Origin of the sequence: Leptobacterium meishanense, from assembly GCF_037645805.1 — a bacterium.
In the GTDB taxonomy this organism is placed as follows: Bacteria; Bacteroidota; Bacteroidia; order Flavobacteriales; family Flavobacteriaceae; genus Leptobacterium_A; species Leptobacterium_A meishanense.
Window position 1 is genome coordinate 346028 of sequence record NZ_JBBEXE010000001.1, and the last position, 57671, is coordinate 403698.

General features: G+C 35.2%; 52 protein-coding genes and 1 tRNA gene (2 of these 53 running past the window's edge). 30 read left to right on the top strand and 23 right to left on the bottom strand.

The features are described 5' to 3' along the window. The 4 genes from WBG21_RS01625 to WBG21_RS01640 form a co-directional block, all read left to right on the top strand. On the top strand, nt 1–638 hold the 3' portion of the coding sequence (locus WBG21_RS01625; RefSeq protein WP_340074119.1) for an alpha/beta fold hydrolase. It extends 295 nt beyond the left edge of the window; only the last 638 of its 933 coding nucleotides appear in the window; its start codon lies beyond the left edge, outside the window; it ends in the stop codon at nt 636–638. A 75-nt stretch (nt 639–713) separates the two neighbouring features. Next, entirely contained in the window at nt 714–1889 is a 1176-nt protein-coding gene (locus WBG21_RS01630; protein WP_340074121.1) for a PQQ-dependent sugar dehydrogenase, read from the top strand. Between the two features lie 200 nt (nt 1890–2089). Continuing rightward, a complete protein-coding gene (locus WBG21_RS01635; protein ID WP_340074123.1) occupies nt 2090–2788 on the top strand; it encodes an SDR family NAD(P)-dependent oxidoreductase in 699 nt (232 codons plus the stop codon). Between the two features lie 17 nt (nt 2789–2805). Then, nucleotides 2806–3270 carry an SRPBCC family protein gene (locus WBG21_RS01640; RefSeq protein ID WP_340074125.1) on the top strand — a complete coding sequence of 155 codons (465 nt, stop codon included), beginning with the start codon at nt 2806–2808 and terminating at the stop codon, nt 3268–3270. 4 nt (nt 3271–3274) lie between these two features. On the opposite strand, the gene WBG21_RS01645 is transcribed toward WBG21_RS01640, so the two are convergent. The 4 genes from WBG21_RS01645 to WBG21_RS01660 form a co-directional block, all read right to left on the bottom strand. Then, complete coding sequence (locus WBG21_RS01645; RefSeq protein ID WP_340074127.1) at nt 3275–4810, bottom strand: YifB family Mg chelatase-like AAA ATPase; 1536 nt, start codon at nt 4808–4810, stop codon at nt 3275–3277. A 318-nt stretch (nt 4811–5128) separates the two neighbouring features. Then, on the bottom strand, nt 5129–5938 hold the full coding sequence (locus WBG21_RS01650) for a hypothetical protein (RefSeq protein ID WP_340074129.1): 810 nt from the start codon (nt 5936–5938) through the stop codon (nt 5129–5131). A gap of 26 nt (nt 5939–5964) precedes the next feature. Beyond that, nucleotides 5965–6780, bottom strand: coding sequence for a hypothetical protein (locus WBG21_RS01655; protein WP_340074130.1), 816 nt, complete (start codon nt 6778–6780; stop codon nt 5965–5967). Between the two features lie 12 nt (nt 6781–6792). Next, nucleotides 6793–7635 carry a hypothetical protein gene (locus tag WBG21_RS01660; RefSeq protein WP_340074132.1) on the bottom strand — a complete coding sequence of 281 codons (843 nt, stop codon included), beginning with the start codon at nt 7633–7635 and terminating at the stop codon, nt 6793–6795. 221 nt (nt 7636–7856) lie between these two features. Between WBG21_RS01660 and WBG21_RS01665 the strand changes: the two genes are divergently transcribed. After that, a complete protein-coding gene (locus WBG21_RS01665; RefSeq protein ID WP_340074134.1) occupies nt 7857–8954 on the top strand; it encodes a sensor histidine kinase in 1098 nt (365 codons plus the stop codon). Then, entirely contained in the window at nt 8951–9715 is a 765-nt protein-coding gene (locus WBG21_RS01670; RefSeq protein WP_340074136.1) for a LytR/AlgR family response regulator transcription factor, read from the top strand. The genes WBG21_RS01665 and WBG21_RS01670 overlap by 4 nt, the downstream gene beginning before the upstream one ends. On the opposite strand, the gene WBG21_RS01675 is transcribed toward WBG21_RS01670, so the two are convergent. Genes WBG21_RS01675 through WBG21_RS01700 form a run of 6 tightly spaced genes read right to left on the bottom strand, consistent with a single transcriptional unit; the run spans nt 9712 to nt 17542 of the window. Beyond that, nucleotides 9712–11559 carry a CocE/NonD family hydrolase gene (locus WBG21_RS01675; protein ID WP_340074138.1) on the bottom strand — a complete coding sequence of 616 codons (1848 nt, stop codon included), beginning with the start codon at nt 11557–11559 and terminating at the stop codon, nt 9712–9714. The genes WBG21_RS01670 and WBG21_RS01675 overlap by 4 nt on opposite strands. 10 nt (nt 11560–11569) lie before the next feature. Next, a complete protein-coding gene (locus tag WBG21_RS01680) occupies nt 11570–13531 on the bottom strand; it encodes a protein-disulfide reductase DsbD family protein (RefSeq protein WP_340074140.1) in 1962 nt (653 codons plus the stop codon). Next, the gene (gene tilS / locus WBG21_RS01685; RefSeq protein WP_340074142.1) at nt 13528–14832 is read right to left on the bottom strand and encodes a tRNA lysidine(34) synthetase TilS; all 1305 of its coding nucleotides are present in this window, start codon (nt 14830–14832) and stop codon (nt 13528–13530) included. The genes WBG21_RS01680 and tilS overlap by 4 nt, the downstream gene beginning before the upstream one ends. Continuing rightward, nucleotides 14832–15659 carry an alpha/beta hydrolase gene (locus tag WBG21_RS01690; RefSeq protein WP_340074144.1) on the bottom strand — a complete coding sequence of 276 codons (828 nt, stop codon included), beginning with the start codon at nt 15657–15659 and terminating at the stop codon, nt 14832–14834. Before WBG21_RS01690 ends, tilS begins: the two co-directional genes overlap by 1 nt. A gap of 31 nt (nt 15660–15690) precedes the next feature. Then, nucleotides 15691–16998 (bottom strand): anthranilate synthase component I family protein, encoded by a 1308-nt coding sequence (locus tag WBG21_RS01695; protein WP_340074146.1) that lies wholly within the window; start codon nt 16996–16998, stop codon nt 15691–15693. Between the two features lies 1 nt (nt 16999). Further along, entirely contained in the window at nt 17000–17542 is a 543-nt protein-coding gene (locus WBG21_RS01700) for an NADPH-dependent FMN reductase (protein ID WP_340074148.1), read from the bottom strand. A gap of 155 nt (nt 17543–17697) precedes the next feature. Between WBG21_RS01700 and WBG21_RS01705 the strand changes: the two genes are divergently transcribed. Next, the gene (locus tag WBG21_RS01705; protein WP_340074150.1) at nt 17698–18885 is read left to right on the top strand and encodes a heparan-alpha-glucosaminide N-acetyltransferase domain-containing protein; all 1188 of its coding nucleotides are present in this window, start codon (nt 17698–17700) and stop codon (nt 18883–18885) included. A 36-nt stretch (nt 18886–18921) separates the two neighbouring features. Here the strand turns inward: WBG21_RS01705 and WBG21_RS01710 are convergent, their stop codons facing one another. The 4 genes from WBG21_RS01710 to lpdA all read right to left on the bottom strand — a co-directional run bounded on the left by WBG21_RS01710 (nt 18922) and on the right by lpdA (nt 24020). Beyond that, the gene (locus WBG21_RS01710) at nt 18922–20154 is read right to left on the bottom strand and encodes a S41 family peptidase (RefSeq protein WP_340074152.1); all 1233 of its coding nucleotides are present in this window, start codon (nt 20152–20154) and stop codon (nt 18922–18924) included. Nucleotides 20155–20181: 27 nt separating this feature from the next. After that, nucleotides 20182–21336 carry an acyltransferase family protein gene (locus WBG21_RS01715; protein WP_340074154.1) on the bottom strand — a complete coding sequence of 385 codons (1155 nt, stop codon included), beginning with the start codon at nt 21334–21336 and terminating at the stop codon, nt 20182–20184. Between the two features lie 109 nt (nt 21337–21445). Next, nucleotides 21446–22603: a helix-turn-helix domain-containing protein gene (locus WBG21_RS01720; RefSeq protein WP_340074156.1), complete on the bottom strand. Its 1158-nt coding sequence runs from the start codon at nt 22601–22603 to the stop codon at nt 21446–21448. A gap of 10 nt (nt 22604–22613) precedes the next feature. Further along, nucleotides 22614–24020, bottom strand: coding sequence for a dihydrolipoyl dehydrogenase (lpdA, locus tag WBG21_RS01725; protein WP_340074158.1), 1407 nt, complete (start codon nt 24018–24020; stop codon nt 22614–22616). 172 nt (nt 24021–24192) lie between these two features. Here lpdA and nhaC point away from each other — a divergent pair, with 172 nt between their 5' ends. The 10 genes from nhaC to WBG21_RS01775 all read left to right on the top strand — a co-directional run bounded on the left by nhaC (nt 24193) and on the right by WBG21_RS01775 (nt 34691). After that, a complete protein-coding gene (gene nhaC, locus WBG21_RS01730) occupies nt 24193–25674 on the top strand; it encodes a Na+/H+ antiporter NhaC (RefSeq protein WP_340074160.1) in 1482 nt (493 codons plus the stop codon). A gap of 99 nt (nt 25675–25773) precedes the next feature. Further along, nucleotides 25774–26412, top strand: coding sequence for a peroxiredoxin (locus WBG21_RS01735; RefSeq protein WP_340074162.1), 639 nt, complete (start codon nt 25774–25776; stop codon nt 26410–26412). Nucleotides 26413–26414: 2 nt separating this feature from the next. After that, nucleotides 26415–26729: a thioredoxin family protein gene (locus WBG21_RS01740; protein WP_340074164.1), complete on the top strand. Its 315-nt coding sequence runs from the start codon at nt 26415–26417 to the stop codon at nt 26727–26729. Next, a complete protein-coding gene (locus WBG21_RS01745; RefSeq protein ID WP_340074166.1) occupies nt 26710–26970 on the top strand; it encodes a DUF6952 family protein in 261 nt (86 codons plus the stop codon). Before WBG21_RS01740 ends, WBG21_RS01745 begins: the two co-directional genes overlap by 20 nt. Nucleotides 26971–27052: 82 nt before the next feature. Beyond that, a complete protein-coding gene (locus WBG21_RS01750) occupies nt 27053–27412 on the top strand; it encodes a diacylglycerol kinase (RefSeq protein ID WP_340074168.1) in 360 nt (119 codons plus the stop codon). A gap of 62 nt (nt 27413–27474) precedes the next feature. Then, the gene (locus WBG21_RS01755; RefSeq protein WP_340074170.1) at nt 27475–29907 is read left to right on the top strand and encodes a DNA translocase FtsK; all 2433 of its coding nucleotides are present in this window, start codon (nt 27475–27477) and stop codon (nt 29905–29907) included. Beyond that, entirely contained in the window at nt 29908–30552 is a 645-nt protein-coding gene (locus tag WBG21_RS01760; RefSeq protein ID WP_340074172.1) for an outer membrane lipoprotein periplasmic chaperone LolA1, read from the top strand. 8 nt (nt 30553–30560) lie between these two features. Continuing rightward, entirely contained in the window at nt 30561–32027 is a 1467-nt protein-coding gene (locus tag WBG21_RS01765; RefSeq protein ID WP_340074174.1) for an LptF/LptG family permease, read from the top strand. A 24-nt stretch (nt 32028–32051) separates the two neighbouring features. After that, nucleotides 32052–33203: a 3,4-dihydroxy-2-butanone-4-phosphate synthase gene (gene ribB, locus WBG21_RS01770; RefSeq protein WP_340074176.1), complete on the top strand. Its 1152-nt coding sequence runs from the start codon at nt 32052–32054 to the stop codon at nt 33201–33203. Continuing rightward, on the top strand, nt 33204–34691 hold the full coding sequence (locus tag WBG21_RS01775) for an SLC13 family permease (protein ID WP_340074178.1): 1488 nt from the start codon (nt 33204–33206) through the stop codon (nt 34689–34691). On the opposite strand, the gene WBG21_RS01780 is transcribed toward WBG21_RS01775, so the two are convergent. After that, nucleotides 34692–35321, bottom strand: coding sequence for an NAD(P)H-dependent oxidoreductase (locus WBG21_RS01780; RefSeq protein ID WP_340074180.1), 630 nt, complete (start codon nt 35319–35321; stop codon nt 34692–34694). Between the two features lie 95 nt (nt 35322–35416). Further along, nucleotides 35417–36169 carry a sulfite exporter TauE/SafE family protein gene (locus tag WBG21_RS01785; protein WP_340074182.1) on the bottom strand — a complete coding sequence of 251 codons (753 nt, stop codon included), beginning with the start codon at nt 36167–36169 and terminating at the stop codon, nt 35417–35419. Nucleotides 36170–36318: 149 nt separating this feature from the next. On the opposite strand from WBG21_RS01785, the gene WBG21_RS01790 reads away from it, so the two are divergent. From WBG21_RS01790 to WBG21_RS01815, 6 genes are all read left to right on the top strand, one after another. Further along, nucleotides 36319–36403 (top strand) — tRNA-Ser (locus WBG21_RS01790). Between the two features lie 186 nt (nt 36404–36589). Then, nucleotides 36590–37276, top strand: a complete 687-nt coding sequence (locus WBG21_RS01795; RefSeq protein WP_340074184.1) for a TetR/AcrR family transcriptional regulator — start codon at nt 36590–36592, stop codon at nt 37274–37276. Continuing rightward, nucleotides 37269–38936, top strand: coding sequence for a peptidase domain-containing ABC transporter (locus WBG21_RS01800; protein WP_340074186.1), 1668 nt, complete (start codon nt 37269–37271; stop codon nt 38934–38936). The genes WBG21_RS01795 and WBG21_RS01800 overlap by 8 nt, the downstream gene beginning before the upstream one ends. Before the next feature lie 6 nt (nt 38937–38942). Continuing rightward, nucleotides 38943–40292: an HlyD family secretion protein gene (locus WBG21_RS01805; RefSeq protein ID WP_340074188.1), complete on the top strand. Its 1350-nt coding sequence runs from the start codon at nt 38943–38945 to the stop codon at nt 40290–40292. A gap of 4 nt (nt 40293–40296) precedes the next feature. Beyond that, nucleotides 40297–41700 (top strand): TolC family protein, encoded by a 1404-nt coding sequence (locus WBG21_RS01810; protein WP_340074190.1) that lies wholly within the window; start codon nt 40297–40299, stop codon nt 41698–41700. Nucleotides 41701–41845: 145 nt separating this feature from the next. Then, entirely contained in the window at nt 41846–42676 is an 831-nt protein-coding gene (locus WBG21_RS01815; RefSeq protein WP_340074192.1) for a UDP-2,3-diacylglucosamine diphosphatase, read from the top strand. 43 nt (nt 42677–42719) lie between these two features. On the opposite strand, the gene WBG21_RS01820 is transcribed toward WBG21_RS01815, so the two are convergent. The 4 genes from WBG21_RS01820 to pssA all read right to left on the bottom strand — a co-directional run bounded on the left by WBG21_RS01820 (nt 42720) and on the right by pssA (nt 46419). Continuing rightward, on the bottom strand, nt 42720–44597 hold the full coding sequence (locus tag WBG21_RS01820; protein ID WP_340074194.1) for a SulP family inorganic anion transporter: 1878 nt from the start codon (nt 44595–44597) through the stop codon (nt 42720–42722). 16 nt (nt 44598–44613) lie between these two features. Then, a complete protein-coding gene (gene can, locus WBG21_RS01825) occupies nt 44614–45249 on the bottom strand; it encodes a carbonate dehydratase (RefSeq protein WP_340074196.1) in 636 nt (211 codons plus the stop codon). A 106-nt stretch (nt 45250–45355) separates the two neighbouring features. After that, a complete protein-coding gene (locus WBG21_RS01830) occupies nt 45356–45607 on the bottom strand; it encodes a hypothetical protein (RefSeq protein WP_340074198.1) in 252 nt (83 codons plus the stop codon). 113 nt (nt 45608–45720) lie between these two features. Beyond that, the gene (pssA, locus tag WBG21_RS01835) at nt 45721–46419 is read right to left on the bottom strand and encodes a CDP-diacylglycerol--serine O-phosphatidyltransferase (protein ID WP_340074200.1); all 699 of its coding nucleotides are present in this window, start codon (nt 46417–46419) and stop codon (nt 45721–45723) included. Nucleotides 46420–46594: 175 nt separating this feature from the next. Here pssA and WBG21_RS01840 point away from each other — a divergent pair, with 175 nt between their 5' ends. Next, entirely contained in the window at nt 46595–47629 is a 1035-nt protein-coding gene (locus WBG21_RS01840; RefSeq protein WP_340074253.1) for a putative type IX sorting system protein PorV2, read from the top strand. Nucleotides 47630–47638: 9 nt separating this feature from the next. Next, entirely contained in the window at nt 47639–49228 is a 1590-nt protein-coding gene (gene lnt / locus WBG21_RS01845; RefSeq protein ID WP_340074255.1) for an apolipoprotein N-acyltransferase, read from the top strand. A gap of 10 nt (nt 49229–49238) precedes the next feature. Here the strand turns inward: lnt and WBG21_RS01850 are convergent, their stop codons facing one another. Further along, entirely contained in the window at nt 49239–50534 is a 1296-nt protein-coding gene (locus tag WBG21_RS01850; protein WP_340074202.1) for a nucleotide sugar dehydrogenase, read from the bottom strand. Between the two features lie 121 nt (nt 50535–50655). On the opposite strand from WBG21_RS01850, the gene WBG21_RS01855 reads away from it, so the two are divergent. From WBG21_RS01855 to WBG21_RS01875, 5 genes are all read left to right on the top strand, one after another. Continuing rightward, entirely contained in the window at nt 50656–51219 is a 564-nt protein-coding gene (locus tag WBG21_RS01855) for a hypothetical protein (RefSeq protein WP_340074204.1), read from the top strand. A 47-nt stretch (nt 51220–51266) separates the two neighbouring features. Beyond that, nucleotides 51267–51842: a cob(I)yrinic acid a,c-diamide adenosyltransferase gene (locus WBG21_RS01860; protein WP_340074206.1), complete on the top strand. Its 576-nt coding sequence runs from the start codon at nt 51267–51269 to the stop codon at nt 51840–51842. A gap of 166 nt (nt 51843–52008) precedes the next feature. After that, on the top strand, nt 52009–52230 hold the full coding sequence (locus WBG21_RS01865; RefSeq protein ID WP_340074208.1) for a DUF2795 domain-containing protein: 222 nt from the start codon (nt 52009–52011) through the stop codon (nt 52228–52230). A gap of 85 nt (nt 52231–52315) precedes the next feature. Further along, the gene (gene secA / locus WBG21_RS01870; protein ID WP_340074210.1) at nt 52316–55678 is read left to right on the top strand and encodes a preprotein translocase subunit SecA; all 3363 of its coding nucleotides are present in this window, start codon (nt 52316–52318) and stop codon (nt 55676–55678) included. 31 nt (nt 55679–55709) lie between these two features. Beyond that, nucleotides 55710–56216 (top strand): M48 family metalloprotease, encoded by a 507-nt coding sequence (locus tag WBG21_RS01875; RefSeq protein ID WP_340074212.1) that lies wholly within the window; start codon nt 55710–55712, stop codon nt 56214–56216. 97 nt (nt 56217–56313) lie between these two features. Here the strand turns inward: WBG21_RS01875 and WBG21_RS01880 are convergent, their stop codons facing one another. Continuing rightward, complete coding sequence (locus tag WBG21_RS01880) at nt 56314–57447, bottom strand: type II secretion system F family protein (protein ID WP_340074214.1); 1134 nt, start codon at nt 57445–57447, stop codon at nt 56314–56316. After that, on the bottom strand, nt 57447–57671 hold the 3' portion of the coding sequence (locus tag WBG21_RS01885) for a PulJ/GspJ family protein (protein WP_340074215.1). Its footprint extends 240 nt past the window's final position; 225 of the gene's 465 nt are visible here — the last part of the coding sequence; its start codon lies off the right edge, out of view; it ends in the stop codon at nt 57447–57449. The genes WBG21_RS01880 and WBG21_RS01885 overlap by 1 nt, the downstream gene beginning before the upstream one ends.

Here is a 57671-nt window from a genome sequence, read left to right on the forward strand (position 1 = left end):
TAGATAACTATGTGGAAGACATTAACAATGTTCGGCTTGCTCTTGGTATTGATGAATGGATTGTATTGGGCCATTCATGGGGGGGTGGATTGGCTATGGCAGTAACTGCAAAATATCCTGGTAATATTTCAGGGCTGATAGTCATTGGGTCATTAGGGATTGATCTCCACTATACAAAGTACCTAGCTGATAATCTACGATATGATCAGGAAGATTTAGATAATATTAACTTCTGGCAAGACTCTATTATCAAAGCTAAAAATCCAGAACGTGCTGCATATGAAACATACAGATCACTTTTGCCATCTCGATTATATAATAAGGCAGACATGCGAAAAATAATGATGAATTTCAAATATGAGCCTCAAGGTGCTTTGGTAGCACCGATTATGTATGGGCATCTAAGCAAAATAAATTATGACCTGAAACCAGCTTTAAAAATATATCAAAAACCAACACTTATCATACAGGGCAGGCAAGGTTTCTTAGGAGGTGAAACTGCTTTACGCATACACCGTACAATACCAAATTCACAAATAGCATATATTGAAAGGTGTGGTCATTTTCCTTTTATTGAACAACCCGATGCTTTTTTCAAAACACTAAAAACATTTCTAAAGAAATGGAAAGACGATTAGAAATTATTAACAATCAATATCTTATGTGAATATTTTTTGATTTCAACATCGTTATAACCCCAAAATGTTCCTATCATGAAATTATATTTCAAGTTTTTAATTTGCACAATAGGTTTACTTGTATCTATAAGTTGTAATAATGATGATTCAAGTGCTTCAGACACAATGCCCCTTATTAGCACTGCGGTTAACGTTGTTAATGCATTTCCAAACTTATCATTTGACCGTCCTGTAGACTTTCAAAGCCCCAATGACAATACAGATCGGATTTTCATTGCTGAACAAAAAGGCGTAATCCGTGTTTTTCAAAACAATATGGGAACTGAGCAAGCAACTACCTTTCTTGATATCCAGGATCGTATTAATTTTTCAAGCAATGAAATGGGGTTACTCGGTATGGCATTCCACCCTGATTATCAAAATAATGGATTCTTTTATGTCTGCTACACTACTTTCAACTCCTCAGTAATCTCTCGTTTTCAAGTTTCTTCAATAAGTCAAAATATTGCCGATTCAGCAAGCGAAACGATCTTGTTAACGGTAGGGCAACCATTTGCTAATCACAATGGTGGGCAATTGGCATTTGGTTCTGACGGCTATCTATACATTGCTATGGGTGATGGTGGCTCCGCAGGGGATCCGCAAGGCAATGCGCAAAACCTGAACAATCTTTTGGGGGCTATTTTGCGTATTAATGTAGATCAATCAGACAATGGTCTTAATTATGCAATTCCTTCTGACAACCCATTTATCGATACTAATTTCAGACGTGAAATTTATGCTTATGGGTTGCGAAACCCATGGCGAATGAGTTTTGACCCACAAACCGGATTGTTATGGGCAGGAGATGTAGGGCAAGGTGAAATAGAAGAGATCGATATTATCGAAAATGGAAATAACTATGGGTGGAACACAATGGAAGGTACTCGTTGTTTTGAGTCACTTACATGTAACCAGACTGATTTAACAACTCCTATTTTTGAATATTCACATAATAATGGTGACCTGTCCATTACTGGCGGGTATGTATACCGGGGGATTGCTATTCCAGAAATGCAAGGGTTTTATATCTATGGGGATTTCGTCTCCGGTCGTATCTGGGGACTTGATGCTACCAATAGCAATACCTCTGAAAACCAACTTATCGAAGATACCAATTTAAATATCTCTTCATTTGGAACAGACATGAATAATGAACTCTATTTTTGTAGTTTTGATGGACAAATCTACACATTTAAACTAACTGAATAATAAAATATTCAGCTGTTATCTATTAACAAAGGAACCCCTAATAACAAATCTAAAAAAGGTGGTTTTTAATTACTCCCCTTCCAAACATTATAACTAGTATAGATTTTACTTATTATTCTATTAATTATTCTGTTTAATATTTAGTCGTAAATACTAAACAATATATTAATTTTGATATTGCAAACATACATCCTACAGTAATGAAAAATTACCTTATTATAGGTGGCTCATCCGGAATAGGCAAAGCTTTAGTTCATAATCTAGTGTCCTCCAATCACTATGTGCATGCAACCTACTATAAAAATGCTATAAAAACAAAAAGCACTGCAATGGCATACTACCCTTTAGATGTTAAAGATGAGTCCATATCGTTCGATTTCCTCCCTGAACAATTAGATGGGCTTGTATACTGTCCTGGAAGCATTAATTTACTGCCCTTTACCCGGATAAACCCAAAAGATTTTATAAATGATTTTGAATTACAGGTAATTGGCGCCATAAAAGTTATCCAAAAAGTATTACCAAAACTAAAGGCTTCAGAAAATTCCTCTATCGTTCTTTTCTCAACTGTTGCCGTACAAACGGGCTTTAATTTTCATAGCCAGGTGGCTACCTCAAAAGGTGCTATAGAAGGGTTGACTAAAGCCTTAGCTACAGAGCTAGCACCAAAAATACGTATCAATGCCATTGCCCCATCATTAACAGATACTCCTTTGGCTGCTAAGTTTCTAGGCAATAATGAAAAAAAACATGCGAATGCACAAAGACATCCACTAAAAAAAATAGGAGATCCAAACAATATTGCTGAAATAGCTGCTTTTTTACTATCAGATAAAGCTTCCTGGATTACAGGACAAATTATTCATGTAGATGGTGGTATCGGAAGCCTTAAGATTTAATTAAAATAAAAAATGATATGGCATTTTTTCAACTTAAAAGAGAACAAAAAATCAAAACAACTATTGATGAACTATGGGAATTTATCTCATCTCCTGAAAACCTCAAAGAGATTACCCCGGATTATATGGGTTTTAACATCACATCTAAAAACCTTTCTGAAAAAATGTATGAAGGAATGATCATAAGCTACAAAGTGAGCCCTATTATCGGTATTAAAACTAACTGGGTTACTGAAATTACCCATGTCAGGGAGAAAGAATATTTTGTAGACGAACAACGTATTGGCCCTTATAAAATGTGGCATCACCAGCACAGAATAAAACCTATAGAAGGGGGTGTTTTAATGAGTGATATTGTTACCTATGCACCACCGCTGGGGATTATTGGAACGCTATTAAATACCTTGGTCATTAAAACAAAATTACAAGAGATTTTTGACTACCGGACAAAAGCAATTGAAAGAAGGTATGGGACTTTTTAGTCTTCTATCCTAACCATCCTTCTCGATCCAAACTCCTGTATTGTATAGCTTCGCTGATATGGTCACTATTAACTTGTGGGCTTGCGTCCAAATCAGCAATAGTTCTCGCTACTTTTAAAATACGATCATAAGCACGGGCCGATAACTGTAAACGTTCCATGGCTTCTTTTAAAAGTTGTTTTGAAGCTTCATTAAGCTGACAGTATTTCCGGATATGTCGCGTATTCATTTGTGCATTGTAATGCACATTTTCTACTTCCTTAAACCGCCCTGTTTGTATGTGCCGTGCTGCCGTAACACGCTTCCTGATTTCAACACTCGGTTCTCCCCTCCTATCATCAGAGAGTTTGTTGAAAGGAACTGGCGTTACTTCTATATGAATATCGATCCGGTCTAATAATGGTCCGGAAATTTTGCTTAAATAACGTTGCATCTCATTAGGTGAAGAGGAGACAGGTGCATCGGGATCATTAAAATAACCGCTAGGGCTAGGGTTCATACTCGCTACCAGCATAAAACTCGATGGATATGTAACTGCAAACTTAGCTCTTGAAATGGTCACTTCCCGGTCTTCTAGGGGTTGGCGCATCACTTCCAACACACTTCTTTTAAATTCTGGCAATTCATCTAAAAACAATACCCCATTGTGGGACAAGGATATTTCACCGGGTTGCGGATAAGCTCCTCCTCCTACCAATGCCACATCTGAAATCGTATGGTGCGGGTTCCGAAAAGGGCGTTGCGCCATTAATCCCGTATTTTGTACCTTCCCTACTACACTGTGTATTTTAGTGGTTTCTAATGCCTCCTGCAGTGTCATTGGGGGCAAAATGCTTGGCAATCGCTTTGCTAACATTGTTTTCCCGGAGCCGGGAGGGCCTATTAAAATGATATTATGTCCTCCTGCAGCTGCTATTTCCATACAGCGTTTTATGCTTTCTTGTCCCTTTACATCAGCAAAGTCATGCTCAGGGAAATCCAATTCTTTATAAAACTCTTTTCGGGTATCAATGCGAGTCTGTTCCAGTTGTATTTTACCCTCAAAAAAATCAATAACTTGGGTAATATTTTCTACTCCATATACTTCTAAATCATTCACAATAGCAGCTTCTTTGGCATTTTGTTGCGGTAAAATAAACCCTTTAAAACCTTCCTCCCTTGCTTTAATAGCGATAGGCAAAGCCCCTTTTATAGGCTGAAGACTCCCGTCTAAGGAAAGTTCTCCCATAATCATATAGCGGTCGAGGTTCTCCCTTTTTATCTGCTTGGAGGCTGATAGAATACCAATCGCCAATGTTAGGTCATATGCAGAACCTTCTTTCCTTAAATCGGCAGGTGCCATATTAATGGTAATTTTCTTCCCAGGAATTTTATATCCATTATTTTGAAGCGCTGCAGCTATACGATAGTTGCTTTCTTTTATGGCATTATCCGGAAGCCCTACCAAATGATAACCTATTCCTTTATCTACATTTACTTCTACGATAATGGTAGTGGCTTCTACCCCAAAAACAGCACTTCCATAAATTTTAATTAGCATAGCATTATTTTAGTGACGTCAAATGTAAGAAAAAGACATAAAAATTTATGATGAAATCAGGTGTAATGATTTTTTAAAAGAGTATATTAATTAGACGCTCTCTTTTCAATTATGCCTAACCTGTTATCTGGTCTTTGTTTATGGCTGATTTAGGTGTTTTGTCTCAGTATTTTATTTCTTTTTCGATAAATTCCAATTTGTATTATACCTTGTGTATGTTTCATTTTATATAGGTCTTATTTTTTATCTATTTCCTAAATATAACAAAGAAGCAACTGAAATCAGTTGCTTCTTTGTTCAAAAGATACCAATCAATTATCAATCAATTGGCTCATAAACCAAACCGTTAGCTGGCTTTTTCAATTTAGAAGCATCAAAGGGTTTTTTAATATTATAATCTTTCACTGTATGGATCCCAAATGATATTCCATCAGGAGTATAGGTATCGTATCGGGTTGTTAGCTTCAAGCCATCTACATCTGTATATTCTTTGTACACTTTTAATAAAGGCCCCATAAACTTAGTGTCTTCCGGAAGTTTAAATACCTCCATCAATCCTTTATGGGTAACTGTATATTTAACCCCCTTTAAAATATAGGATGTAGGGTCTATGTACATGTCAAAATACTCATAGGGTGATGCCCCATTAAAAGTTAATCGTACCGTATGAAATTTTTTGTCCTTTTCAATGAGGTCAACCTGCGTTTTTTCTCTTAATTCTAAGTTTGCAGCAGCATCTTGGGTCATCCAAACCATATTAAGAAAGAAATATGCAACACCTGCCATCATATCGGGCGGATTCAAACGTTTCCAATCTACTGTCCATATATCTTTTCCATCAAAAGCTACTATAGCAGCATCATATGTCCACTCACTATATGAACGTCTCCTTCCTTGCTCATGGATTTCTTTTGAAAACCAGTGATCATCCGGTTGTGAAGGATTTACCATATCGTGATTGTAACTAATGGATGGTGCATTTTTCCATTTTTCCATGCCACCATGGGCATTGATCATCTTTTTAACAATTGCTTGAGCATCTGCATTTTTCTGAGCAATACCCAGTGTAAAAGTTACCATCAAAAAACAAAGTGTTATTTTTTGAATTGATTTTACATTAATTTTCATAATAAACTCGATTTTAAATGAACTAATTATTTTGTTTTTTTCAATTTTGAACTATCAAACAAATGCTCAAAAGAAGGTTCTATCACAATATGCATTCCCATTAATTTGCCATCAGGGGTTATTGTGCTATACCTGTCAGGGATAGTAAATCCATCTACTTTGATGTAGCCATCCATAATTCTTATTAATTCCATTCCTTCATTCATATCCGGAAGCGTTACCCCGGGAAACTCAGGAACCGAAGCATTATGTTTAGTCGCTTTCAGTAGATTAGTATCCGGATCGATATACAATACAAACTTTCCTTTATGTGCCCTGCCTTTTGGCTCAAATGTCATCTCCACAGTAATGTATTCTTTGGTATCATTAGGAAGTTTTCCTTTAGATAAATTCCCCAGCTTTGTGCCATTGCTTTGTGTCAAAAATGGCAGATTGATAAAACCATAATGGTAAAACATGCGCATAAAAGGGGGCATTCTCATTTTATCGGTCTTATAATTAGTCCCCCATGATTCTTTACCGTCAAAGACAATTGTAGCATTCTGGAATTGAATCCATCCGGAACCTTTGCTTGTCTTGGGTTCAAACTGGAATTTTCCTAACCGCCATCGATCATATTCAGTTATGCCATTTCCTAGGGGAATACCTGGCATATACATTGTCAATCCATAGGAGAATGATGGGGCATTAAGCCATTTTTCATACCCTCCATGTGCTTTTAGCATCTTATCAATGACACCTTTTGTTTTTGCAGAGTCATACTGAGGCCCCTCGTCATAGGTAAACGCTTGTGTGATAATTAAAACAATTATGGCTATTGTTATTTTTAGTATATTTTTCATTTTTATTTAGTTTTATTGTTTTTGGTTTCCTCTTAAGTGACTGGAGTTATCAATGACAGCACGCTCCGGCATTTTTAACAACGATTCATCAAACTTTTCTGTAGTTTTGATATTGATGATCGCATGGTTCCCATAATTCTCTGTTTGCTCTGTATTTCCGGTATGCATCAAGATAGGGTACGTAAGTCCGTTAATTTCCCTAAAGGCATCATTGATCCTAAACATAGGGCCAAACAGTTCTTTTTCTTGTGGAAAATTGAAAAGATCGAGCATGGCTCCGTAGCCAATCATATATTCATACCCCATCAATAAGTATGTAGTGCTGTCTATGTAAAGTTTATAGGTATCTTTTTGGGTTTTTCCAATGATTGGTTTCTCTGTAAAACCCATGTCAATAACATATACTTCATTTTTAAAGGCTTTGTGTTTTATTTTCTTTACTTCTCCTAGTTTTACATTATCATCTTGAGTAATCCAGGGAAGGTTCAGGAAGTAATAGAAGAACAAAGCATCAAATTTAGGAGTGTTCCCTATACGCCAATCCAACGACCAAGTTTTTTCTCCATCATAGGCCATCGAAGAATTAAATAACGGCCAATATTGATATACACGTCTTGTTTTTTGGTCTACATATACTTCATTGATCCAAAAAGGGCTTCCGGGAAGCGATTCGCTGTACATGATATTTTCAAAGCTAAAGGAAGGCATACTTTTCCACTTTTTCATACCGCCATGTGCTTCAATCATTTTCAAAATAACTTCTTTTGTCTCTTCTGAAGCATATTTAGGAGGGGATGCTTTGGTATTACATGCTAATAAAATCCCTGTGGACAGAAATAAAAATAGTTTTCTCATAATGTATCTGTAATTAAATTTTAAAGCAATTTTATGGATAGATTCGCTGTATTTATTTATTTATGATGTGTATGGCATAATTTGTTGTAAATAGCAATACCTTCTGAAAAACAGTATTTTACATGCTTTTATTCTTGTAAATGTGGTGTGTATATGTGCAATTGGCAGCTTTTTACATGTGTTTTATATCCAGGCTATCTTTTAATTACTAATTTGCACCTATGAAATGGCTTTTATCCTATAAAAAACCACCTGTTGCAAACCAGTATATTTACTTGGTAGCATTTCTTTTTTGGGTAGTGGTTGTTATCAATTCTACTATCAATATTGATAGTGGTTTTAAGATAGACCTGAATCATATTGTAATTATAACTATTACCTATTTTTTATGGGCTTTGATGCTTCCTTTTATCTATGGAAACATTGACCTATTTAAAAACAATAAAAGTTTCCAGCAGGGAATTTTTGTTTTAGTTATTCAATCAATCCTGATTATAATCGTTCATGTTATTTTCTCTAATTTCCTTTACTATTGCTACCTTATGGTAGCCTCTACTATTACTGTCAGTAATGCACTCAACCAAATGCAAACATTCTTTGCCCAGATAATGGTAAGTCGTTTAATTGATTATATTCTTATCTTTTCTGCATTGCAGTTAATTAGTAACTATAGAGAATATCATCGACAAAAAATAGCTGTAGCCGAGTTGAAAAATCAACTTGCATATACAGAAATGGAAGTTTTAAAATCACAACTGAATCCGCATTTTCTTTTTAATGCTTTGCATGCTGTCCATTCATTAATAGGTTATGATGATGAAAAGGCCAGGGCCATGCTCATAAAAATCAGTAGTTTGCTAAGAAAGATCCTCAACCAAAAAAACAATCATTTTTTTACCCTCAAAGAGGAGCTGGCTTATTTAAAAGATTATTTAGATATTGAACAGGAGCGTTTTCATGACAGGCTTTCTATTGAATACGATATAGATGATAGACTATTAGAAAGTGAAGTTCCTAGCTTACTTTTTCAGGTATTGGCAGAAAATGCCTTTAAGCATGGTATTTCTTTGTTGGAAGGAGGGGGTAAAGTTAAAATAATTATACATCAAGACGATGATCAGAGAATAGTACTGGGCATGCTCAATTCGGTCCCTGAAAATTCAATAAAAGCTCCACATTCTTTTGGGATTGGACTCACTAATCTGCAAAAACGATTAGAGAAAATATATGGAAACAACTATACTTTAAAAACTGATGTCAATAATGGTTTTTTTAAAATTTTGATATTAATTCCTGATAAACCCATTCAAAAATTATGATCCGTGTAGCTATTGTAGATGATGAACCTAATGCTAGGCGTTACTTGTCTGGTTTGTTGAAACAAGATGCAGAGATACACCTTGTAGCACAGTTGGTTAACGGAAGAGCTGCGTTGGAGCTACTTGAAAAAGATATTCTTGATATTGTGTTTTTAGATATTCACATGCCTGGTATTAACGGTATTGAAGTCGCCATGAAAATCATGGAAAAGCACAATGTTGTCATCATCTTTTCTACTGCTTATGATCAGTATGCCATAAAAGCTTTTGAATCTGAAGCACTTGATTATTTATTAAAACCCTTTGACTCCAAACGGTTTTTTCATGTATTAGACCGGGCGAAAGAACAAGTAAAATTAAAGGAGCAAAAACAGTTTAACGAAAAACTGACTTCATTATATAAAAATTTTCAACGATCGCAAGCTCCCCATTTCACTACTTTTATAATTAAAGAAAAAGGTATTGAACGGCATCTAGACATTCACGAGGTGATTTATCTCGAAGCAAATGGTATTTATGTAAACCTTATGACCACTGATAAAAAATATCTTTATCGGGCTTCCCTTCAACTATTAGAAGAACAACTGCCCGAGGAACTGTTTATAAGAGTTCATAGGTCAATTATCCTAAACAGAAAGCATATTGCTGACATCAAATATTTAAACAATAATACATTTTCTTTTACAATGGAAAATGGCAAAACACTTACTTCTAGTCGTAGCTACAAAAATGATATACAGCAAATAATTACTGAAAATTAATTTTCTTTCAATACTGTAAATTCAATTAAAGAAGTATTGTAAACCCTATGGGTTTGCTTTTTAAAGTCTTCTTCTTTAGCATAGAAAATATTGTCAACATAGGTTTGTGGATTCATATCAATTAATGGAAACCAGCTGCTCTGCACCTGAACTTGTATTTTATGCCCTTTTTTGAAGGTATGAAAAACATCTTGTAGTTTTATATTCACATCCGTTATTTCATTCGGAACAAAAGGTTCTGGATTTTCAAAGCTGTTCCTGAAACGGCCCCGCATTACTTCACTCCGAACCATCATATGATAATTGCTCATTTTAAGATGGTCCTGTGTTTCTTCATAATCTTCCGCATCTGGTGGAAATACATCAATCACTTTTACAATCCAATCAGCATCTGTACCTGTAGTAGAGACTTTTAATTTTGCCAATATGTCCCCTGCCAATGTTACATCTTCCGTTAATACCTCCGTTTCAAAAACCAATACGTCAGGGCGACGAGCAGCAAACCGTTGATCATCTGTCATGTATTTTCTAGGAGTAAAAACGACTTTAATGTCTTCTGAATAAGGTACCGGTTTTTTAGGGTCACTCATAAACTCTTGGAATGCTATTTCTCTGGTTGCTGCCTGTCCTAAGCGTTGGTTCCGTTGCAATGAATAGGTTTCTTTTTTAGTGTTTTCTGGTGGCCATGTGTCAAATGTTTGCCATTCATTTTTACCCGTATCATAAACATATGCTTCCGGTAGCCCGGTATTTCCATTGGAACTCCCTTTTAAAAAATGGTTAAAAAATGTAGTCTCTATTTCCTCTTGATAAAATTTAGAGATATCATCTCCAAAATAAACATTCCCAACAGCCTGTCTTTCTTTTGATCTTGCCCAATCCCCGTGGCTCCATGGACCCATAACTAGTGTATTGTAATTTTTGTTTTGGTTTTCAATCGTACTGTAAGTAGCTAATGGACCGTATAAATCTTCGGCATCAAACCACCCACCAACAATCATGGTAGCCGGTTTTATATTTTCTAAATGTTGAATAATCCCTCTGGACTTCCAAAACTCATCATAGTTAGGATGGTCTTTTAATTGTTGCCAAAAAATATTGTCTTCTTTGTAGTAGGTATCTAAATTGGATAACGGGCCTGCGTCTAAAAAGAATTGATACTGATCTTGTGTACCTATATCAGGATATTGATACCATGCCTCGGTTGTTGGCCCTGGCTTATCATAACCAAACAGAGCGGTTGCCCTCCAGTAGCTTAGTAAATAGGCTCCATTATGGTGAAAATCGTCAAAAAAGAAATCACCTATACATGCTTGGGGGGAAACAGCCGCTAATGCCGGGTGTCCTGATAGCAATGAGTAGGTAGCATAAAAACCAGGATACGATATGCCCCATACACCAACTTTCCCGTTGTTATTGGCTATATTTTTAACCAGCCAATCTATGGTATCATAGGTATCTGAAGCTTCATCTATTTGTTTTCGTTTTTTATTAGGGATAAATGCCCGCATGTTGTCATAAGTCCCTTCGCTGTTCCAACGACCACGAACGTCTTGATAAACTATGATGTTCCCTTCTTTCATTAACGTTTGATTGGGTCCTATAGATGTCCGATAATTTGCTTCTCCATAGGGTCGACAACTATAAGGGGTACGCTGTAATAATATGGGATATTCTTTTGAGGTGTCTTTTGGGCTATAGACCGTAGTATGAAGTTTTATCCCATCACGCATGGTAATAGTTACTTCTTGTTTGTTGTAATGTTCTTTTACGTCATATTGTTTCTCTTGCGCAAGGATAAAGCTTCCTATCAAAAGAAAATAGAGTACCAGTTGTTTCTTCATTATTATCATTTTATTTGTTGTAACTGTTTAGGCCTTCTAATAGCCAATTGTAATAGGTTTCTGCATCGGTATATTGTTGTGGTGTATTCAAGATTTCCATTTCCGGGGTCATTAATACATAATAAGGTTGTGATGCTGTTTGAAAATTTATTGTTTGAAATGTTGCCCACTTCTCCCCTATGGTTTCTATTGTTTTTATCCTTCCTGTTGGTAACTGGAAGTTAAACTGTTGCTCTTTTTCCAGTTCTTTACGGTCATCAACATATAATGAAATCAACACATATTCATCGTTTAACACATTGTATACCTTAGAAGTGCTCCATACATTTTCTTCCATTTTCCGACAGTTTACGCATGCCCAACCGGTAAAATCAAGCATAATAGGTTTGTTGTTCGCCTTTGCGTAAGCCAATCCTTTTTCAAAATCTTTAAAACAATTCAATCCTAACGGACACTCACTTTTTTGTTCGAAAACGCTATAAAATTCAGGAGGTGGAAATCCGCTTAGTAATTTCAAGGATGAATATTTTGTCAATCCTGCAATTAAATATACTGTAAAGGCCACTACCAAAATCCCAAATGAAATACGACTAAAGCTTAGTTTTTTGATCGGACTATCATGTGGGAATTTTAGTTTTCCGAATAGGTAGATTGCCATCAGTGCAAAAACAACAATCCATATTCCAATAAATACTTCATGCTTTAATATTCCCCAATGGGACACTAAATCGGCATTTGATAAAAACTTAAATGCCAACGCCAACTCTAAAAAACCTAGAACCACTTTCACGGTGTTTAACCATCCCCCAGATTTTGGCAGAGAGCTCAATAGATTTGGGAACATGGCAAATAATGCAAAAGGCAATGCCAGTGCCAATCCAAAACCTACCATTCCTGCCGATAGATTGGTAGCCACATCTCCTTCAGAAAGCGTCGTACTGCCTAGTAATCCTCCCAAAATAGGACCCGTACAAGAGAATGAAACAATAGCTAATGTTACTGCCATAAAGAAAATTCCCAACAATCCTCCAACATTGGAAGCGGAATCCATTTTATTTGCCCAGGAAGCCGGTAGTGTTAACTCGTAATAACCAAAGAATGAAAAAGCAAAGAATAAGAAAATGGCAAAGAAAAATACATTTAACCATACATTGGTTGCAATATTGTTTAATATTTCAGGATCGATAGAGTCCAAAAAGTGAAATGGAATGCTCAATAGTAAATAAATGAGTACGATAAAGAAACCATAGAGCGCGGCATTTCCTATTCCTTTTTTTCGGCTACCTGTCCGTTTTGTAAAAAAGGAAACAGTCAAAGGTATCATTGGAAACACACAAGGGGTCAACAATGCTAGCAATCCTCCTAAAAAACCTAATGCAAATATGCCCCAAAGGCCACTTTCACTTTTTGCTTTATCCGATGCATTTTTTAAAAGTTCCTTGTTTTGAAGGTTTAGGGTCAGTTTTTCTGATAGTGCCTTACTTTTATCATCAATTTCTTTTTGGGTGACCACTGTTTCTGATCCGTCCAATGAAAAGATAAACTCATTGTCATTGAACATACATAACTCATCATCACACACCTGATATTCTACAGTAGCTTTTATTACTTTTAGGTTACTGTCCAACACTTTAATTTTCTGTGTGAAGATAGCTTCATGGCTGAAGAACGATAAATCTGTTTCAAATACTTTGTCATATTCGACAATTGTCTCACTTTCTTCAGTATCGCCTATCAACTCATAAGCCCCTTCTTCAATTTCAAACTCAAAAGTCGTTGGAATAGGGACTATTTCAGCTTCTGCTTCTTTCTGGGAATACAAATGCCAACCGTCTTCTATGATAGCTTTAATAATAAGGTTGTATTCTGTATCTGATATCTGCTTTACATCTGTACTCCAGGAAACCGGATTTTGTTGGGACCATGAAAACAGGTTAATTAATAAAACAATGGGGAGCAGTAAATGCTTCATAAAATATTAATTTTAAAAATTTTAGTTGTTGCATTCGTTATTATAAACCGATTGTCTACCCGCTTCCCTATTATCCATACAATACTATTTCCGGAACATAACAACCATTGGTTTTCTTTAGCTATCAAGGAATATTTTTCATCTTTAAAATAGTCACTCAACTTCTTTTTTCCTTTCATTCCTTTTGGATAAAAATAGTCGCCTTCTTTCCATTTTCTTAATGATAGAGGAAACTTTAACTTTTCATTAACGTATATAGTTGATGAAGTGTTTGTTCCTTCTTCACTTACTTCTGCTATTTTAATGGAGATAGGTTCCGATAGTCCCTTTGTTTCTTCACTAATCAGGTATTCTTCTCTTTCAATACCTTTTTTCAATTCTTGAATAAGTACATAATCCCGATCTTTAATCATTCTATGTGTTTCAGAGAACAATTGTTTTCCGCTTTGGGCATTCAATAAATTAATGATATCTTTTGTTTCCGTAAAACCATAACTTCTAAATAACCCGTACAAATAATCTTCTTGTGGTACTAGCTTTTGCAATGAAGTCACCAGATATTTCTCAATAGTACCTTCTTGAACTATCAAAGATTTTTTTAACGCATCAATATGGTTTTTAAGAACTTTTAGGCTTCCTGTTATATACTGTTGCGTTTTTTGAAAATTATATAAAAATTCGGGGTGTAACTTTTTTAATTGTGGCACAATATGGTGCCGGATTTTGTTGCGAAGGTATTTCGTATCTTCATTACTGCTATCCTCCCGCCACATGAGTTTATTTTCTGTAGCATATTTTTCTATTTCGGATCTTGAAAAAGGCAATAATGGACGGATTATATTTTGATTTACAGCAGGGATTCCTGCCAAACCTTCCAGGCCTGTGCCCCGTGACATATTTATTAAAAACGTTTCCAGGTTATCATCAGCATGATGGGCAGTCAGCACATAATCATACGGAATGGTTTCACACAACATATCGAACCATTTGTACCGTAGTTCCCTTGCAGCCATTTGAATGGAACATTTCTTTTCCTGCGCATAGGCTTTTGTTTCAAAATGTTTTACGTGCAGGGTTACGCTGAGCTGTTTTGAGAGCTTAGTAACAAAGGCTTCATCAGCATCACTTTCTGAATCTCGTAAATTAAAATTACAATGTGCTAATGCAATATTTAATCGCAATTGGTGAGACAAATGCGCTAATACAACACTATCTACACCTCCACTTATAGCGATAAGAATTTTCGAGTTTTTTAAAAACGGAAAACTATTGGTTATATGTTTATGAAATTGTTCCTGCATTAGGGTAGTTTTGATTGTATCCAATCTGCAATGACATTTAAAAACCTGTCTTTCTCCAGATCGTTGTGCAATTCATGATATCCATTATCAAAAAGTTGTAGTGTTGCGTTTTGTGTTTTTTGGGCAAATTCAACCGTAGCCGTATGGTCTATAATTTTGTCTCCGGTACCGTGAAGCAAAAGTATGGGTTTTTGCAACGATGGTGCATTTTCAAGTGCCCATTCAGCAGCCTCCATCACCGGAAAGGAAAAGTTAGGGCTTATTTTATCGTGTACCAATGGGTCTTCTTCATATTTTTTAACCTCCTCTGGGTCTCTTGAAATAGCTTTGGTATCCAATGCTGTAGGCAGTGTAATAGAAGGCATTATTTTTTGCAATAACTTCCCCATAGTTATTTTCCATTTTGGCGGTTGAAATGCCAATCGTAAAAAAGGGCTCGTAGCTATTACTCCTACAATATCCGGGTTTCTACGAAGTGCATAATTTATTACTACATTACCTCCCATACTATGCCCATATAAGAATACAGGTCTATCCGGAAACTCCTTTTTCGCTTTCATAATAGCTTCTTCCGCACTATCTAACAATGCCTTGTAGCTGGGACAGTGTCCTCTTCTTCCTTCACTCTTTCCATGTCCAAAATGGTCAAATGTTACTACTGCAAAGTTTCTGTTTAGAAAAAAAGGCACTACTGAACTGGTATACCGACCGGAATGTTCGCCCATGCCATGCACCAAAACAACTACCGCATTTACAAGATCAGGGGCCCATAATTGACCATACAATTTCTTATCGTGGCAACTAAATGTAAATTCTCGGTGTTTCATGTATTAAAAATATGACTTTTTCAACTTTCAATTAAAAAATTCCTTCCAATACCTTTCGCATTGCTTCTGCTTTTATTAAGCATTCTTCATATTCTTTCTCAGGTATCGATTTTGCCGTAATAGCACTTCCTACGGAAAAAGAAATATATTGCTCTGTTTCATTGTATAAAATACTACGGATAACCACATTGAAATCGAAATCGCCTTCGGGTGTAAAATACCCAACGGCTCCGCTGTATAAACCTCTTTTAGTGATCTCTTGTTCTTCAATAACCTTCATAGCAGAAATTTTTGGGGCTCCGGTCATGCTCCCCATAGGAAATGTATGCTTTAGCATGTCTACAGGATGGGTTGTTTCAGCTACTTCCGAGGTTATGGTAGATATCATTTGGTGTACTTGTTCAAATGTGTACACTTCGCATAATTCTGCTACCCTAACGCTTCCTTTTTTAGCTGTTTTAGAAAGATCATTTCGAACTAAATCTACAATCATGATGTTTTCTGAACGTTCTTTAGAGTCCTTTTTTAAATTTTCTCGTAAAAAATTATCTGTTTTTACATCTTTTGCCCTTTTAGCTGTCCCTTTAATCGGTTGAGAGATAACCTTACTCTCTTGCTTCCGGATATACCGCTCGGGTGATGCAGACAACAGAAACAAATCATTCAATTTAAAATACGTTGCGAATGGGGTTTTTGATATGTTATTTAGCTTATGGAAAGTAGTTAACGGAGTGATGGTTGTTTTTTCTGCATAAAATTCTTGGCAAAAATTAACTTCATAAATATCACCACGTTGAATATGTGAAAGAATTGTATCTACTTTCTCTATATAGCTATCTCTATGAAGTCTTTTTTCAACCCTTATTAGTTTATCTGACGTGTTCTCATCTGCTGTAATAGTGTAAACATTATTGTTTATATTCTCAAAATCTTCCATCATTTCATCGCTTACCATGTTTAAATAATGAAAGTATATCTTGTTCCCTTTAATAATGAACAGTTTCTTAGGTTGAAAAAAATACATGTCGGGAAAGAATAATCTATCCTTATTAAATGAATACAAGTCTTCTGCATCGTTCTTTAATTCATAACTTAGGTAACCAAACAACCAATCTTTTGTGACGGACTGATACTCTTTTAATTTTTCAAATCCATCATAAAAATCTGTTTTTATACTTGTAAATGCATCTACAGCAAGCAATCCATCAAAACTGGAGTATTGTTGCGTATAATTATTAGAGTCAAGCCACAAAACTTCATTATACTGTTCTGCCCATCCCAATATTTTTTTTTTGAACAGGGTTATATCTTCTACTAGAAACTCTTTAGTGAATCGCAATTTACGATGAAATTTTAGTTATAAAACTATTAACTGTATCTCGGAATTCGGACGCTAATTGACCGTCTATTATTTTATTGTCCTGAAGAGAAAATTTTTGATGAAATGAGGGCAATGAATATGTTTCTTCGACAGTGGCTCCCATACGAACCATCATATTTTCAACAACAGCTTTAGAACCAATCCCCCCTCGTTTTCCAGGTGATGTGCTCATTAAAAACACTTTTTTGTCAGCCAAAAAACCTCTATCAAAACGAGAGAGCCAATCCACCAGGTTCTTAAAATAGGCTGAGGGGTTTCCATTGTGTTCATTGACTGAAATGACCAATGCGTGTGCTGCTCTGATATCCCTATGAAGTTCAATTAATGAATTGGGGAACCCTTTTTCTTTTTCCAAATCCTCACTATACATAGGGAATGGGTAATTAATCATATTCAATAACTGTACATCATAATTTTCAATCAATGATGTAGTATAACTAACTAACCTATAGTTTATAGAGCTTGAAGAATTACTCCCAGCAAATGCTAAAATGGTTTTCATTATTAATTTGGTTATGACTTTTGTTATATGCAATGATAAGAAATCTGTATAGAAGATTAAAACGTATATCTGTTAGAAGTCGTGTAATTTTAATTACTTTTGCACTGGCTTAAAAATCAGTGTTATACGTATATTTTGAGGCTGCATATTGCAAGATGAATATTACTAACAGTTTCCGGCTATATTTTATAGATGCCATAAGGGCTTGGGCTATTCTTATGATGCTGCAAGGCCATTTTGTGGACAGTCTTTTGGACCCTTTATACAGGGATGATACAAACAGTATCTATACAACATGGAAATTTTTTCGAGGGATAACGGCTCCTGCTTTCTTTACCGTTTCCGGATTTATTTTTATGTTTCTGCTTTTGAAAGAAGCTAAGCCAGAAATTGTGAATCCCAGGATTAAAAAAGGCATCAAGCGAGGGCTTATGCTTATTGGTATTGGGTATTTATTGAGAACAAATATATTTGGTTTGCTTAATGGAGAGATATATCCTTCTTTTTATCTGATAGACGTCCTTCATTGTATAGGATTGTCTATTATTTTACTGATCGGTATGTACAGTTACAGTATTCACAGAAAAAGTTATGTATTGCCGCTTCTACTGGCTGCTTCAGGAATACTCATTTTTTTGTTTGAACCTGTATACAAAACATGGAATTTTTCTTTTTTACCAGATTTTTTAGCTAATTATTTTACAAAAGTAAACGGTTCTGTCTTTACTATTTTTCCTTGGTTTGGTTATACAGCATTTGGTGCATTTATGGCAGTTTTATTTAATAAATATAAGAATATTCCCCACCTCTATTTTAAGGCAATAGCAATAATATTAACTTCAGGAATTGTTTTTACGTTTTTATCTTCCGGGGTCTTCTTTTATTTGTATAGGATAACCCAGTTGCGATTGTTTTTGGATATTCTTAATAATAACCATTTGTTCATTCGTTTAGGAAATGTTCTAATCGTCTTTGCTCTCTTTATGATGTTGGAAAGGTGGTTGACTTCCAAGTTAATTATGAGAATAGGAAGTAGCACTTTATATGTCTATGTAATCCATTTTATAATCCTCTATGGTAGCTTCACAGGTTTAGGTTTGTATAAATACTTCCATCATTCCTTAAGTCCTTTTATTACTGTTTCCGGTGCCTTATTGTTTTTAATTGGAGTTACTTACTTATCTCTTCTATACGAGAAAAACAAACCTTTTATTGCAAAGACAAGAACTCGGGGCCTTTTTTATATGCAAAACATCTTATTAGCTAGTTATCATGAAACTTCTATGATGGCAAGAAAAGCAAAAATGCTGATTTACAAGCGTTTTGGTTATTTAAAAAATTGATATAATTACGCCTTTTTTATTAATAGCATCATGATATTAATCCGTATTGATATCATTATCAACCCATTCTAACAAGGGGTCACGCCCTTGCTTGTACATGTTAAAATCTGGAAGAATAATTTTATCTAACAGTACTTCCGGAGCATCTACTTCTTGAAATTGATAATATTCTATAGCACATGAAGCTTTTATTTTTGAATTTGGCAAATGAAACACATAACTTTCTGAATACGAATTGGGCCTTGCTCCCGGAGGTTCCCCCAATAGAAAAGCATTTAATCTTTCTTTAAAATGTAATGCATTTACCATTGCTGCAGAAAAAGTAGAGCGACCTGTAAAAACATACACTTTGCCTCGCTTATGGATCGCTGTTTTTTCGATAGCATCGATCAAATGCAATCCTTTTTTAAAATCTCCTCCTCCATTCAGCCTAAAATCAATGACAAGTGTATTAATATCATTTTCTTCGATATCTTTTTTAGTTTGTTTCGCTATTTTCCGAATACCTTTCCAATCAGGGTAACTGATAAAATTGATATATAAAAGCTTTCTATCTTTTTCTATACGTGTCCATATAGGCTTTGTCCTAAACATAAAAGGAGGGATAGCATCATAAGCAATTTTCCACTTTGTTTCTCCGTAAGCTATTCCTGAAATAGCTGAAAAAGTAACCTCTTTCCTATTTCCATAGTTGTCCTCAAATGTATACGTAGCTTGACTGTTCGATTTAGCAGTACCTACGTTGAATAGAGCATCAGCTGTTACCAGCCAATATTGATTCCATGATTTAAGAAAGTAGTTATTTTCATTTTTAGGAGTCAATACATCTATTTTATCTTTTACTGATTTGATACCGATACCATCAATAGCCACTACCTTATGCCCCAAAATGTCTTGGTGTTCCTCTCCTGCCCGTACAACCCTTAAATCATCTCCAAACCAAAAAAGGGTTAATGGATAAAACTTAAAATAGCTATATGGTCTAACCGCTGTATGGCCATCACCTATTAATGCTCCTATTTTAACCAATTCTATAGCTATTTGCGAAGGTGATAAGTTAGGTATTTGTTCATGCAGGTTATTTACTTCATAGTCAAAAGTAGCTGCCGAAGTATAATTAAAAGGTTTTTTATGGTTTTCTTTTATTGTTTTGCTTAAATACCTGAGGTCTTCTTTCCATTGGAAAGAGGTCAACTCAATATTTTCTTGCCCATTAAACTTATGAAAAAACAATAGTAATATCAGGTAAGTTAAAACATCGGTTTTCATATTTTTTCAAAATTTGTGTTTGTTAATTTAATTAATATTATTGTTATGCATATTTCTAATAATTGGTTTTAATCCAAATAATATGCGGATAATATTAAATGGACGTATCAAAAACTGGTATATCAATACTATAACAGTAAAGCAAATAACTGTTAACAGAAAAAACTTTACGAGATTGTTTATTTGCCACTTTGCAACGTAATAGCCCATCACTACAATAACTGGCTGATGCAATAGGTAAAAGGGGTATATAGCCTCATTCAGAGCCTTTCTATATTTAGAATCTCTATTCAAATATTTTCTGGTATAGCCTATAGCTGCCATACTCACAGCCCATGCCACAAAGATACGTAACAAGCCATAAGCATATTTTGCGATCAATTCATCTTCAAAAAAAGAAGGAACGGTAAACATCAAAAAGGTAAATAAAACCCCTTCTAGGAAATACAAATGTGCTTGTTGTTTTAATGTCGATACTAAATCATCATTTGAGATGAGTATAAATCCTGATAAGAAATAAATAAAACAAAATGAAATATACGCCCAATCATTAAACAACGCATGGGTTACTTCCGGAAAATATGGTCTCAAAAGATATTCTGAAAAAATTATAGGAATAACGATTAGATTCAACCCCAATGGTTTTGATACTATTTTTATAAAACGTTCCTTATGTCTGTTGAATTTTTCACTTCTTAGACTGTTCAAAAAAGGGAAAATCAGTAAAGCCATGGTAAACAAATAGATTAAAAACCACAGATGGTGCCAGCTAAAATTCCCTATTGGATAGATCCCGTCAAACATATGCGGATAATAACTGATTAATGAGTCATACTGACTAGCTTTTTCTATATATACTTGAACAGGAACCAATGTAAAAATACCAATTAAGAATGGGATGAATATTCTCTTAAAACGTTCTTTGAGATATTGCCCGGGCGTCCTGAATCCTAATGCAAAGAATGTCCCTACCCCAGAAGTTAAAAAAAGTAGCGGCATTCGCCATAAATGAAGAAATTCCATAATGGGATGCAGCCACTCATACTGTTGATTATTTTTAATATGCCAGTTCCAGCCGTTAAAAAACATGCCTATGTGAAACATAAAAACGCTCAATATTAGTAATATCCTTAACCAATCTAAATAGTATTTTCGAACCTTTTTTGTTTTGAAAGTTTCCATGAACCTCTTTTAAATTGAAAACAAACTTAATTATGAAGTACTGTAAATAACGAAGCTGCCTATCGGGAAGGCGTTCGTGCTTATAAGGAAATACTTTAAAACGACATGGTTAATTTGAATCTCTGTACTCGGAAGGGGTTTGAGAAGTAATCTTTTTAAATGCTGTATTGAATGCCGATTTAGAGTTGTACCCTACACATTCTGCTATTTCTTCTATCGTTTTTTTCTTGCCTTCTTTGGATCTCAAAATGTGTTGCGCCTCTTTTATTCTGTAAGCTGCCAATAGTTCAAAAAATGTTTGATGTAGTTTTTCATTGATTACCTGAGATACGTGGTGAGCACTTTCATTAATACACTTTGAAAGCCCTGACAAGGATGCCATATTACTTTTATAATATCCTTGTTCCTCCATTTCTAAGGTGATTTTTTTAAGAATAGCCCTCTTTTCTTCTTCAGATAAAGAAGATTTTTTATACTTCAAAATAGGGGGTTCCAAAAAAGAGGAAGGGTGATTGAAATAGGTAGACTCATTGACTACTTGCACACTCGTCATAAAAATCATAAAAGAAATATAGAGGTATATGAAATAATCCCCCACATCATTTCCGTAGTACAATTTCACGATGATAAGTACCGTCAATATGATCAAAAAATGATAGCCTGAATTACGGAGCGACTTTAACGTTTTATTCTTTGTCTTAAATAGTGATTCTTTCAGTTTCTTGCTTTTATTTAATAGTAGAAAGAGCATCCCTATGAAATAAATAATGAATTGAATAACTGTAAATGTATTTATATACTGACTTATGCCTAGTGGATTTGCAGAGAATTTCATATCTACATCAAGTAAAGGCTTAGTAAGTTGCATTGACCCTATAAATGCATTGTATTTAAAAGCATCTGATTGTGTAAAAAACCACATACTGTAGATCAACCAAAATATAAAAGGAACAAAATGCACCCATTCCCATCGTGGTTCTTTACCTCCTAGCTGTTTGAGCATGAACAAGTATAACAATGGAGCTATAACAAAATTTAGAGGCTCTGAAAAGTTAGAAAAGGTAATTACTTTTAAGATATACCCCGTATAATTAAGGGCTCCTTCTAACATTATTAAGGATAATGATAAGATCAGAAGACCCATATATCTATTGGTCTTATGTTTATCTGATGATTTTTTAATAAAGAAACCTGCTAGAAATAATCCTTGAAAAATTCCGAATAGAATGATTAATGCAACACTATCTATATAAAAATCGCTTTTCATTTAATGAGAGCTATACATGCAATGCCCTGTCTTCGGTAGCAGCCAGTGCAGCTTCTTTAACAGCTTCTGCATAGGTCGGATGGGCATGGCTCATACGTGCAATATCTTCAGCAGAAGCCCTAAATTCCATCGCAGTAACGGCCTCTGCAATCAAATCAGCCACCCGGGCTCCTATCATATGTACACCCAATACTTCATCCGTTTCTGCGTCCGCCAGTATTTTTACAAAGCCGTCTATGTCCATACTTGCCCGTGCACGGCCTAAAGCACGCATGGGAAATTGCCCAACTTTATATTGCACACCTGCTTCTTTCAGGGCTTCTTCCGTTTTACCTACAGCAGCTACTTCCGGCCATGTATAAACGACTCCAGGAATAAGATTGTAATCAATATGTGGCTTTTGCCCCGCTAAAATCTCAGCAACCATTACCCCTTCCTCTTCTGCCTTGTGTGCAAGCATAGCTCCTTTAATAACATCGCCAATAGCATATATATTAGATACATTGGTTTGCAAGTGGTTATTAACTTCTACCTGTCCCTTATCATTCAGTTTTACACCGGCTGCTTCTGTATTCAAGCCTTCTGTATAAGGCCTTCTCCCTACAGAAACCAAACAATAATCACCTCTCAACGCCACTTCTTTCCCTTTTGCATCATCTACTTTTACTGTAATTTCATCTCCTTTACGTTCTACAGCTTTTACTTTGTGTTTGGTATAAAATTTTATTTTCTGTTTTTTCAATACTTTTTGGAGTTCTTTGCTTAATGCTCCATCCATTCCCGGAATAATACGATCCATATATTCCACTACCGAAACTTCTGCTCCTAATCGCTTATACACTTGCCCTAATTCGAGCCCAATAACACCTCCGCCAATGATAATTAAATGCTTAGGTACTTCTTTTAACTTTAATGCTTCTGTTGATGTGATGATCCGTTCCTTGTCTATTGAAATAAATGGTAGTGTAGAAGGTTTGGAACCAGTTGCAATAATACTATTTTTGGTTTCTATTTGTTCTTTTTTACCATCATTTTTTTTGATCTCAATATGTGTAGCATCTACAAAACTTCCCAACCCTTCATATACCTCAACTTTATTTTTGTCCATTAAAAACTTCACCCCTGAACAGGTTTGATCTACTACTGCCTGCTTCCGGGCAATCATCTTTTCTAAATTTACTTTTACTTCACCGGGTATTTCTATACCATGCGCTTCAAAATGTTTTACAGCATCTTCATAATGATGGGAAGAGTCTAGCAATGCTTTTGAAGGGATACAGCCCACATTTAGACATGTACCTCCCAATGTAGAGTATTTTTCAATAATGGCAGTTTTCATTCCTAGTTGAGCACAGCGGATCGCTGCTACGTACCCTCCGGGGCCAGAGCCAATTATGGCTACATCATATTGATTCATATTGATTTTTTATTTTATGAATATTTTGGTGTACAAAATTACGAATGTATTTAGTCCTATCCAATAAAGCTGTAACTGATTACATTATGTCATTGTTATTCTATTCTCATTAAACAATTTGGTGAACCTACAACAAAATTGTATTATTACACGTCAAAAACAAATACACCATATGGAAAGTCAAAATATAAAACCAAGGCAACCTCAGGATGAGCATATTGTAGAAAACAAAGAACTAAATATCTGGGAAGCACTCATTCCGGTAGTTGCACTCGTTGGCATGTTGTTTTATAATGTATATGTATATGGTGATGCTGCATTGGACGGAAGCAATCAGTTTATTCTATTACTGGGTGCTGCAGTAGCTGCCATTGTAGGATTCTTTAATAAAGTTTCTTACAAGCAAATGTTGGAAGAAGTAGCAGAAAATGTAAAATCAACCACAGGAGCACTTATCATATTACTTTTTGTAGGGGCTCTAGCAGGTACCTGGCTTATCAGCGGTATTATCCCTTCTATGATTTATTATGGATTAAAAATCTTAAACCCAACTATATTTTTACCTGCCTGTGTGGTCATTTGTGCCATTATTTCAATTGCAACAGGTAGTAGTTGGACTACCTCTGCAACAGTAGGTATAGCATTGGTTGGTATTGGGAACACGCTCGGAATTTCGATGGGAATGACTGCCGGAGCAGTTATATCTGGTGCCTATTTTGGAGATAAAATGTCGCCTTTAAGTGATACCACCAATTTAGCACCGGCTATGGCAGGAGGTGAACTGTTTTCACATATACGCTATATGGCTATGACTACGGTCCCTACTATTGTTATTACATTGGTAGCTTTTATAATTATTGGCCTGACTATTGACACCAACGGCTCTCCAAACATCTCAGATAAACTTCATGCCATAAGTGAATCATTTAATATCAATGGCTGGTTATTCATTGTACCTATAGCTGTTATCTTTTTAATTATAAAAAAGACACCTCCCATCATAGCATTGTTGATTGGAACACTACTTGGTGGCATTGCAGCCGTTATAGCACAACCTGAAATTTTACTGGCTATTTCCGGAGCAGACGAGTTAACATTTACCAGCGCCTATCAAGGTGTCATGAATGCTATGACCATTGATACTGCTGTAGAAACCTCCAGTACTGAGTTGAATGACCTCTTCAGTTCAGGAGGTATGAGTGGAATGCTTGGTACCATTTGGCTTATTGTATGCGCCATGGTGTTTGGAGGCGTAATGGATGCCATAGGAGCTTTATCTACTATCAGTAAAGCATTATTGAATATGGCAAAAACAACTTTTGGACTGTTTGCCAGTACAGTAGCTAGTTGTTTAGCATTGAATGTGACAGCTTCGGACCAATACCTGGCTTTGGTAGTTCCGGGAAAGATGTTTTCTAAAGCTTATAAAGACCGGGGGCTAGCTCCTGAAAATTTGAGTAGGACCCTCGAGGATTCTGGTACGGTTACTTCTGTTTTAGTTCCTTGGAATACCTGTGGAGCATATCAATCAGGAGTATTAGGTGTTCCGGTGATGGATTACTTTTTCTTTGCTATTTTCAATTGGTTAAGCCCTTTCATGACACTCCTATTTGCTGCTTTTCATATTAAAATAAAACAGCTCGTAACAAAATAGGTAATCTCTATTAATCTATAAAATAATATAATTTAACTTTATTTATAAAACCTGTTTGGATTAGTAAATTTGTAATCAATAACAAATAAAAATCATAAAATGACACTAGTTGGTAAAAAATTTCCAAATCTTGATGTAGATGCCATGAATGAAATGGGAGATACATTCAAGTTAAACATATTTGAAGAAGCCGTTAATAAGAAGAAAAAAGTATTGTTATTCTGGTATCCAAAAGATTTTACATTCGTATGCCCTACTGAATTGCATGCCTTTCAACAAGCTTTAGGGGAGTTTGAAAAACGGAATACAATCGTAATAGGGGCTTCCTGTGACACACCGGAAGTACACTTTGCATGGTTAAATACTGCAAAAGACAATGGAGGTATTGAGGGAGTTACCTACCCAATACTTGCGGATAGCAATAGAAACTTATCAAACATCTTAGGTATTCTGGATATTCAATCAGAAACCTATAATGAAGAAACAGATACGATCATATACGAAGGGGATAATGTAACCTATAGAGCTACTTATCTAATAGATGAAGAAGGAACCGTATTCCATGAAGGCATTAACCATATGCCGGTAGGACGAAATGTCCATGAATACCTTCGATTAATAGATGCCTATGCACACGTGCAAAAGCATGGGGAAGTTTGTCCGGCTAACTGGGAAGAAGGAAAAGAAGCCATGTCAGCTACCAGAGAAGGTGTTGCCACATATTTAAGCCATTCATAGTTATGTTTCAGGAATTAGATCAAGATATATTAGCTGATATCGTTTCCGAAAAGGATATTGTACTTGTGCAATATTCCGCAGGATGGTGTGGTAATTGCAGAATCATGAAGCCTAAATTTAAACGATTGGCTTCTGAAAATAAAGGAGCAACTTTTGTGATAGTAGATGCAGAGAGATTTCCGGAATCCCGAAAGCTCGCAAAAGTAGATAACCTTCCAACTTTTGCTGCCTTTAAAGAAGGAAAGTTGGTCAATCAAGTACAAACCAACAAATTAGAAGTCTTAACCGATTTAGTTCATGAAGTTACCGGTAATTAAACATCTTGTAGGGTTCATTGAAGAAAATGATGAAGACTACGTCCTCGAGGCTATTGAAACATTGGAAGCTATTACCGAAGTTTCATCCCTCAAAGACGAAGAGTTGGATGTCATTGGTGAGTTGCTCTCCAATATGTATGGAGCCCTAGAAGTTCATAAATCTATAAAAGATGGGACTAAAAAGAAAAAAGCCCTAAATGATTTCATGTCAAGGGTATTAGGTTCTATAGATAAAGAATAGTACAGCAAATACATCTACTAAAGCCCTTGTTCAATATTGGATAAGGGCTTTTTAATATAACTTTGGATAAAAACATTCATTCATGGGAAACTTCATCATCAAAAGAATTCAAAGTATCAGGTATGCTATAAAAGGTTTTATTATACTGGTTTCTACAGAACCTAGCATTCAGGTACAATTTACCATCGCAATTATAATGGCCTTTGCAGGATTTTATTTCCATATATCCAGCAACGAATGGATGTTTCAGATACTGGTCATTGGCTTGATAATGGGATTAGAAGGTATTAATACTGCCATAGAAAAAACCGTCGATTTTATACATCCGGAACATCACCATAAAATAGCACGCATAAAAGATATTGCAGCAGGAAGTGTACTCATCACAGCCTGTGCTGCAATTATTGTTGGAGGGATTATATACATTCCGAAAATTTTTTAAAAATATATCCCCTAAAGGAACGTTTGTAATTCGTATTTTTGTTCGAAACCTGATGATTGCCAATGGCTAAAAAAAATAAGGAGCAAAAAAAACGCTTTTCAAATAAAAAAAATAACGTTTTCACCATCCCAAAACAATATCAAATCGTTTTTGGGAGCTTGCTTATGCTACTCAGTATCGCTATGCTAGCAGCATTTATTTCCTATTTTTATACATGGCAACAAGACCAAAGTATCCTTTCTGACTTTGTTAACCGAAATGCCGCTGCAAAAAATGTAATGCGGAAATTTGGTGCAGCTGTGAGTCATTTTTTTATCTATAAAGGGTTTGGAGTCGCTTCATTCTTATTTCCTATATTACTTTTTTTAACAGGTCTCCGTTTATTTTTTAATTCACCTAAGATAAAACTTATGAACCGTTGGTTTTGGGGAATTTTAATTATCTGTTGGGTGGCTGTTTTATTTGGGTTTATTGGAAATACAGCCCCTTTGTTAGGGGGTGTTATAGGTTATGAGTTAAATGACTTTTTGCAAACATATATCGGCAAAATCGGTGTTATACTCTTACTTACCTTCATATTGATAACTTATTTGGCTATTCGTCTAAAATTAACCCCCGAAAAGATTTACGATGCTTTCATTCAAAAGAAAGAAGCTATTATAGGAGAAATGGCCTCCACCGGAAAAAATCAGACAAATGAAAACACGATAGAATTCAATGTTTCAGAAACTAAAGAAAGTTCATCCTTTGAACGCTCAAAAGAAGCGCTAAAACCAACAATCAAAAATTATTCAATTATAGACAATTTATCAGATGTTGCTATCGAAAACTCATTTGAGTTAAAAACAAACGAAGAAAAAAACACAGAATCAAATACAAACACCGAAGCTAAAGAAGATACTTTAAAGGTAGAAGTAGAAAAAATTCAAAACGAAAAAGAAGAATCAGACAACCTCGCTGATAAATTAGTAAAAGATTTTGGGGAATTTGACCCTAAGCTGGAATTGAGCAATTATAAATTTCCTACGCTTGATTTATTAAACGATTATGGAGCAGGAAGCATCACCATAAATCAAGAAGAACTAGAAGGAAATAAAAACAGAATTGTAGAAACACTTAAGAACTACAAAATTGGTATTGCGCAGATAAAAGCTACTATAGGGCCTACCGTCACGCTCTATGAAATTGTACCTGAGGCCGGTATTCGAATTTCCAAAATTAAAAACCTAGAAGATGATATTGCCCTGTCTCTATCTGCTTTGGGCATCCGGATCATTGCCCCTATTCCTGGAAAAGGGACCATTGGTATAGAGGTGCCCAACAAAAAACCGACTATTGTTTCCATGCGTTCAGTAATTGCCTCCTCTAAATTTCAGAATGCAGAAATGGAGTTGCCTATTGCATTAGGTAAAACCATTAGCAATGAAACCTATGTTGTTGACCTGGCCAAAATGCCCCATTTACTTATGGCCGGAGCTACCGGACAGGGAAAATCTGTGGGGTTAAATGCTATTTTAACATCCTTGTTGTATAAAAAACACCCTGCAGAAGTAAAATTTGTATTGGTTGATCCCAAAAAAGTAGAACTTACACTTTTTAACAAAATTGAGCGGCATTATCTCGCCAAACTCCCTGATACTGAAGAAGCCATTATTACAGACAATACTAAAGTTATTAATACGCTTAACTCACTATGTATTGAAATGGACAACCGTTACGAACTGCTCAAAAATGCCATGGTCCGTAACATCAAAGAATACAATGCAAAATTCAAAGCGAGAAAACTAAATCCAAATGAAGGGCATAAATACCTTCCCTATATTGTATTGATTGTAGATGAGTTTGCTGATTTAATAATGACAGCCGGAAAAGAAGTAGAAACACCTATAGCAAGGTTGGCACAACTGGCAAGGGCAATTGGTATTCATTTGATCATTGCTACACAACGACCTTCTGTAAATGTAATTACAGGGATCATCAAAGCAAATTTCCCTGCACGTATTGCGTTCAGGGTAACTTCTAAAATAGATTCCAGGACTATTTTAGATCATCAAGGAGCAGATCAGCTGATAGGAAAAGGGGACATGCTTTATACACAGGGAAATAATCTAATCCGTTTGCAATGTGCTTTTGTTGATACCCCCGAAGTTGCCAAAATAACAGAATATATTGGCTCGCAGCGCGCTTATCCCGAAGCATATCTATTGCCCGAATATGTCGGAGAAGAATCTGGCATAGGTATTGATGTAGATGCTTCTGAGAGAGATGCCTTGTTTAATGAAGCAGCACAAGTGATTGTTACTGCACAACAGGGTTCGGCATCATTATTACAACGGAAACTAAAATTAGGATACAATCGTGCCGGAAGGCTTATTGATCAATTAGAAGCAGCCGGTATCGTAGGACCTTTCGAAGGGAGTAAAGCCCGACAAGTGTTAATTAATGATTTGGCTGCATTAGAACAACTACTAAATAACGAAAAAAATACTGAGTAAATGAAAAGGATATTGATAAGTTTATGTTTACTGATAGCTATTCAAGCAACCGGACAAAACGTCAATAAAGCAAAAACACTTTTAGATGACGTTTACGAAAAAGTAAATAGTTACGAAAACATATTTGTTGAATTCAAATATACACTTCAAAATACGGAAGAAAACATCACACAAGAAACCCGGGGTGACGTAACTATGCAAAAAGACAAATACCTATTGAATTATTTGGGTGCCACCCAACTATTTGATGGAAATAAACTATATAGCATTGTTCCTGAAAATGAAGAGGTCACTATTGACAATAAAGGTTCGGAAGATGAAAATACAGTAACCCCTTCAAAAATGCTTACTTTTTATCGTGAAGGATATCGATATGAATGGGACATCCTCCAAAATATAAGAGGCCGTAAAATTCAATATGTAAAACTTATTCCTATTGACTCGAATACCGAAATAAAACAAATCTTATTGGGAATTGATGCAGCAACTAAGCATATTTACAATCTCATACAAATAGAAAAGACCGGCAATACCTATACTATCACCGTAAATTCTTTTAAAACCAACCAACCATTGTCAAAAACCCTATTCACTTTTGATGAAAAGAAATATGAAGAAAACGGATATTATATAACTAGAAATTAATTCACTACTTGAGAATACTAGATAGATACATCTTATCCCGTTTCCTGTTCAATTTCACCAGTTCTTTTGTGATATTGATGTTTATCTTTATTTTTCAAGCTATTTGGTTTTTTGTAGAAGAATTTGCAGGGAAAGGGCTTGATTTAGCTATCATCGGAAAATTCCTTTTTTATTACTCCCCCACACTTATCAACAGGGTTTTGCCACTAACGGTATTACTTTCTTCAATAATGACTTTTGGGAACCTTGCAGAAAACTATGAGTTTGCTGCTATGAAAGCTTCTGGGGTATCTCTCCAAAGGGCCATGAGGAGCCTTATCATTTTTGTTGTTGTGCTGGGGATTGGCACATTTTTCTTCGCAAACAATGTTATCCCTGAGGCTGAATATAAATCATATAATTTACGCAGGAACATTGCCAAATTAAAACCGGCATTGGCAATCAATGAAGGGATCTTTAATGAAGTAGGCGAAATAAATATTAAAGTAGATGAAAAATATGGTGAAAATGATAACTTTCTACGAAATGTAATCATCCATAAGAAGACAAGTAATGGTGAGAACAAAACTGTTATAAAAGCGAAAGAAGGAGAATTGAAAAGCAGTGAAGATTCTGAGATTTTAAATCTGGTTTTAAAAGACGGTAATTATTATGAAGACGTAAAACCTAGTTCAGCAAAGGATCGGTTAAAATATCCACATGCAAAAGCGCATTTTGAATATTATACTATTAATGTTGATTTACGAGAATTAAACAATGTAGATTTAAATGAAGAAAAGTATACCAATTTATATAAAATGCTCAACGTAAAAGAATTGGGTTTCTTCATCGATTCCATAACGATAGACAACAGACAGATTTCAAATAGTTTTGGGACAAACATCTATAGCAGGATGGGATTGAACCCTACGCTAAAAAACATTAAAAAAAATAAGAGAAAAGATACTACGGCAATAAAAGAAAGAACTATCAGCACTAGTGAAGAGTTGGTTTCCCTATTCGATGAATGGAGGCAAACAGACCTTTTAAATGTTGCCATTAGAAACATAACCAATACACGTGCCACTATTGAAGGGAAAAAAAGTGACCTGTTACGAAGAGATAAATTACTCAACCATCATATTATGGCACTCCATGAAAAATATGCCCTAGCTTTTGCCTGTGTTATACTTTTCTTTGTTGGAGCACCATTAGGGGCCATCATTAGAAAAGGAGGATTAGGACTTCCCATGGTTATTGCTATTGTCCTTTTCTTGACTTATTATTTTATAGATATCTTTTCAAAAAATTATGCAGAAAATGGAAATATTTCTCCTGTTATAGGGCCCTGGGTTTCTACACTTATAATGTTGCCATTAAGTGTATTATTAACACGAAGGGCTACTGCTGATAAAGGCATATTTGATACTGATGGATTTATAGAGCGCTTTAAAAGTTTGTTTGGAAAACTAAAAATCAAACGCATAAAAGGATAAAATAAATATATTTAATATATTCATATGAACAATACTATCATAGCAGGTTCCGTGGAAGTTAAACTCAATACTATAGAAGAAGCCATCGAAGACATTCGAAAAGGTAAAGTAATTATTGTTGTTGATGATGCTGACAGGGAAAATGAGGGTGACTTTGTAGCCGCTGCTGAAAAAGTAACTCCTGAAATGATTAATTTCATGGCTATGCATGGCCGTGGGCTTATTTGTGCCCCGCTTACCGAAAAACGCTGTGAAGAACTCGGGCTAGACAACATGGTCAACACCAATACCGATCCCATGGAAACAGCTTTTACAGTTTCTGTTGACCTCAGGGGCAATGGGGTTTCTACTGGTATTTCTGCGTCTGACAGGGCAAAAACTATCCAAGCACTCTCTGATACAAACACAAAACCTTTTGAGCTTAGCAAACCCGGGCATGTTTTTCCGCTAATTGCCAAACAAGGTGGGGTGCTGAGGCGTACGGGACATACAGAAGCAGCTATCGACTTTGCCCGGTTAGCAGGGTTAAAACCCGCAGGTGTCATTGTAGAAATTATGAATGAAGACGGATCAATGGCACGAGTTCCCCAATTGATCGAAGTAGCAAAAAAATTTGATTTAAAGCTGGTATCTATTGAAGATCTTGTTGCTTACAGAATGCAGCATGACAGTCTAATTGTAAAAAAAGAAGATTATGACATTCTAACGCGCTTCGGGACATTCCGGTTACGAGCTTATGAGCAAACAACCAATAAACAAATACACATTGCGCTTACCAAAGGTAACTGGAAACATGACGAGCCTGTACTTACCCGCATCAATTCAACACTTGTAAACAACGATATTCTGGGTACTTTAACGAATAATGCTGATAAAAAGTTAGATGATATGTTCCAGCGTATAAATGAAGAAGGTAAAGGAGCTATTATATTTATCAACCAAGAAAGTCAATCTTTAAATTTACTTTTCCGCTTAAAAGAATTAAAAAAATTACAGGAACAAGGTGAAATAAAAGCTCCGAAAATTAATATGGACACCAAAGATTTTGGTATTGGTGCACAAATATTGCACGATATCAATATTTCAAAAATTCGGTTGATTTCCAATTCTTCCCAAACAAAACGAGTAGGTATGATTGGTTATGGTTTGGAAATTGTTGAATATGTAAATTATTAAATGGCAGGCATTAAAGTCGTTTCGAAAATCAATTACCCATTAGTCATCTTAGGGCTTGCTATATTCACATCCTTTATACTTTTTGTTGATTTAGATGAACAACGTCCCCAAATTACGTATACAGCAGCCATTGCAATACTTATGGCTTTTTGGTGGGTTACAGAGACCATTCCTGTAGGAGCCACTTCCCTCCTTCCTCTTGTTTTATTTCCTCTATTAGGGGTACTTGATGGTAAAATGATATCAAATTCATATATCAATTACATTATCTTTTTATACATCGGTGGTTTTATCATGGCTTTAGCTATAGAGAAATGGGGATTGCACAAACGGATCGCACTAAAAATTTTATCAGTTATTGGTGGAAGTCCACTTAAAATACTTTTCGGGTTTATGCTGGCTTCCGCATTCCTGTCTATGTGGATGAGCAATACTGCCACCGCTATGATGATGTTGCCTATTGGGTTTTCAGTGATAGCAGCATTAAAAGAAACGGCTCCAAAGAACACAACCCGTTCGTTTTCAAATGGATTGCTACTTGCAATCGCTTATGCATGTTCTATTGGCGGAATTACTACTTTAGTAGGAACACCTCCAAATCTATCTTTTGTTAGGATTTATGAGATCATGTTTCCTACCGGTCAAGAAATTTCTTTTGGAAATTGGTTATTGTTTGCTTTCCCTTTAGCATTTGTACTTTTCATCATTACACTCATATACCTTTTCTTAGCTTTTAAACCAGAAAAAAATAGTTCACAACTACCCTCTTCTTTCTTTAAAAAAAAATATGCGGATCTTGGAAAAATGTCTTCAGAAGAAAAAAAAGTAGGTTTTCTTTTTATTGTACTTGTTTTTCTATGGATATTCCGAAAAAGTATCACTATTGGTAACATAGCTATTCCCGGATGGTCTGGTATGTTATCTGCTCCTGAATATATAAACGATGGAACTGTAGCCATAGGTGTTGCACTTCTTTTGTTTATTGTTCCATCATCAAAGAAAAGTAAAGCGCTGGTTAGCTGGAATATTACTAAAAAGATTCCATGGCATATTGTATTACTTTTTGGAGGTGGTTTTGCAATTGCAAATGGCTTTGTAGAAAGTGGCCTGTCCCACTACTTAGGAAACTTGCTGGTCGGTGCAAAAGATTTTTCCGAAACGAGCCTTATTGTATTGGTTACAAGTTTAATGAGTGGTTTAACGGAATTTACTAGTAATACAGCAACTACCGAAATGCTTCTGCCAATTATCGGAGGGCTCGCTACGGAGATTAATGTTAATCCATTACTGTTAATGATTCCTGTAACATTAGCAGGTTCTATGGCATTTATGTTCCCTATTGCAACACCTCCAAATGCTATTGTTTATGGAAGTGGAAAACTTAGTATGTGGCAAATGGCAAAAACAGGTTTTGTGCTTAACCTGATTGCAATTGTATTGATTACAATACTCACCGTTACATGGGGAACTATTGTTTTTGGATTGTAATTATATTTCAATAATAACCTCTGAAATAGCTTTCCGGACTTTCTTGAAATTTGAGAATATATCATCCGATGCTCTGTAGCCTATTGGCATTACCAGAACAGATTCCAATCCCTTTGATGCAAGTGATAATATCGCATCATATTTCTCCGGGACAAAACCTTCCATAGGACATGCATCAATACCTTCCGTAGCACAAATCGTTAGCAAGTTCCCCATAGCAAGGTACGCTTGTCTCGTAGCCCAGTCTTTAACATCTTCAGTAGATTTAGAACTAAAATGCTGAATTAAATTGTCTTTGAATGGGTTTAATATTTCTTCCGGAGTTTCTCGAATGGTTTTTACACGCTTAAAGTATTCTTTTATATAACTTTCATTAATCTTACTTTCTATGCAAAAAACCAATACATGTGAGGCATCTGCTATTTGTTGCTGGTTCCATGAGTATTCTACTAGCTTTTCTTGCAATGTTTTATCATTAATAATTATAAGCTTTATGGGTTGTAGGCCATAAGAAGTTGCCGTTAAATTAAATGCTTCCTTTACTACTGCTAATTTAGCTTCTGAAAGTGGCTTATCAGCGTCGAATTTTTTAGTAGCATAACGCCATTTTAATTGTTTTATAACATCCATTAGTCCTATTTAATACTTTATACTGCAAAAATAAAGGAATCAAAGAAGTTGAATTATTCAATTTTTATAGATTTAAGCTATGGTAGAATAACCAATTAAAAAAACCAGAGTTTTACAGCCATTCCTATAACCATAATTAGCAGAATTATTTTCACTACTTTATCACCTTTTTTTACAGACCAGCGGCTGCTCCACCATGCTCCTATAGCATTTCCGGCTGCCATATATAAACCATATTCCCAATGTATTGGCACTTGAATAATAAAGAGTGTTAGTGCCCCTATGGTAAGCACAAGAATTATAACAGCTTTAACAACGTTTCCTTCAATAAGGGATATTCTATTGACAGCTGATAGTACTAACAATGTAAAAATACCTGTTCCTGCCTGAATAAATCCTGCATAAACACCAATAAAAAAAAATAAAACCATACTAAGCCAAAAATATTTGCCGGTACTCCTTTCTACAATTTCATGTCCTTTCTTCCTTGGTTGAAATACCATGAACAGTACCATTAAAACCATCAAAACGGCTAAAATCCGGTTAAAGGTCGTCCCTTTTATATCAATGGCAATTTGCGCTCCAATAAGTGCTCCTATTAATGCTACAATGCTTACATACCAAGCAAATGGTTTTATGTGCAAGCCTTTACTTTTAAAACCTGCTAAAGAAGCAAGACTTTGAATGAGGATCGGAATCCGGTTAGTGCCATTTGCAACATTGGGGGGCAATCCTAAGAAGATAAGTAACGGCAATGTTATAAGTGACCCTCCTCCAGCTATAGTATTAACAAAGCCAGTAAAAAAGCCAACTCCTAATAAAAGCAATACTTCCCAAAGTGTATCCATTGCATAAATTAAAAATCGAAAATACTATATTTTGAGAGATTACAACCTTCTACTTATTATATTTTAGCAATAGAATATCCGGATTCATAAAAAAGCACTTTAAATTGTTTTATGAAATTAAAAAGCTTTCTATATTTGCACTCCTTAAAGGAGAAATGGCAGAGTGGTCGAATGCGGCAGTCTTGAAAACTGTTGAGGGTCACACCTCCGGGGGTTCGAATCCCTCTTTCTCCGCTAAAAATCCCGTTTAACACGGGATTTTTTATTTGGGATAACTTTCTTAGTTAACATCTTTCCTATGTAACCATCAAATTTTCAAAATGTTAATGAAAAACCTTTATATATATTTTTGTTAAATAATAGTTAAGCTATTTTAGTTTAAAAGTATTACTATTATATTTGCGCATAAATATTTCAAAAATGAAATATATATTATCAAATTTAAAGGTCAGCATCAACGAAGCTATCTATGTGAAAGACCCTGAGTCATCTAACTTAGGAAAGCGCATCATAGAACACAGCATTCTCCTTATCCATGAAATTGGTTTTGAAAATTTTACATTTAAAAAACTAGGGATACGCATTGGATCTAACGAAAGCTCCATATATCGGTATTTTGAGAACAAACATAAATTGCTTTTATACCTCACTTCATGGTATTGGGGTTGGTTGGAGTATCAATTGGTATTTACTACTAACAGTATTACAGATCCTGACCAACGTCTTAAGAAAGCTATTGAAATTGTTACAAAAACCACAGAAGAGGATACCTCTTTCTCACATATTAATGAAATAGTGTTAAACAAAATAGTCATTAACGAATATTCTAAATCCTATCTTACAAAAGAAGTGGATACTGAAAACAAAGAAGGATATTTTGCTATATACAAACGATTGGTAACCAGAATACGTGATATGATTGTTGCTGTAAATGTTCAGTATCCCTATCCGGCAAGCCTCTCCAGTACAGTTCTGGAAGGCACGTTACATCAACATTTCTTAAAGGAACATTTTGCTTCCATTACGAATTGTAGTGAAGAAGTTACCCCTACTGACTACTTCACACATTTAGTATTTAACACCCTAAAAAATAATTGCAATGCCTAAAAATATACTAACTGCTTGGGAGCGGCTCATCGGGTTACTAGAATTGGATAAAAAAGATATTTTTCAAATCTTTTATTATGCTGTTTTCGCCGGGCTTGTAAACCTATCATTACCTCTGGGTATCCAAGCCATCATTAACCTTATTCAAGGAGCACAAATGAGTACCTCATGGGTTGTACTGGTTATTCTAGTTACACTCGGAGTCGCTTTTGCAGGCTTATTACAGCTTATGCAAATACGTATCATTGAAAATGTACAACAGAAAATATTTACAAGAGCTTCTTTTGAGTTCACATATCGGTTCCCAAAAATAAAGATGAGTGAACTCCGAAATTATTACCCGCCGGAGTTAGCAAACCGTTTTTTTGATACACTCACCGTGCAAAAAGGATTGGCAAAAATATTAGTTGATTTCCCTGCTGCATTGCTACAAATTATTTTTGGGCTTATTTTACTATCGCTTTACCATCCCTTCTTTATTATTTACGGTTTGTTGTTGCTCCTTTTAATGTATGGAGTATTTAAATTCACCGCACAAAAAGGGCTTCAAACCAGTTTAGAAGAATCTAAAAGCAAATACAAAGTGGCGCACTGGATACAAGAAATAGCTAGGGCTATTGTTAGTTTCAAATTATCCGGAAAAACCAGTCATGCTCTTCAAAAAAATGATGGACTGGTAGCTGAATATTTAAATTCTAGAGAAAGTCATTTCAAGATTTTGGTTATTCAGTTTATTCAAATGATTGGTTTTAAAGTATTAGTTACAGCCGGATTGTTACTAATTGGAGGGATTCTGGTATTAAACCAACAAATGAACATTGGACAGTTTGTAGCCGCAGAAATCATTATTCTTTTGGTTATTAATTCTGTTGAAAAGCTTATTCTGGGACTTGAATCTTTTTATGATGTGCTTACCTCCTTAGAAAAACTGGGGCAAGTAGTCGATAAAGAACTGGAGCCTCAAGAAGGTGAACAACCCTTCAAGGAAGATGAGGAATTTACTGTTGAGCTAGAGCATGTTACTTATACTATACCTGACGGTGACAGGAATATTTTGGATGATATCTCTTTGACCATTTCTAAAAATGCCCGAATATTGATACAAGGGCCTGGAAGTTCAGGTAAATCTACTTTATTAAGGCTTATTGCTGGCCTCATTGAACCAACCTTAGGGAATATTTACATAAACAATACTGCATTAAAAGGTATTAATTTAAACTATTATAGATCACACTTAGGACAATCATTAAGTGAAGAGTCTCCTTTTGAGGGGACTATTATAGATAACATTACATTTGGAGACACTTCTATCTCAAAAGAAGCTATCGACAATGCTATCGAAAAAACAGGGTTAACGACATTTATAAAACAACAGCCAAAAGGATTAAAAACCATCTTATATCCGGAAGGAAGGCAAATTCCTTATACTATATCAAAAAAAATTGTTTTGGCAAGGAGTATTGTTAGAAACCCAAAATTATTGATTTTAAAAGATCCTCTCGACCAGTTTGAGGAAAAAGAAGCAACGGAAATCATTAACTTCTTAACTGACAAAACAAATTCATGGGCATTAGTAGTTGTAAGCCAAAACCCAAAATGGGCAACAAAATCTGACATGATTATTAAAATGAACAATGGTAAAATAATTGAAAAAAAATAAGCTTCAATGTTAAACATTGCAAATAATAAATTAAATAGAACTGTTGACCTTTCGCATTATAATGCAGTAAAAAAGGCATTTCACAAAAGGCACTATAAACACTTTAACCGTTTTCTAATTGCTTTTGCCGTAATTAGCGTTATTGTGCTCTTTTTGCCATGGACACAAAATATTTCAGGAAACGGGTATGTAACTACACTAACTCCCGATCAACGCCCACAAACTATTCAGTCACCCATTCCCGGTAGAATTGAAAAGTGGTATGTAAGAGAAGGGGATTATGTAGGAAAAGGGGATACCATACTTTTTATTTCAGAAATAAAGAATGAGTATTTTGATCCTAAATTGGTAGAACGGACTGGAAAACAAATTAAGGCAAAATCAATGGCAGTTACTTCCTATCAGGAAAAAGTAAAAGCGCTCAATACCCAAGTAAATGCACTAAAAAATGAGCGATCTTTAAAACTAAAACAAGCAAACAACAAACTACTGCAAGCCAATCTTAAAGTACAAAGCGATAGTATTGACCTGGAAGCTGCAATAACAAATATAACAATTGCAAAACGGCAATATGATCGGATAGTACAACTGGAAAGTGAAGGGTTAAAAGCTATAACTGATGTAGAAGAAAAACGTTTAAAGCTTCAAGAGACTCAAGCAAAACTTATCTCTCAAGAAAATAAATTATTGACAAGCAGAAATGAAGTTATTAATGCCGAAATTGAGATTAATCGCCTACAAGCTGAATATACTGATAAAATAGCTAAAGCACAAAGTGACATATTTACAGCCCAGTCTGGTCAATTCGACACCGAAGCACAAGTAACTAAGCTAGAAAATAGTTATTCTAATTATGAAATACGAAATGCGCTATATTACATCCAGGCACCACAAGATGGTTATATCAATAAAGCTATTAAAGCAGGTGTTGGCGAGACTTTTAAAGAAGGGGAACGCTTAGTAGGAATCATGCCGGCAAACTATGATTTGGCTGTAGAAACATATGTTAAACCTATTGATTTACCATTAATACAACTTGGTGAAAAGGTACGCATTCAGTTTGACGGATGGCCTGCAATTGTTTTTAGCGGATGGCCCAATGCGTCTTATGGAACGTATGGCGGAACAGTAGTTGCTATTGAAACATTCATTAGCGAGAATGGGAAATACAGGGTTTTAATAGCTCCTGATAAAGAAGACCATGAATGGCCCAAGGATATCCGTGTAGGCTCAGGAGCATCCACTTTAGCTTTATTAAATGATGTACCTATTTGGTTTGAGCTTTGGCGTAAACTCAATGGATTTCCTCCTAATTATTATCAAACTGAAAATTCGAACAATACATCTGAAAAATAGATCCATGAAAAAAATTCTTAGTAATAGCCTTTTTCTATTGGTTTCTTTTTTATCGGCACAACAAACAGATAGCCTAGCATTGAGCTTTGAGGAATACTTAGGGTATGTCAAAAAATATCACCCTATTGTGAAACAATCAGAATTAGTCGTGAATACCGGCGAAGCCACCCTTATGAAAGCAAGAGGTGGCTTTGATCCTAATATTACAATTGATTACAATCAAAAAAGATTTAAAGGAATCGAGTATTATGAATTGCTTGATGCTACTTTTAAAATCCCTACATGGTATGGCATTGAATTGAAAGCTAATTTTGAGCAAAACGAAGGGGCTTTTCTCAACCCTGAACGTTCTGTACCTGATGATGGGTTATTTAGTGCTGGTGTCTCCATACCGATTGCTCAGGGGTTTCTTATCAATGAACGAATGGCCACTCTAAAAAAAGCCCGTTTTTTTAGAGAGCAGGTAAAAGCGGATAGGGACATTCTCGTAAACCAAATACTCTATGAGGCAGCCCTTGCCTACTTTAATTGGTTAAGGACCTATAATGAATTAAAAATATATCAGGATTTTCTGGAGAATGCTAAAATTCGATATGAAGGCGTTAAAAAAAGTGTCATTGCAGGTGATAAAGCAGCTATTGATAGTGTAGAAGCCGGTATTGCTTATCAAAATAGAGCTTTAAATCTTGAACAGGCAAAATTAGCTATCACGAAAGCTGGCTTAGAATTATCTAACTTTCTTTGGTTAAATGATGATACACCTGTTGAATTACAGCCCAATGTAGTACCAGGTATTCCTGTAGAAGAAGCTATCGACAATGTGTTTGGTATTGAAAACATAATTTTTGATAATTTTTCTATAGAGGACCACCCCAAATTAAAGTCCCTGAACTATAAAATTGAAGGGTTGACCATCGATAAAAAGTTAAAGGCGAACAAATTACTTCCAAAAATAGATTTGGAATATAACTTTATTACAGAGTCTCCGGAAATAGCACGCTCATTTAATACTGATGAATACAAAGGAGGGATTTCTTTCAAATTACCATTATTTCTCAGAAAAGAAAGAGGCGATCTAAAACTAGCTAATTACAAGGTGCAGGATGCACAATTTGAAATAGAAGTTACCGAAATAAGGATCTATAATAAAGTAATAGCTTCCTATAATGAAATAGACTCTTTAAAAGAACAAAGAAAGCTTATTGAGAATATTACAACAAATTATGAAGCATTATTAACTGCTGAAGAACGTAAGTTTAGTTTTGGTGAGAGTTCTTTATTTATAGTAAATTCTCGTGAACGAAGCCTCATTGATGCTAAACTTAAACAGAATGAATTACAAAACAAATATTACAACGCTAAGGCTAATCTTTTTAATATTCTAGCGGTAAACCCAAATAACCTATAACATATATCCTGTTAGAGTGTTAAAACAATGTATTACAAGCATTCTTTCTATATAATAATTACTTAACAATCATCCAATAATTATTTAATCTCTCCATAATACTCTAGTAATATAGTATCACTTATTTTGCATAAACGTTTTTATCTTGATTAAAAGAAAAATTGAAGTCGTTGTTATTTCTGATGTTCATTTGGGAACTTATGGGTGTCATGCTAATGAATTATTAGCCTATTTAAACAGTATAGAGCCTAAAAAACTTATTTTGAATGGTGATATTGTAGATATTTGGCAATTCAGTAAACGGTACTTTCCTTCTTCACATTTAAAAGTTATCAAAAAAATTATTGATATGGCAGCTAATGGTTGCGAAGTTATTTACGTTACTGGCAATCATGATGAGCTTCTAAGAAAATTTGTAGAAACAACTATTGGCAATGTTTCTATTGTCAATAAAGTAGTTTTACCTCTAGATGGAAAAAAAGCATGGATTTTCCATGGTGATGTATTCGATATTTCCATACAGAATGCTAAATGGTTAGCCAAATTAGGGGGATATGGCTATGATTTATTAATACTCCTGAACCGTTTTGTTAATTGGTGCCTACTTAATTTAGGCAAAGAAAAATATTCCCTTTCAAAAAAAATAAAGAATAGTGTAAAACGTGCAGTTAAACATATTCATGATTTTGAAAATGTAGCCACCAATCTGGCCATAGAAAATGGATATGATTATGTGATCTGTGGACATATCCATCAGCCTAAAATTATCGAAAAGGAAAATAAGCACGGAAAAACCTTGTATTTAAACTCCGGCGATTGGGTTGAAAACTTTACAGCCCTAGAATATCAATTCAAACGTTGGAAACTATACCATTATAACAAATCAAAGTTAACTTCCTTTATAGAAGAAGAAACAGCAATAACCGATGAGCAAAACTTTTTAGTTGCTATGGTTACTGCTGCTGTTAAAAAATAAACCCTTAAAAATTTAAGGGCTTATTTTTTCTTTTATATTTCTTTTAATATTTATCTGGCACATTGTCTTTCATATAGTTGATACATGCATCAAAATTATCAAATATACGATCCTCCGAGACCAAGTCCGGTATAATGTCAATTCGCTTCATCATCATCAATGGCTGTTTTTGTGGTGCTATTATTAATACATGTACCTCTCGACGTTCTAAGTCTAAAAGCACTTCTTCTAACGCATACAACCCTGTTTGGTCTATATAAGGGACTTTGTCCATACGTAGTACTACATGAGATGCTGTATTTGGAATTTGTTTTGCCAATAATTGAAATTCACTTGTATATCCAAAAAATAATGGGCCATCCAAATGTTTTATAAATACTTCTTCTGCTAAATTCTCAGGAAACATAAGTTCATCTTTCCATAACTTATCTTTTTGATTAGCTTCTTTTAATTTAAGCACCCGTGAATCATCTGCTGTAAAGTCACCCATCTTTTTCATAAAGATAAGGGCTGATAATACCAGGCCAATACCTACTGCACTTACCAGATCCCACACTACCGATAATATAAGTACTATGAGCATCACCAACACTTCTGAACTAAATTTGAAGATTTTTAGGTTAATATCTTTTGGCATACTAGGTATTGCCTTGAGCCCCTTATAGTCCATAACGCCTATCCCTACAGTAATAAGGATCCCTGCCAGCACTGCTGCCGGTATTTGCGATGCAACAGGACCTAAAGCGAGAAGTATAATTAAAAGTAATACGCCGGCAATCATTCCGGATAGTTTTGTTTTTCCCCCTGACTTAATATTCACTACTGTGCGGATGGTAGCCCCGGCCCCGGGGATCCCTCCAAACAGGGCACCAATACTGTTTCCAATACCTTGTCCTACCAGCTCTTTATTAGGATTGTGTTTGGTTTTCGTCATATTGTCTGCTACTACTGATGTCAAAAGTGAATCAATAGCACCGAGAAAAGCCAATGAGATCGCTGTAAAAATATATGGAGATACGGATCCAAAACTAAAATTGCTAAATATTCCTAAGTTTATTTTTGGAAATCCACTTGGTATTTGCTCAATAGGACGATAATCCAACCCGGCAAAATAAGCTACCCCGGATACCACCAATAATGCAACTAATGTACTGGGTACTGCCGTAGTAATTCTCTTAAATCCATATATGATAATGATAGTCATAATGGTAAGGATCAATTCCATATAACTAATGTTTTTTAATGCTCTGGGGAGTGTTTTTAATGTCCCAACAACTCCCGAAGTTGCAGATTTAGCCAAGGTTTGCGCCTCTATTTGTATTTCTTCCTCTGTAATATTACCAGATCGTTCAATAGTTTCTTTAAAGTCTTCCAGTACTAATAACCCCTCTCCTGCTTCTTCCTGTAAAATCTTCTCTAATATAACTTCTTCTGCTTGTGGTTTAAAGGCATTTACATAACTTGTATCTTCCTTTGGGTAATAACCTAAGGACGGTAGTATTTGTGTAATAAGTATCATCACACCTATAGCTGTCATAAAACCGGATACTACCGGGTATGGGATATATCGTATATACTTTCCAACACCAGCAAAACCTAATATAATTTGAATAAGCCCTGCTAGCAGGAATACTGTTAATATAGCTGGTAATGCTTTTTCTATATTTCCTTCATTCGCTCCTAAGATACCTGCTATGATCAAAAGGCTTACTGCGGTCATAGGTGCTGTAGGTCCCGATATTTGGGTAGGCGTTCCTCCAAAGAGTGCTGCAAAAAAACTAATGAATATAGCACCATACAATCCAGCACTTGGGCCTAATCCGGAGCTAACCCCAAAAGCTAATGCTAGTGGCAATGCAACAATACCCGCTGTAATACCTCCAAAGGCATCACCTCTTATATTTGAAAAAAAGTTCTTCATGGTTTCTTATGTTTTTTTAAAAATTAAGTTGGTATACATCATCCAGTTCTGAATCATTGCTGATGTTTACCTCTAAGTCTTGAATGATCCCTGAACTTAACCCATACACCCATCCATGAAGATGTAATTCCTGATCGTTCCTCCATGCATTTTGAACAATTGAAGTTTTAGCCAAATCAAAGACTTGTTCCTTTATATTTAGCTCTACAAAACGATCAAAACGTTCTTTCTCATCAGTTATGCCATCTAATTCTGATTTATGCAACCTGTAAACATCTTTGATATGGCGAATCCAGTTATCAATAAGTCCAACTGATTTATTGCTCATAGCAGTTTGCACACCTCCACAACCATAATGACCACATACAACTACATGTTTTACTTTTAGCACATTTACTGCATAATCTAATACACTCAACATGTTCATGTCCGAGTGAAGGACCATATTGGCAATATTGCGGTGCACAAATACTTCTCCGGGGGGTGCCCCTATAATTTCATTTGCGGGCACACGACTATCCGCACAGCCTATCCAAAGCAATGGGGGTTTCTGTCCTTGAGCTAATTTTTCAAAATATTGTGGGTCTTCACCTAATTTACCAGCTACCCATTCTTTATTATTTTCTAATAAGGTATTATAATACTTGTTCATTTCTTTCTTTGTTAATTATTATTAATTTGTTCCCCTTCATATAAAGAAATCAAGGTGTGATTTTTTTCAAAAACCACATCCTTTAGTTCATTGATAAAAATATAAATTAGATTATCTCAGGAGGAGGAAGTACTATATCTTTTATATAAGAATAGTATCTTTTGCTATGCTGAACTGTCCTTCCTGCTTGTTTTGAAAAAATCGTAAAACTATGATTGGTTTGTGAATGAAAATATATTTCTTGTTTCTCAGTATCTAACTTAGTGTTCTCTGTTTTTTCTTCTTCATCAGCAAAATCAGTAATACAAAAACGTGTATCATCCATGATAGTAACAACGTATGGTGTCACTGTTGTCATAGAAATAGTTGCACACAAAAGTATTATAAAATAAAACCGTTCCATTTTTTTCCAGTAAACAAATATAAAAGTATTACTATCACACCTTGTTAAATATTCTTTAAAATTATTTTTTACATCTTCTCCGATGAAAGCCTATTCATTAAAACAGACATTAATATATATATAATAATAATTGGGGGAATTGCAGCAAATTTCACCGTAATAAGCAATACAATGCTTATGAAAAGAAAGATATACCGAACTTCATTTCCTCCGAAATCCCATTTTTTAAATTTTAGGGTAAATAATTTAATATTTGCATTCATCAATATACTGCCTAATACAATCAAGCTCAATAAAAACCACTTATTCATAATCATTTGATTAATATGTTCATTCCCTTGATAAGATAATATAAGTGGCAACGACATAATAAAAAGTGCATTTGCCGGAGTAGGAAGGCCTTTGAATGATTGTTGTTGATCTTCATCAATGTTAAACCTAGCTAACCGATACGCAGCCGCTAATGTTACTAAAAAACCCAGATAAGGAATAAAAGAACCTGTTACTGTCAATTGCAAAAATTGATACATTGTAAAACCGGGAACAACACCGCATGTAACCATATCTGCAAGTGAATCAAGTTGAATCCCTAACTCGCTTTTTACATTTAATGCTCGGGCAACCAATCCATCAAAGAAATCAAAAACAATTCCTATAAGAACAAAAACAGCAGCTATATCTAACTGGTTTTTCATTACAAAAACAATAGCAATACAACCGGAAAACAGATTTAATAAGGTAATTACATTAGGGATGTGTTGCTTCATTTTATGGCATTTTTAGTAAAAATACTATTTTCATGGAGAACCCAAAACAATTCCTTACTTACATATTCTCCTTTACTTGAACAATATCCTAATTCTTTTCCAGTTTATTGTTTTGTATAATTGTATGATATTTGCAATAAACACATCGCCTTTGAGGTATATTATATGGACATTAATGCTTTTGTCTGTTGTGGTTACAGGACAAACTGCCCGAAAATATTCTAATGAGTTCATGAACATTGGTGTAGATGCCAGAGCTTTTGGAATGTCTAATGCTGTAGTAGCAAACACAAAGGATGTAAACTCCGGATACTGGAATCCTGCCGGGCTTGTTAATTTAGAAGATAACCAAATAGCATTAATGCATGCAGCATATTTTGCCAATATAGCACAATATGATTATGCTGCATTTGCCATGCCTATAGATGAACAGAGTGCATGGGGAATATCTATGATCCGGTTTGGTGTAGATGATATTTTAAATACAACCCAACTTATAGATGAGCAGGGAAATATTGATTTCAACAGGATCAGCCTCTTTTCAGCTGCTGATTATGGTATTACTTTCTCGTATGCTAGAAGCCCTCAGTTTATTGATGGGTTTTCATACGGGATAAATGCAAAAGTTATAAGAAGAATTATTGGTGATTTTGCTTCTTCATGGGGTTTTGGATTTGATCTTGGGGTTCAGTATGAAAAAAATAATTGGAGGTTTGGAATTATGGCAAGGGACATTACAACTACATATAATACGTGGCAAATCGAGGAAAATCTTTTTGATGATATCAGTGATCAAATCCCTGAACAAGAGCTTCCGGAAACTACAGAAATTACTATTCCAAAACTACAAATTGGAGCTGCAAAAACATTCGTGTTCAACTATGACTATACACTCATAGCTGAAATAGATTTGAATATGCGATTTGCTGAAACTGAAGATATTATAACTACCTCAATAATGAGTATTTCCCCATCACTTGGTGTAGAATTTGGATACCTTAAATTAGTCCATCTAAGGGCAGGGATTGGCAACTTCCAAAAAATATCTCAATTTGGAGAAGAAACACTCAATTTTCAACCTAATATTGGAATTGGTTTTCATTACAAGGGCATTTATATTGACTACGCACTAACAGATATAGGAAACCAAAGTGCCGCTATCTATTCAAATGTTTTTTCATTAAAAATAGATTGGCAATTATTCAGATAACAAATTATGATCAAGAACACATATCTTTTAGCTATATTTTCAGGAATACTGTTAGCACTTGGATGGCCTACCTATGGCTTTCCTATTGTATTATTTATAGCATTTGTCCCATTACTTATTGCGGAAAAAAAGATACGCCTCAATAAAAAAATCAAACGTAGAGGGTTAAAGGTTTTTGCTACCGGCTATCTGTCATTTGTGGTGTGGAATGCTATAACTACATGGTGGCTTTGGTATTCTACTGCTTTTGGGATGTTTTTTGCTATTTTGGTAAATGCATTGATCATGGCGTTTGTTTTCTTGATTTTTCATTACGTCGCTCGGAAATTACCCCGAAAAATCCATCTGATCTTTCTTCCTGTTGTATGGATTGCTTTTGAAAAATTTCACCTCAATTGGGTATTTTCCTGGCCATGGTTAAACTTAGGGAACGCATTTTCTGAACATACCATATGGATTCAATGGTATGAATATACCGGAACGTTTGGGGGTAGTTTATGGATATGGATCATAAATATAGGCCTCTTTAAAACCATTGAAAAACATAAAGAATCAGGAGTGAAACGCTATCTTTCACTAGGGATCGCTAAAAATTTAATATTGATAGCTATACCCATAATTATTTCACTCTTTATTTTCAAAAACTATGAAGAACCTAATAAAAAAGCAACTATTGTTATTGTTCAACCCAATGTAGATCCTTATACAGAAAAATATAATGATAAAAATGAGGATACTGCCATGGATATTATAGCATTAGCCATGAGTGATCTATCACCACAAACGGATTTTATCATTGCTCCGGAAACAACTTTAGCGCAAGGAACAGCCATTGATAAATTTGAATATAGTAGAAGTAAGTATATTTTACAGTCAATAACTCGTCAATATCCAAAAATTAATATCATTACAGGTGTTGATTTCTTTAAACTCTACCAACAAAGAGAAAAACCGACACCTTCCGCTAATAAAACCTCCAGAGGTGATTGGTATGATGTATACAATGCCGCTGTATTGATCAATAAAACAGAAGAAGTACAATACTATATAAAATCTAAACTGGTGGTTGGTGTAGAAACGTTTCCGTTCAAAAATATCTTAGAGCCTTTGCTTGGTAATGTTATGATTGACCTAGGAGGTACTATTGCCAGTAGAGCTACCCAAAATGAGCGCGCTGTCTTAACAGACAAAGAAAAAAAATACAAAGCAGCACCTATCATCTGTTATGAATCCGTCTATGGGGAGTTTGTAACAGATTATATAAAAAAGGATGCTAACTTTTTAGCCATTATTACCAACGATGCATGGTGGGACAAAACGCAAGGGCACAAACAACATCTTAGTTATGCCAAGTTACGCGCTATTGAAACCCGCAGGAGTATCGCAAGAAGTGCTAATACAGGTATTTCAGCCTTTATCAATCAAAAAGGGGAAATACTCGACACCTTGGCTTATGGAACAAAAGGGGTGCTATCCGGTGAAATTTCTATTAACAACAAACAAACCTTTTATGTAAAATATGGCGACTATATTGCTAGGTTATCGACTTTTATTGCAGGGTTCATTTTCCTATTTGCTATTGCGAAGAAAAAGCGCTAAACGAATCGAATTAAAGCCTGGCATCTACCCATTCCTTGGGGAAAAATGATTTCACATCATAAACAATGGTCTTTGAGTGCCTAAATTCCTGTAAAGGAAATTTCGAAAATTTATCATGTGGTACTGCCAAGACAATCGCATCATACTTTTTTTCTAATTCATGCCTGCCGGTTATTAAACCCAATCCATAAGCCTCTAATACTGCTTCACTATTTGCATAAGGATCATAAACACTCACTTCAGACTGATACGATTGAAGTTCTTTTATCATATCAATCACTTTAGAATTCCGAATATCAGGACAGTTCTCTTTAAATGTAATTCCAAGCACTAAAATGTTAGCTTTTCTTACTGGTATATCCTTCTGGATCATAAGCTTTACAACTTCCTGAGCCACATACTTTCCCATGCCGTCATTCATCTTCCTCCCCGCTAAAATAATCTCAGGGTGATACCCTACTTCCTTGGCCTTCTGTGCCAAATAATACGGGTCCACACCTATACAGTGGCCTCCTACCAAGCCCGGGGTGTATCTCATAAAGTTCCATTTTGTAGCGGCTGCATCCAATACATCTTTTGTGTCAATATTCAATAACATAAATAGTTTTGAAAGTTCATTAACAAAAGCAATATTGATATCCCGTTGTGAGTTTTCAATAACCTTAGCTGCTTCTGCTACTTTTATGCTTGGTGCCAGATGCGTTCCGGCAGTAACTACCGACTTGTATATATGGTCAATTTTCTCTGCCACATCAGGAGTAGAACCTGATGTTACCTTCACAATTTCTGAAAATGTTCGGTTTTTGTCTCCCGGGTTAATACGTTCCGGAGAATATCCTATATAAAAATCTTTATTGAGAATCAATTTAGATGTTTCTTCAAGGGCAGGAGCACAAATATCTTCTGTAACCCCTGGGTAAACCGTAGATTCGTACACAACAATATCCCCTTTCTTAAGTATAGAACCTATCATTTTACTAGCATCAACCAAGGGAGTTAAAACAGGAATGTTTTTATCATTAATGGGAGTTGGGACGGTTACAATATAAAAATTACATTGCGCTAGTTTATCAGTATCACTCGTGACTGTTAAACCCATTCCTTCTCTCCTCCTATTTAATGCTCGTTCCAAATCATTCTTACCTACCTCTTCTGTATGATCATTCCCTTGGTTAATTTCTGTTACTCTTTTTTCATTGATATCAAAACCTATGGTCTCATACTTCTCAGAAAAGGCAATGGCCAAAGGAAGTCCCACATATCCTAAACCAACAATACCTATTAGCGTACGCTCATTATTGTTCATCAATTATGACGTTTATAACAAATATACTTTTTCAGCATCAATAATACTGTTTAATTTGTTTTATTTTGCTGAAAATACCTTTGAAAAATATTTTCTAACAAGTGCTCATGAAATCATTGCTATGAGGTGGTACTGGAAATTACGTTCACGTCTTTTATTCTTATGGAAATCCACTAACCGGCATGGTGTGCACTCCCCTTTCGTATATGAATTCATCACTAAATGCCTATACCAAAAGCTTAAAAAAGAAAACCTGCATGCCATCAAAAAACATTGCAAAAAAAATAATTGTGCTAATTTGAAAAAAATAACCTTATTATATCAAATAGTTCATCATTTTGAGGTCAGGAACATTCTTGATCTAAATTCAAGTGATCATCTGTTAACTCTTTCTTTAAAGGAGGTAACCATATCAAAAAAAAATAAGAACCTAAAAAATAGCCTTTTTGATCTTATCATTGTTGATTATCAAACTTTTCCTGAAAAATTAGAAGAGCTATACCACTACATGCATAATGATACCATCATCCTTTTTGATGCTCCTTATACATCTCCAAACACTTACAATAAATGGAAGCAAATTGTCAAAAAAAGCACTATAACAGTATCTGTGGATCTTTTTTACCTAGGATTACTTTTTATTAGAACGGAACAAGTAAAAGAGCATTTTATCATTCGTGCATGAACATTTTTAAAACCAGTACCTTTGTAACAAATATTAGTACTTGAAAAATGAAAATATATACCAAAACAGGTGATACCGGAACTACATCATTATTTGGAGGAACCCGTATTCCTAAGCATCACCAGAGAATTGATGCATATGGAACTATAGATGAACTAAACTCATGGATAGGCCTTATAAGAGATCAAAAAATAGCTTCACACCATATAACCATCCTAATCAATATACAAAACAACCTATTTACCATAGGTTCTATGCTAGCTACCGATCCTGAAAAGGCAACTTTAAAAAGCGGCAAAGTACGATTAAACATTCCTAAAATAGTGGATGAAGACATTCGAATTTTAGAGCATGAAATAGACATGATGGATACTTCATTAGAACCCATGACACATTTTATACTTCCTGGCGGACATCAAATAGTGTCATTCTGTCATATAGCCCGTTGTGTCTGCAGAAGAGCGGAACGATTAGTCACACAACTTAATGAAAACAGTCCTATAGATAATGCTATTTTACAATACCTAAATCGTTTATCTGACTATCTTTTTGTATTGGCACGAAAGTTGTCCCATGAACTACATACAAATGAGATTAAGTGGGTTCCAAATAAGAAAAAATAACACCTATATTGAACTTATCTGATTTTTCTTTTAAGGTTTATTAATTCACAGTCAATAATTTGTAAAAAAGTACGTTCATTAAAAATAATGTGTAAAAAATCTATTTTTTACTTGGGTATTTTATATAAAAATATATTTTTGCAAAAATTTTAAACCGAATAATACCATGTATTGGACTTTAGAATTAGCATCATACTTAAGTGATGCCCCTTGGCCCGCAACCAAAGACGAACTCATTGATTATGCTATCAGGACAGGAGCGCCACTTGAAGTAGTAGAAAATCTTCAATCTATTGAAGATGAGGGTGATAGCTATGAGTCTATTGAAGAAATATGGCCGGATTACCCAACCGAAGAAGATTATCTTTGGAATGAAGACGAATATTAACAACTATTAACAGTAATAAAAATGAAAAGTCTCGCCGGAGGCTTTTTTTTTGCTTAATTTTGAAACAGTCAATCGTAATATACTTATGGGTTTATTAAATACTATCATTAAGACATTTGTAGGAGACAAGGCGAAGAAAGATATTAAAGAAATTCAACCGCTTGTAGATAAAATAAAGGAATATGAAGCTGGTCTTTCAAAACTCTCACATGATGAGTTGAGGGCAAAAACAGTAGCTTTTAAGACACAGATAAAAGAAAGCAGAAAATCATTCGATGAGCAAATAGCACAGTTAAAACAAAAAGTAGAAGCATCAGAAGATATCGATCAAAAAGAAGAACTCTATACAGAAATAGATAAATTAGTTGATGATGCGTATCTAGCTACTGAAAGCAAACTTGAAGAAATACTTCCGGAAGCATTTGCTGTAGTGAAAGAAACTGTAAAAAGGTTTACCAATAATGAATCTATCTCCGTAACTGCAACCGCATATGATAGGGAGCTTTCCGGAACCAAAGATTTTGTAACTCTTGATGGTGAAATGGCTATCTGGAGCAATTCATGGGACGCGGCAGGAAAAGAAGTTACCTGGGATATGGTTCACTATGATGTGCAACTTATAGGTGGAATTGCACTGCACCAAGGTAAAATAGCTGAAATGAAAACTGGAGAAGGGAAAACACTAGTGGCTACACTTCCCGTTTATCTAAATGCACTCACAGGAAATGGTGTACATCTTGTAACCGTAAACGATTATTTGGCAAAACGAGATAGTGCATGGATGGGCCCTATCTTTCAATTTCATGGATTGTCCGTAGATTGTATTGATGGCCATCAACCTAATTCCCCCGAACGGAGAAAAGCCTATGAAGCTGATATTACCTACGGAACTAACAATGAATTTGGTTTTGATTATCTACGGGATAATATGGCGCATACACCTGCCGATTTAGTACAACGTCCACATAATTATGCTATTGTAGATGAAGTAGATTCTGTACTGATTGATGATGCAAGAACCCCTTTGATTATCTCCGGGCCTGTTCCTCAAGGTGACCGGCATGAGTTTAATGAACTCAAACCAAAAGTTAGCGATATTGTTACCAAACAACGCCAATACCTCACAGGAGTATTGGCTGAAGCCAAAAAACTCATAACAGAAGGAAATACTAAAGAAGGAGGATTTTTATTGCTCCGTGTTTATAGAGGATTACCTAAAAACAAAGCATTAATTAAGTTTTTAAGCGAAGAAGGTGTTAAACAACTACTTCAAAAAACAGAAAACTTTTATATGCAGGACAATAATAGGGAAATGCCCAAAGTGGATGCAGAACTGTTTTTTGTAATTGAAGAAAAAAATAATCAGATAGAATTAACCGATAAGGGTATTGAATACCTTTCAGGTGATACAGATCCTGACTTTTTTGTGATGCCAGACATTGGAATAGAGATTGCCAAAATAGAAAGCCAAAACTATCCTATTGAAAAGGAAGCTGAAGAAAAAGAAGCATTGTTCAAAGAGTTCAGTATAAAAAGTGAGCGGATCCACACCATGAATCAACTTCTAAAAGCTTATACACTTTTTGAAAAAGATGTGGAATATGTGGTAATGGACAATAAAGTTATGATTGTTGATGAACAAACAGGCCGTATCATGGATGGCCGACGCTACTCAGATGGGTTACACCAAGCAATAGAAGCTAAAGAAAATGTAAAAATTGAGGATGCTACCCAAACGTTTGCTACCATCACACTACAAAATTATTTCAGGATGTACCGTAAGTTATCAGGGATGACCGGTACTGCTGTAACTGAAGCAGGCGAATTTTGGGAAATCTACAAACTCGATGTAATGGAAATCCCTACCAACCGGCCTATAGCACGAAAAGATAGAGAAGACTATATATATAAAACCAAACGAGAAAAATACAATGCCATTATCGAAGAAGTTACCGAGCTTTCAAAAGCCGGAAGGCCTGTGCTTATAGGTACTACCTCTGTCGAAATCTCTGAGCTTCTCAGTAGAATGCTTACCCTTAGGAAAGTGCCTCACAATGTACTGAATGCGAAACTTCATAAAAAGGAAGCCGATATTGTTGCTGAAGCAGGAAAGCCAGGTATTGTTACTATTGCTACAAATATGGCAGGGCGTGGAACCGATATCAAGCTTTCTGAAGAAGTTAAAAAAGCAGGTGGGTTGGCCATCATAGGTACGGAACGTCATGATTCCCGAAGGGTCGACCGCCAGCTACGAGGGCGTTCCGGTCGTCAAGGAGATCCCGGAAGTTCACAATTTTATGTTTCGCTAGAAGACAATTTGATGCGTTTATTTGGTTCAGACAGAGTTGCAAAAATTATGGATCGGATGGGCTTAAAAGAAGGTGAGGTCATACAACACTCTATGATGACCAAATCTATTGAACGGGCGCAGAAAAAAGTAGAAGAAAACAACTTTGGTGTCCGAAAACGTCTTTTGGAATATGATGACGTAATGAACGCACAACGAGAAGTTATCTATAAAAGACGCCGTCATGCATTGCAAGGAGAGCGCCTAAAGGTAGATATTGCCAACATGCTTTTTGATACTTGCGAAGTCATTGCAGAGACTAATAAAGCTGCTAATGATTACAAAAATTTTGAATTTGAATTAATTAAATACTTTGCACTAACCGCCCCTGTCTCTGAAGATGAATTTGAAAAGTTATCTGTTCAGGAAATAGCCTCAAAAATTTATAAAGTAACATACAAGCACTACAATGAGAAAATAGAACGTAATGCTGCTATTGCTTTTCCTGTAATCAAAAATGTCTACGAAAATCAAAGTGATCGTTTTGAGCGCATCGTTGTTCCTTTCACAGATGGAAACAAAACCCTTAACGTGGTTACAAATTTGAAAGATGCCTATGAAAGTAATGGGGAAAAATTGATTGCCGATTTTGAGAAAAACATTTCCTTGGCTATCATCGACGATGCATGGAAAACACATTTACGAAAAATGGATGAGCTCAAGCAATCTGTCCAGTTAGCTGTTCATGAGCAAAAAGACCCTTTACTCATCTATAAGTTTGAAGCTTTCGAGCTCTTTAAAGCTATGATTGACAAGGTTAATAAAGATGTTATCTCATTTTTATTTAAAGGGGAGTTACCAACACAAAACCCTGAAAATATTCGAGAAGCCCGTACAAACCGTCCAAAAGAAAAGCTCAACCTTTCAAAAGAAGAAGTTTTAAACAGTGATGAATTAGCTGCAAGAAATCGTGCTGTAGGGCAGACCCAACAAAACAGGCCACAAGTAACGGAGACCATTGTACGTGATAAGCCCAAAATTGGTAGAAATGAACGTGTTACCATTAAAAATGTAATGAGTGGTGAAAATAAAACAGTAAAATATAAACAAGCAGAACCACTTATTGCCAGAGGGGAATGGGTTTTGTTAGAAGAAGAATAATTTGTTTTATTTAAAATTAAATGTTTACAACATGAACGCTATCAAAAAATACCTCATCCTTACAGTATTTATTGTGGGCATCTCTCTTTCAAGTTATGCCCAATATTGGACTGCCCCAAGTGGAATACGAGAAATCCCTGTCCCCACACTTAATGATATTGCTATTGCATCATTTGATGGTTATGGACCTGTTATTTATTACAATCCAAATATTACAAACCAAGTAGGGCCTTTAGTTACTGCTTTTTTCCATGCACATGAATATGGACATCATAACTTAGGACATGTGACTGCTCAGATTATAAATAAAAATAATCCCTATGTACAAATATGGTTAAATAGTACTGCCGAAAACGCAGCAGATGCTTATGCTGTTCGGTACCATGTACAGAGAGGCAATAAGGGTGTTTTACAAGCTACGTATCGTAGGTTTGTCAATTTTCCAAACAATGGTGATGCTACACACCCACCATCTACAGTGAGAGCTAATAACATTGCTAATTTGTATTACCAGCTCACAGGTGCTTCTTTATTCTAATAGAATAGAATAAACCCTTAAAACATTATATTTCAAATGATTAAGGGTTAATGTATGTTGTGCCTTCAGGAATTAATAATGCTAGTATTAAAGTAATTCACCCTAAAACACTACTCAACTTAAACATTGGTAAATACATCGCAATCAGTATAACAGCTACTAGAATCCCTACAAATAGGATAATAAGAGGCTCCATAGCAGTAGTAAGTAGTTTTGATTGCCGTTGCACCTCGGCACTATATTGATTATTAAGTTTTTCAAAAATAAATCCGGTCTGATTGGTTTCCTCTGCTACTTTAATAAGCGCTATCATTTTATGACTAAAAATAGTACTTCCTTTTAAACTTTCGCTTAGTGTAGCACCCTTCGTTATTTTTTCTTCGGCTTCTATAAGTGCACTTTGTAAAGGATAAAAATCAATCATTTTTTTTACCAACTGTATACTGTTCAAAATAGGGACTTTGGCCGCACTTAGCAAAGAAACTGCCTGTGTAAATTGGGCCAAATGAACTGTTATAATAAAACGACCTAAAAATGGCATTTTAGTACTTAAACGATCTCTCTTTTTCCTATACCAATTCTTTTTTGAGAACGCACCTCTGAATATGAATAGAATGGTTATCAATACCAAGACGGTCCATCCGTATGTTCTTGAAGCATCTGAAAGGCTTATAATAAATCTGGTAATGCCTGGAAGTTCCACATTGTTTTGCTGAAAAATATCTTGAAACATCGGTACTATTACACGGAGCATAAAAATGACAACCAACACAGCTGTAGAAAGAATAATTATAGGGTATGTTAGAGCACTAATAAGATTTCTTCGCTGTTTATTCTTACGTGCAAAAAATTGTGCTAATTCGGTTGTAATCCGAGCTAGTGTGCCTGTCTCTTCTCCTATTTTAATAGCATAGTATTCATATTCTGTAAACTCTTTTTGACCCTTCATTGCTACTGAAAAACTAGCTCCCGAAATAATAGCATCAATAAGTTGCCCGAAGAAGGTTTTTAAGCTCCTTTTTCGTTCCGACTCTTCTATAAGCACAAGGGCCTCTTTTAAGGAAATCCCCGCTTTTAGTAACACACTAAGTTCTGTATAGAAGTACTCTTTCTTTTTAGTGGTAAAGAGCCCTCCAAAAAGTGTTATTTCTTTTTTTAAAATAGCCGTTAAGCCACTTTTTTGTGGTATCGATTTTTTAGGGGCTGGTATATTATCAAGTTTAAAACCCATCAGTTCATATATTGCGAGGCATCATTCTGTTTATATATAAATATTTTTTTGTGCTGAAAAGTCTTAGATGTGGTTAGCTCCACAGCGTCTATCAAACCATTACTAACAGGAGTTCCGTCAAAGTAAAATACGTTCCCTTCTATGCCAACATCAATAGTGTCTGCACCTTTTAACAGGTATGTCTGTTCAAATATATAAAAAACCGAATCCAGTTCGTTTTTGAG

Bases quoted from the DNA above. Each gene is read 5' to 3' on its own strand.
- WBG21_RS01630 (WP_340074121.1), top strand. From the start codon at position 714: ATGAAATTATATTTCAAGTTTTTAATTTGCACAATAGGTTTACTTGTA.
- WBG21_RS01635 (WP_340074123.1), top strand. From the start codon at position 2,090: ATGAAAAATTACCTTATTATAGGTGGCTCATCCGGAATAGGCAAAGCT.
- WBG21_RS01640 (WP_340074125.1), top strand. From the start codon at position 2,806: ATGGCATTTTTTCAACTTAAAAGAGAACAAAAAATCAAAACAACTATT.
- WBG21_RS01645 (WP_340074127.1), bottom strand. From the start codon at position 4,810: ATGCTAATTAAAATTTATGGAAGTGCTGTTTTTGGGGTAGAAGCCACT.
- WBG21_RS01650 (WP_340074129.1), bottom strand. From the start codon at position 5,938: ATGAAAATTAATGTAAAATCAATTCAAAAAATAACACTTTGTTTTTTG.
- WBG21_RS01655 (WP_340074130.1), bottom strand. From the start codon at position 6,780: ATGAAAAATATACTAAAAATAACAATAGCCATAATTGTTTTAATTATC.
- WBG21_RS01660 (WP_340074132.1), bottom strand. From the start codon at position 7,635: ATGAGAAAACTATTTTTATTTCTGTCCACAGGGATTTTATTAGCATGT.
- WBG21_RS01665 (WP_340074134.1), top strand. From the start codon at position 7,857: ATGAAATGGCTTTTATCCTATAAAAAACCACCTGTTGCAAACCAGTAT.
- WBG21_RS01670 (WP_340074136.1), top strand. From the start codon at position 8,951: ATGATCCGTGTAGCTATTGTAGATGATGAACCTAATGCTAGGCGTTAC.
- WBG21_RS01675 (WP_340074138.1), bottom strand. From the start codon at position 11,559: ATGAAGAAACAACTGGTACTCTATTTTCTTTTGATAGGAAGCTTTATC.
- WBG21_RS01680 (WP_340074140.1), bottom strand. From the start codon at position 13,531: ATGAAGCATTTACTGCTCCCCATTGTTTTATTAATTAACCTGTTTTCA.
- tilS (WP_340074142.1), bottom strand. From the start codon at position 14,832: ATGCAGGAACAATTTCATAAACATATAACCAATAGTTTTCCGTTTTTA.
- WBG21_RS01690 (WP_340074144.1), bottom strand. From the start codon at position 15,659: ATGAAACACCGAGAATTTACATTTAGTTGCCACGATAAGAAATTGTAT.
- WBG21_RS01700 (WP_340074148.1), bottom strand. From the start codon at position 17,542: ATGAAAACCATTTTAGCATTTGCTGGGAGTAATTCTTCAAGCTCTATA.
- WBG21_RS01705 (WP_340074150.1), top strand. From the start codon at position 17,698: ATGAATATTACTAACAGTTTCCGGCTATATTTTATAGATGCCATAAGG.
- WBG21_RS01710 (WP_340074152.1), bottom strand. From the start codon at position 20,154: ATGAAAACCGATGTTTTAACTTACCTGATATTACTATTGTTTTTTCAT.
- WBG21_RS01715 (WP_340074154.1), bottom strand. From the start codon at position 21,336: ATGGAAACTTTCAAAACAAAAAAGGTTCGAAAATACTATTTAGATTGG.
- WBG21_RS01720 (WP_340074156.1), bottom strand. From the start codon at position 22,603: ATGAAAAGCGATTTTTATATAGATAGTGTTGCATTAATCATTCTATTC.
- lpdA (WP_340074158.1), bottom strand. From the start codon at position 24,020: ATGAATCAATATGATGTAGCCATAATTGGCTCTGGCCCCGGAGGGTAC.
- nhaC (WP_340074160.1), top strand. From the start codon at position 24,193: ATGGAAAGTCAAAATATAAAACCAAGGCAACCTCAGGATGAGCATATT.
- WBG21_RS01735 (WP_340074162.1), top strand. From the start codon at position 25,774: ATGACACTAGTTGGTAAAAAATTTCCAAATCTTGATGTAGATGCCATG.
- WBG21_RS01740 (WP_340074164.1), top strand. From the start codon at position 26,415: ATGTTTCAGGAATTAGATCAAGATATATTAGCTGATATCGTTTCCGAA.
- WBG21_RS01745 (WP_340074166.1), top strand. From the start codon at position 26,710: ATGAAGTTACCGGTAATTAAACATCTTGTAGGGTTCATTGAAGAAAAT.
- WBG21_RS01750 (WP_340074168.1), top strand. From the start codon at position 27,053: ATGGGAAACTTCATCATCAAAAGAATTCAAAGTATCAGGTATGCTATA.
- WBG21_RS01755 (WP_340074170.1), top strand. From the start codon at position 27,475: ATGGCTAAAAAAAATAAGGAGCAAAAAAAACGCTTTTCAAATAAAAAA.
- WBG21_RS01760 (WP_340074172.1), top strand. From the start codon at position 29,908: ATGAAAAGGATATTGATAAGTTTATGTTTACTGATAGCTATTCAAGCA.
- ribB (WP_340074176.1), top strand. From the start codon at position 32,052: ATGAACAATACTATCATAGCAGGTTCCGTGGAAGTTAAACTCAATACT.
- WBG21_RS01775 (WP_340074178.1), top strand. From the start codon at position 33,204: ATGGCAGGCATTAAAGTCGTTTCGAAAATCAATTACCCATTAGTCATC.
- WBG21_RS01780 (WP_340074180.1), bottom strand. From the start codon at position 35,321: ATGGATGTTATAAAACAATTAAAATGGCGTTATGCTACTAAAAAATTC.
- WBG21_RS01785 (WP_340074182.1), bottom strand. From the start codon at position 36,169: ATGGATACACTTTGGGAAGTATTGCTTTTATTAGGAGTTGGCTTTTTT.
- WBG21_RS01795 (WP_340074184.1), top strand. From the start codon at position 36,590: ATGAAATATATATTATCAAATTTAAAGGTCAGCATCAACGAAGCTATC.
- WBG21_RS01800 (WP_340074186.1), top strand. From the start codon at position 37,269: ATGCCTAAAAATATACTAACTGCTTGGGAGCGGCTCATCGGGTTACTA.
- WBG21_RS01805 (WP_340074188.1), top strand. From the start codon at position 38,943: ATGTTAAACATTGCAAATAATAAATTAAATAGAACTGTTGACCTTTCG.
- WBG21_RS01810 (WP_340074190.1), top strand. From the start codon at position 40,297: ATGAAAAAAATTCTTAGTAATAGCCTTTTTCTATTGGTTTCTTTTTTA.
- WBG21_RS01820 (WP_340074194.1), bottom strand. From the start codon at position 44,597: ATGAAGAACTTTTTTTCAAATATAAGAGGTGATGCCTTTGGAGGTATT.
- can (WP_340074196.1), bottom strand. From the start codon at position 45,249: ATGAACAAGTATTATAATACCTTATTAGAAAATAATAAAGAATGGGTA.
- WBG21_RS01830 (WP_340074198.1), bottom strand. From the start codon at position 45,607: ATGACAACAGTGACACCATACGTTGTTACTATCATGGATGATACACGT.
- pssA (WP_340074200.1), bottom strand. From the start codon at position 46,419: ATGAAGCAACACATCCCTAATGTAATTACCTTATTAAATCTGTTTTCC.
- WBG21_RS01840 (WP_340074253.1), top strand. From the start codon at position 46,595: ATGCTTTTGTCTGTTGTGGTTACAGGACAAACTGCCCGAAAATATTCT.
- WBG21_RS01850 (WP_340074202.1), bottom strand. From the start codon at position 50,534: ATGAACAATAATGAGCGTACGCTAATAGGTATTGTTGGTTTAGGATAT.
- WBG21_RS01855 (WP_340074204.1), top strand. From the start codon at position 50,656: ATGAGGTGGTACTGGAAATTACGTTCACGTCTTTTATTCTTATGGAAA.
- WBG21_RS01860 (WP_340074206.1), top strand. From the start codon at position 51,267: ATGAAAATATATACCAAAACAGGTGATACCGGAACTACATCATTATTT.
- WBG21_RS01865 (WP_340074208.1), top strand. From the start codon at position 52,009: ATGTATTGGACTTTAGAATTAGCATCATACTTAAGTGATGCCCCTTGG.
- secA (WP_340074210.1), top strand. From the start codon at position 52,316: ATGGGTTTATTAAATACTATCATTAAGACATTTGTAGGAGACAAGGCG.
- WBG21_RS01875 (WP_340074212.1), top strand. From the start codon at position 55,710: ATGAACGCTATCAAAAAATACCTCATCCTTACAGTATTTATTGTGGGC.
- WBG21_RS01880 (WP_340074214.1), bottom strand. From the start codon at position 57,447: ATGGGTTTTAAACTTGATAATATACCAGCCCCTAAAAAATCGATACCA.